Source organism: Streptomyces sp. 2A115, assembly GCF_052245575.1.
GTDB lineage: Bacteria > Actinomycetota > Actinomycetes > Streptomycetales > Streptomycetaceae > Streptomyces.
The window spans coordinates 1-56,997 of sequence record NZ_JBQQCG010000068.1; the positions used below are offsets into that span (position 1 = coordinate 1).

General features: G+C 69.3%; 50 protein-coding genes (1 of these 50 only partly in view). 17 read left to right on the forward strand and 33 right to left on the reverse strand.

Going from position 1 to position 56,997, the window contains the following annotated elements:
* On the forward strand, positions 1–500 hold a 500-nt coding region (locus ACTWQR_RS40395), incomplete at its 5' end, for a THUMP-like domain-containing protein (protein WP_443232240.1).
* Positions 501–697: 197 nt separating this feature from the next.
* On the opposite strand, the gene ACTWQR_RS40400 is transcribed toward ACTWQR_RS40395, so the two are convergent.
* The 3 genes from ACTWQR_RS40400 to ACTWQR_RS40410 are packed head-to-tail and all read right to left on the reverse strand — an operon-like array spanning position 698 to position 3,692.
* Positions 698–1,903 (reverse strand): dipeptidase, encoded by a 1,206-nt coding sequence (locus ACTWQR_RS40400; RefSeq protein WP_443232241.1) that lies wholly within the window; start codon positions 1,901–1,903, stop codon positions 698–700.
* 5 nt (positions 1,904–1,908) lie between these two features.
* Positions 1,909–2,484: a 5-(carboxyamino)imidazole ribonucleotide mutase gene (gene purE / locus ACTWQR_RS40405; protein ID WP_443232242.1), complete on the reverse strand. Its 576-nt coding sequence runs from the start codon at positions 2,482–2,484 to the stop codon at positions 1,909–1,911.
* Complete coding sequence (locus ACTWQR_RS40410; protein ID WP_443232243.1) at positions 2,481–3,692, reverse strand: 5-(carboxyamino)imidazole ribonucleotide synthase; 1,212 nt, start codon at positions 3,690–3,692, stop codon at positions 2,481–2,483. The genes purE and ACTWQR_RS40410 overlap by 4 nt, the downstream gene beginning before the upstream one ends.
* Positions 3,693–3,834: 142 nt before the next feature.
* Here ACTWQR_RS40410 and ACTWQR_RS40415 point away from each other — a divergent pair, with 142 nt between their 5' ends.
* Entirely contained in the window at positions 3,835–4,404 is a 570-nt protein-coding gene (locus tag ACTWQR_RS40415) for a GtrA family protein (protein WP_443232285.1), read from the forward strand.
* Positions 4,405–4,453: 49 nt separating this feature from the next.
* Here ACTWQR_RS40415 and ACTWQR_RS40420 read toward each other — a convergent pair whose 3' ends face one another.
* Both ACTWQR_RS40420 and ACTWQR_RS40425 read right to left on the reverse strand, forming a co-directional pair.
* On the reverse strand, positions 4,454–5,731 hold the full coding sequence (locus ACTWQR_RS40420; protein ID WP_443232244.1) for an ATP-binding protein: 1,278 nt from the start codon (positions 5,729–5,731) through the stop codon (positions 4,454–4,456).
* A gap of 47 nt (positions 5,732–5,778) precedes the next feature.
* Entirely contained in the window at positions 5,779–6,456 is a 678-nt protein-coding gene (locus ACTWQR_RS40425) for a response regulator transcription factor (RefSeq protein WP_037677291.1), read from the reverse strand.
* Between the two features lie 420 nt (positions 6,457–6,876).
* Here ACTWQR_RS40425 and ACTWQR_RS40430 point away from each other — a divergent pair, with 420 nt between their 5' ends.
* Complete coding sequence (locus ACTWQR_RS40430; RefSeq protein WP_443232245.1) at positions 6,877–8,373, forward strand: oligopeptide:H+ symporter; 1,497 nt, start codon at positions 6,877–6,879, stop codon at positions 8,371–8,373.
* Between the two features lie 82 nt (positions 8,374–8,455).
* Here ACTWQR_RS40430 and ACTWQR_RS40435 read toward each other — a convergent pair whose 3' ends face one another.
* The 6 genes from ACTWQR_RS40435 to ACTWQR_RS40460 all read right to left on the reverse strand — a co-directional run bounded on the left by ACTWQR_RS40435 (position 8,456) and on the right by ACTWQR_RS40460 (position 14,294).
* Complete coding sequence (locus ACTWQR_RS40435) at positions 8,456–9,730, reverse strand: hypothetical protein (RefSeq protein WP_443232286.1); 1,275 nt, start codon at positions 9,728–9,730, stop codon at positions 8,456–8,458.
* Between the two features lie 74 nt (positions 9,731–9,804).
* A complete protein-coding gene (locus ACTWQR_RS40440; RefSeq protein WP_443232246.1) occupies positions 9,805–11,001 on the reverse strand; it encodes a hypothetical protein in 1,197 nt (398 codons plus the stop codon).
* Entirely contained in the window at positions 10,998–11,930 is a 933-nt protein-coding gene (locus ACTWQR_RS40445; protein WP_443232247.1) for a COG1470 family protein, read from the reverse strand. The genes ACTWQR_RS40440 and ACTWQR_RS40445 overlap by 4 nt, the downstream gene beginning before the upstream one ends.
* Before the next feature lie 101 nt (positions 11,931–12,031).
* A complete protein-coding gene (locus ACTWQR_RS40450) occupies positions 12,032–12,742 on the reverse strand; it encodes an LPXTG cell wall anchor domain-containing protein (RefSeq protein ID WP_443232248.1) in 711 nt (236 codons plus the stop codon).
* Between the two features lie 221 nt (positions 12,743–12,963).
* Positions 12,964–13,467 carry an ATP-binding protein gene (locus tag ACTWQR_RS40455; RefSeq protein ID WP_443232249.1) on the reverse strand — a complete coding sequence of 168 codons (504 nt, stop codon included), beginning with the start codon at positions 13,465–13,467 and terminating at the stop codon, positions 12,964–12,966.
* 422 nt (positions 13,468–13,889) lie between these two features.
* Positions 13,890–14,294 carry an STAS domain-containing protein gene (locus ACTWQR_RS40460; RefSeq protein WP_443232287.1) on the reverse strand — a complete coding sequence of 135 codons (405 nt, stop codon included), beginning with the start codon at positions 14,292–14,294 and terminating at the stop codon, positions 13,890–13,892.
* 251 nt (positions 14,295–14,545) lie between these two features.
* On the opposite strand from ACTWQR_RS40460, the gene ACTWQR_RS40465 reads away from it, so the two are divergent.
* The 3 genes from ACTWQR_RS40465 (at position 14,546) to ACTWQR_RS40475 (ending at position 18,845) form a co-directional block, all read left to right on the forward strand.
* Positions 14,546–15,463, forward strand: coding sequence for an RNA polymerase sigma factor SigF (locus tag ACTWQR_RS40465; RefSeq protein WP_443232250.1), 918 nt, complete (start codon positions 14,546–14,548; stop codon positions 15,461–15,463).
* 344 nt (positions 15,464–15,807) lie between these two features.
* Complete coding sequence (locus ACTWQR_RS40470; RefSeq protein WP_443232251.1) at positions 15,808–17,406, forward strand: ricin-type beta-trefoil lectin domain protein; 1,599 nt, start codon at positions 15,808–15,810, stop codon at positions 17,404–17,406.
* Positions 17,407–17,585: 179 nt separating this feature from the next.
* Positions 17,586–18,845, forward strand: coding sequence for a DUF418 domain-containing protein (locus ACTWQR_RS40475; RefSeq protein WP_443232252.1), 1,260 nt, complete (start codon positions 17,586–17,588; stop codon positions 18,843–18,845).
* Between the two features lie 211 nt (positions 18,846–19,056).
* On the opposite strand, the gene ACTWQR_RS40480 is transcribed toward ACTWQR_RS40475, so the two are convergent.
* The 5 genes from ACTWQR_RS40480 to hutU all read right to left on the reverse strand — a co-directional run bounded on the left by ACTWQR_RS40480 (position 19,057) and on the right by hutU (position 25,645).
* Positions 19,057–19,644, reverse strand: coding sequence for a hypothetical protein (locus ACTWQR_RS40480; RefSeq protein WP_443232253.1), 588 nt, complete (start codon positions 19,642–19,644; stop codon positions 19,057–19,059).
* A 331-nt stretch (positions 19,645–19,975) separates the two neighbouring features.
* Positions 19,976–21,154, reverse strand: a complete 1,179-nt coding sequence (gene hutI, locus ACTWQR_RS40485; RefSeq protein WP_443232254.1) for an imidazolonepropionase — start codon at positions 21,152–21,154, stop codon at positions 19,976–19,978.
* A 74-nt stretch (positions 21,155–21,228) separates the two neighbouring features.
* The gene (locus tag ACTWQR_RS40490; RefSeq protein ID WP_443232255.1) at positions 21,229–22,569 is read right to left on the reverse strand and encodes a formimidoylglutamate deiminase; all 1,341 of its coding nucleotides are present in this window, start codon (positions 22,567–22,569) and stop codon (positions 21,229–21,231) included.
* Complete coding sequence (locus ACTWQR_RS40495; RefSeq protein ID WP_443232288.1) at positions 22,566–23,774, reverse strand: allantoate amidohydrolase; 1,209 nt, start codon at positions 23,772–23,774, stop codon at positions 22,566–22,568. Before ACTWQR_RS40495 ends, ACTWQR_RS40490 begins: the two co-directional genes overlap by 4 nt.
* 212 nt (positions 23,775–23,986) lie before the next feature.
* Entirely contained in the window at positions 23,987–25,645 is a 1,659-nt protein-coding gene (gene hutU, locus ACTWQR_RS40500) for a urocanate hydratase (protein ID WP_443232256.1), read from the reverse strand.
* Positions 25,646–25,775: 130 nt separating this feature from the next.
* Between hutU and ACTWQR_RS40505 the strand changes: the two genes are divergently transcribed.
* Together ACTWQR_RS40505 and ACTWQR_RS40510 are read left to right on the forward strand one after the other, a co-directional pair.
* The gene (locus tag ACTWQR_RS40505) at positions 25,776–27,221 is read left to right on the forward strand and encodes a diaminopimelate decarboxylase (protein ID WP_443232257.1); all 1,446 of its coding nucleotides are present in this window, start codon (positions 25,776–25,778) and stop codon (positions 27,219–27,221) included.
* Positions 27,222–27,366: 145 nt separating this feature from the next.
* A complete protein-coding gene (locus ACTWQR_RS40510) occupies positions 27,367–28,731 on the forward strand; it encodes an APC family permease (RefSeq protein ID WP_443232258.1) in 1,365 nt (454 codons plus the stop codon).
* Between the two features lie 156 nt (positions 28,732–28,887).
* Here ACTWQR_RS40510 and ACTWQR_RS40515 read toward each other — a convergent pair whose 3' ends face one another.
* From ACTWQR_RS40515 to ACTWQR_RS40565, 11 genes are all read right to left on the reverse strand, one after another.
* A complete protein-coding gene (locus ACTWQR_RS40515) occupies positions 28,888–29,472 on the reverse strand; it encodes a hypothetical protein (protein WP_443232259.1) in 585 nt (194 codons plus the stop codon).
* A 115-nt stretch (positions 29,473–29,587) separates the two neighbouring features.
* Complete coding sequence (locus ACTWQR_RS40520; protein WP_443232289.1) at positions 29,588–30,466, reverse strand: MurR/RpiR family transcriptional regulator; 879 nt, start codon at positions 30,464–30,466, stop codon at positions 29,588–29,590.
* A gap of 104 nt (positions 30,467–30,570) precedes the next feature.
* Positions 30,571–32,139: an aromatic amino acid ammonia-lyase gene (locus tag ACTWQR_RS40525; RefSeq protein ID WP_443232260.1), complete on the reverse strand. Its 1,569-nt coding sequence runs from the start codon at positions 32,137–32,139 to the stop codon at positions 30,571–30,573.
* 520 nt (positions 32,140–32,659) lie between these two features.
* Positions 32,660–33,010 (reverse strand): DoxX family protein, encoded by a 351-nt coding sequence (locus tag ACTWQR_RS40530; RefSeq protein ID WP_443232261.1) that lies wholly within the window; start codon positions 33,008–33,010, stop codon positions 32,660–32,662.
* Between the two features lie 304 nt (positions 33,011–33,314).
* On the reverse strand, positions 33,315–33,905 hold the full coding sequence (locus ACTWQR_RS40535) for a TetR/AcrR family transcriptional regulator (RefSeq protein ID WP_443232290.1): 591 nt from the start codon (positions 33,903–33,905) through the stop codon (positions 33,315–33,317).
* Positions 33,906–33,955: 50 nt separating this feature from the next.
* Positions 33,956–35,038 carry an SMP-30/gluconolactonase/LRE family protein gene (locus tag ACTWQR_RS40540; RefSeq protein ID WP_443232262.1) on the reverse strand — a complete coding sequence of 361 codons (1,083 nt, stop codon included), beginning with the start codon at positions 35,036–35,038 and terminating at the stop codon, positions 33,956–33,958.
* Between the two features lie 161 nt (positions 35,039–35,199).
* On the reverse strand, positions 35,200–36,015 hold the full coding sequence (locus ACTWQR_RS40545) for an oxidoreductase (RefSeq protein WP_443232263.1): 816 nt from the start codon (positions 36,013–36,015) through the stop codon (positions 35,200–35,202).
* A 221-nt stretch (positions 36,016–36,236) separates the two neighbouring features.
* A complete protein-coding gene (locus tag ACTWQR_RS40550; RefSeq protein WP_443232264.1) occupies positions 36,237–37,157 on the reverse strand; it encodes an alpha/beta hydrolase in 921 nt (306 codons plus the stop codon).
* Between the two features lie 410 nt (positions 37,158–37,567).
* On the reverse strand, positions 37,568–38,524 hold the full coding sequence (locus tag ACTWQR_RS40555; RefSeq protein ID WP_443232265.1) for an alpha/beta hydrolase: 957 nt from the start codon (positions 38,522–38,524) through the stop codon (positions 37,568–37,570).
* Positions 38,525–38,614: 90 nt separating this feature from the next.
* Positions 38,615–39,601: an NADPH:quinone reductase gene (locus tag ACTWQR_RS40560; RefSeq protein WP_443232266.1), complete on the reverse strand. Its 987-nt coding sequence runs from the start codon at positions 39,599–39,601 to the stop codon at positions 38,615–38,617.
* A 44-nt stretch (positions 39,602–39,645) separates the two neighbouring features.
* Positions 39,646–41,475 carry a CocE/NonD family hydrolase gene (locus tag ACTWQR_RS40565; protein WP_443232267.1) on the reverse strand — a complete coding sequence of 610 codons (1,830 nt, stop codon included), beginning with the start codon at positions 41,473–41,475 and terminating at the stop codon, positions 39,646–39,648.
* A 688-nt stretch (positions 41,476–42,163) separates the two neighbouring features.
* Here ACTWQR_RS40565 and ACTWQR_RS40570 point away from each other — a divergent pair.
* The 3 genes from ACTWQR_RS40570 (at position 42,164) to ACTWQR_RS40580 (ending at position 45,652) form a co-directional block, all read left to right on the forward strand.
* Complete coding sequence (locus ACTWQR_RS40570; RefSeq protein ID WP_443232268.1) at positions 42,164–43,345, forward strand: FAD binding domain-containing protein; 1,182 nt, start codon at positions 42,164–42,166, stop codon at positions 43,343–43,345.
* A 19-nt stretch (positions 43,346–43,364) separates the two neighbouring features.
* On the forward strand, positions 43,365–43,832 hold the full coding sequence (locus ACTWQR_RS40575; RefSeq protein WP_443232269.1) for a hypothetical protein: 468 nt from the start codon (positions 43,365–43,367) through the stop codon (positions 43,830–43,832).
* 89 nt (positions 43,833–43,921) lie between these two features.
* Complete coding sequence (locus tag ACTWQR_RS40580; RefSeq protein WP_443232270.1) at positions 43,922–45,652, forward strand: helix-turn-helix domain-containing protein; 1,731 nt, start codon at positions 43,922–43,924, stop codon at positions 45,650–45,652.
* Here the strand turns inward: ACTWQR_RS40580 and ACTWQR_RS40585 are convergent.
* Entirely contained in the window at positions 45,639–45,836 is a 198-nt protein-coding gene (locus tag ACTWQR_RS40585) for a hypothetical protein (RefSeq protein WP_443232271.1), read from the reverse strand. The genes ACTWQR_RS40580 and ACTWQR_RS40585 overlap by 14 nt on opposite strands.
* A 68-nt stretch (positions 45,837–45,904) precedes the next feature.
* Here ACTWQR_RS40585 and ACTWQR_RS40590 point away from each other — a divergent pair, with 68 nt between their 5' ends.
* Both ACTWQR_RS40590 and ACTWQR_RS40595 read left to right on the forward strand, forming a co-directional pair.
* A complete protein-coding gene (locus tag ACTWQR_RS40590; RefSeq protein ID WP_443232291.1) occupies positions 45,905–46,864 on the forward strand; it encodes an NADP-dependent oxidoreductase in 960 nt (319 codons plus the stop codon).
* 214 nt (positions 46,865–47,078) lie between these two features.
* Positions 47,079–47,510 carry a hypothetical protein gene (locus ACTWQR_RS40595; RefSeq protein ID WP_443232292.1) on the forward strand — a complete coding sequence of 144 codons (432 nt, stop codon included), beginning with the start codon at positions 47,079–47,081 and terminating at the stop codon, positions 47,508–47,510.
* 597 nt (positions 47,511–48,107) lie between these two features.
* On the opposite strand, the gene ACTWQR_RS40600 is transcribed toward ACTWQR_RS40595, so the two are convergent.
* The 3 genes from ACTWQR_RS40600 to ACTWQR_RS40610 form a co-directional block, all read right to left on the reverse strand.
* Positions 48,108–49,463, reverse strand: coding sequence for an outer membrane protein assembly factor BamB family protein (locus ACTWQR_RS40600; RefSeq protein WP_443232272.1), 1,356 nt, complete (start codon positions 49,461–49,463; stop codon positions 48,108–48,110).
* The gene (locus ACTWQR_RS40605) at positions 49,460–50,011 is read right to left on the reverse strand and encodes a SigE family RNA polymerase sigma factor (RefSeq protein WP_443232273.1); all 552 of its coding nucleotides are present in this window, start codon (positions 50,009–50,011) and stop codon (positions 49,460–49,462) included. Before ACTWQR_RS40605 ends, ACTWQR_RS40600 begins: the two co-directional genes overlap by 4 nt.
* A 358-nt stretch (positions 50,012–50,369) precedes the next feature.
* Complete coding sequence (locus ACTWQR_RS40610) at positions 50,370–51,761, reverse strand: cystathionine beta-synthase (protein WP_443232274.1); 1,392 nt, start codon at positions 51,759–51,761, stop codon at positions 50,370–50,372.
* Positions 51,762–51,908: 147 nt separating this feature from the next.
* On the opposite strand from ACTWQR_RS40610, the gene ACTWQR_RS40615 reads away from it, so the two are divergent.
* From ACTWQR_RS40615 to ACTWQR_RS40625, 3 genes are all read left to right on the forward strand, one after another.
* Positions 51,909–52,940, forward strand: coding sequence for an SGNH/GDSL hydrolase family protein (locus ACTWQR_RS40615; protein ID WP_443232275.1), 1,032 nt, complete (start codon positions 51,909–51,911; stop codon positions 52,938–52,940).
* 234 nt (positions 52,941–53,174) lie between these two features.
* Entirely contained in the window at positions 53,175–54,395 is a 1,221-nt protein-coding gene (locus ACTWQR_RS40620; RefSeq protein ID WP_443232276.1) for an acetyl-CoA C-acetyltransferase, read from the forward strand.
* Between the two features lie 306 nt (positions 54,396–54,701).
* On the forward strand, positions 54,702–55,487 hold the full coding sequence (locus ACTWQR_RS40625; protein ID WP_443232293.1) for a hypothetical protein: 786 nt from the start codon (positions 54,702–54,704) through the stop codon (positions 55,485–55,487).
* A gap of 180 nt (positions 55,488–55,667) precedes the next feature.
* On the opposite strand, the gene ACTWQR_RS40630 is transcribed toward ACTWQR_RS40625, so the two are convergent.
* A complete protein-coding gene (locus ACTWQR_RS40630; protein WP_443232277.1) occupies positions 55,668–55,979 on the reverse strand; it encodes a hypothetical protein in 312 nt (103 codons plus the stop codon).
* Positions 55,980–56,081: 102 nt separating this feature from the next.
* On the opposite strand from ACTWQR_RS40630, the gene ACTWQR_RS40635 reads away from it, so the two are divergent.
* Positions 56,082–56,312: a DUF4287 domain-containing protein gene (locus ACTWQR_RS40635; RefSeq protein ID WP_355779589.1), complete on the forward strand. Its 231-nt coding sequence runs from the start codon at positions 56,082–56,084 to the stop codon at positions 56,310–56,312.
* Between the two features lie 129 nt (positions 56,313–56,441).
* Here the strand turns inward: ACTWQR_RS40635 and ACTWQR_RS40640 are convergent, their stop codons facing one another.
* On the reverse strand, positions 56,442–56,997 hold the 3' portion of the coding sequence (locus ACTWQR_RS40640) for a Bax inhibitor-1/YccA family membrane protein (RefSeq protein ID WP_443232278.1). Its footprint extends 359 nt past the window's final position; only the last 556 of its 915 coding nucleotides appear in the window; the start codon falls outside the window, past its right edge — the gene reads right to left on this strand; it ends in the stop codon at positions 56,442–56,444.

Consider the following 56,997-nt stretch of genomic DNA (forward strand, 5'->3'; position numbering starts at 1 on the left):
TCTCGGACTCCGGGGACGTGAAGGAGGCCGTGCTGTGGTTCGGCACTCTGGGATCCGGGGTCGTCCGAGCGACCCTGTTGCCCGGCCCTCGTACGCTCCTGAGTCGTGGGCTGCCCGATCCCCAAGTCCGGCCGCCGGGGCGGTACTTGTACGAGCCCGACGGTGCCGCCATCCGTGCCCATCTCGTCGCGGAGGTCGCCGAGGAGCTCGGCGGCGGGCTGATCGACGAGACGATCGCCTACGTCACCGCGGACTCGCTGATCCCCACTCCGTACGCCACCGCGTACGAGATCACCGACCGGCTTCCCTTCAATCTCAAGAAGTTGAAGGCTCTGCTGCGGCAGCGTGAGGTCGGTGTCCTGACCGTCAAGAAGCGCGGTTCGGCCGTCGAGCCTGAGGAGTTGCGGCGCAAGGTGAAACCTCAGGGGCCGAACTCCGCGACCGTGTTTCTGACGCGGGTGCGGGGCGCCCCGACGATGCTCGTGGGGCGCCGTGCCTGAACGAAAGCCGCGGGTTGTCATTTCGGCTGCGGGGCCGTCGTGGCTGTTCGCGCCCACGCGGCGGAGCCGCATATGTCACAGCCCCGCGCCCCTAAAAGACTGCGCAGTTCCCCGCGCCCCGAATGTCACGGAGTTTCCCGCCCCCCTGAATTCGGGGCGCGGGAACCCCTCGGAGAGTCTGGACGGGGACTAGGGAACTAGCCGTCCAACTGCTCCAGGGTCGCGTTCGACGGGCCCCTGCGGGACTGCTCGTCGCGGCCCACGTCCTCGGCCGCGCCCAGGACCCGTACCGCGTTCTGCCAGGTCAGCTTGGCGAGGTCGGTGGTCGACCAGCCTCGGTGCAGGAGCTCCGCGATCAGGTTCGGGTAGCCGGAGACGTCGCTGAGGCCGTCCGGTGTGAACGCCGTGCCGTCGTAGTCGCCGCCGATGCCGATGTGGTCCACGCCCGCCACCTCGCGCATGTGGTCCAGATGGTCGGCGACCGTCGAGACGGTCGCGACGGGGCGGGGGTTGGACTCCTCGAAGAGCCGGTGGACCTTCATCGCCTCGGGAGTCGTGGCGAGGTGGTGGACGCCGTGCTCGCGCATGTTCTCGTCGGCGGCGGCCGTCCAGTCGACGGCGGCCTGGAGGACGAACTTCGGGACGAACGTCACCATCGCCACGCCGCCGTTGCCCGGCACACGCTCCAGCACGTCGTCCGGGATGTTGCGCGGGTGGTCGCAGATCGCGCGGGAGGAAGAGTGGGAGAAGATCACCGGCGCCACGGACGTGTCCAGCGCGTCCCGCATCGTCGTGGCCGCGACATGGGAGAGGTCCACCAGCATGCCCAGGCGGTTCATCTCACGCACGACCTCACGGCCGAAGGCCGACAGGCCGCCGACACCCGGCTCGTCCGTCGCCGAGTCCGCCCACGCGATGTTGTCGTTGTGGGTGAGGGTCATGTAGCGGACCCCGAGCTCGTACAGGCCCCGCAGCGTGGCGAGGGAGTTGTCGATCGAGTGGCCGCCCTCCGCGCCCATGAGCGAGGCGATACGGCCCTCGCCGCGCGCCGCCTCCATGTCGGCGGCCGTCCGGGCGCTTTTCAGGTCCTCCGGGTACCGCGCGATCAACTGCCTTACGCAGTCGATCTGTTCGAGCGTCGCCGGGACCGCGCCGGGCAGGTCCGAGCGCACGTACACCGACCAGAACTGCGCGCCGACCCCGCCCGCGCGCAGCCGCGCCAGGTCCGTGTGCAGGTGAGCGCTCTGGTCGGCGGCGAGGTCGCGGGCGTCGATGTCGTAGCGGACCTGTTCGCGCAGCGCCCAGGGGAGGTCGTTGTGGCCGTCCACGACGGGGAACTCGGCGAGCAGTGCGCGGGCTTGGTCGAGGGAGGAGCCGGGGGCGGAGTCGGGAGAGAAGGACACGTGCGTCACTTCCCCGGGCCCGAACCGAACCCGAAACCGCCGCTGCCCGCGCCCTCGACCTTGGCGCGCAGTCGCTTGCCCTTCTCGGTGGCCTGGTCGTTGAGCTCCTGCTGGAACTCCCGCATCCGGCCGAGGAGTTCCGCGTCCTGCGTGGCCAGGATGCGGGCGGCCAGCAGACCCGCGTTGCGCGCGCCGCCGACGGAGACCGTGGCGACCGGGACGCCCGCCGGCATCTGGACGATCGACAGCAGCGAGTCCATGCCGTCGAGGTACTTCAGCGGGACCGGGACGCCGATCACGGGCAGCGGGCTGACCGAGGCGAGCATGCCCGGCAGATGGGCCGCCCCGCCCGCGCCCGCGATGATCACCTTGAGGCCGCGGTCCGCCGCCCCCTCCCCGTACGCGATCATCTCGCGCGGCATCCGGTGCGCCGAGACGACATCGACCTCGTACTCGATCTCGAACTCGTCCAGGGCCTGTGCGGCGGCTTCCATGACGGGCCAGTCGGAGTCCGAGCCCATGACGATGCCGACGACGGGCGACTCGGAGAACTCGGATGACGAACCTGCGGACGTGGTCATTCGGTGATCGTGCCCTTCAGATAGGCGGCTGCGTGGCGGGCGCGGTCGAGGGCGTCGTCCAGGTCGTCGCCGTAGGTGTTGACGTGGCCGACCTTGCGGCCGGGCTTCACGTCCTTGCCGTACATGTGGATCTTGAGCTGGGGGTCGCGGGCCATGCAGTGCAGGTACGCGGAGTACATATCGGGGTAGTCGCCCCCCAGGACGTTCACCATGACCGTCCACTTCGCGCGCGGGCGCGGGTCGCCGAGCGGCAGGTCCAGGACCGCGCGGACGTGGTTGGCGAACTGGGAGGTGATCGCGCCGTCCTGGGTCCAGTGGCCGGAGTTGTGCGGGCGCATGGCCAGCTCGTTGACGAGGATGCGGCCATCGCGGGTCTCGAAGAGCTCGACGGCGAGGTGGCCGACGACGTCGAGTTCCTTCGCGATGCGCAGGGCCAGCTCCTCGGCCTGGAGCGCGAGCGCGTCCGGGATGCCGGGAGCGGGCGCGATGACCGTGTCGCAGACGCCGTTGACCTGCTGGGACTCGACGACGGGATACGCGACGGCCTGGCCGTGCGGGGAGCGGACGACGTTCGCCGCGAGCTCGCGTACGAAGTCGACCTTCTCCTCGGCGAGGACGGGGACTCCGGCGCGGAAGGGGTCCTCGGCGTCCGCCACGGACCGTACGACCCACACGCCCTTGCCGTCGTAGCCGCCGCGGACGGTCTTGAGGACGACCGGGAAGCCGTCACCCTCGGCTCCCGCGGGGAGCCCTTCCGCCGCGAACGCCGCCACGTCGTCCGGACCGCTCACGATCCGGTGCCGCGGGCACGGCACGCCGATCTCGTCGAGCTTCGCCCGCATCACGCCCTTGTCCTGGGCGTGGACGAGCGCGTCGGGGCCGGGGCGGACGGGAATGCCGTCCGCCTCCAGGGCTCTGAGGTGCTCGGTGGGTACGTGTTCGTGATCGAAGGTGATCACATCGCAGCCCCGCGCGAAGGCCCGCAGCGTGTCGAGGTCGCGATAGTCGCCGATGACGACTTCGCTGACCACCTGCGCCGCGGAATCCTGGGGGGTGTCACTGAGGAGCTTGAATCTGATGCCGAGCGGGATGCCCGCCTCGTGTGTCATACGAGCGAGCTGCCCCCCGCCGACCATGCCGACTACCGGGAACGTCACACCCCCAGGGTATCGGCCGTATCGGGCCGCCCCTGTCGCGCGCATGATCATCGAAAGTTCCGCATGTTCATCACAGGCTGGACACATAATTCGGGTGATCACAGGCACCGAAGGGAACCGCTGGTTAGCATGGCGGAGTCGACGAAGGTTGACGAAAATGGCGTATACGACGAGACGGGGACTGGGCGACACCATGGGCAAAGGTGGTAAACGCAGGGCTCATGCCAGACCGCCCAGCGCCGTGCGCATGCGGATCGACCGGCTGACCAAGGAGGTCGCCAAGTTCGGCGCGGTCGGCGGGGCCGGTCTGCTCGTCAACCTGATCACGTTCAACCTGGTGCGCAGCGCCACGGACCTGCAGGTCGTACGGGCCAGTGTGATCGCCACGGTCGTCGCGATCGTCTCGAACTACATAGGGTTCCGCTACTTCACGTACCGCGACCGCGAGAAGAGCGGCCGCGGCAGGGAACTGACGCTGTTCGTGCTGTTCAGCGCGATCGGCCTGGTCATCGAGAACGGCTTCCTGTTCGCCGCCACGTACGGTCTCGGCCTCGACAGCGCACTGGCGAGCAACGTCTTCAAGTTCGTCGGTATCGGTATCGCGACGCTGTTCCGCTTCTGGTCCTACCGCACGTGGGTCTTCCGTTCGGTGCCGGCCAGCGACCCCGTGGCCGACGCTGAATCGTTCCTGGAGCGGCCGCGGGCGGCGCAGGCCTTCCTTCAGGAGGACCGTCCGACCCGGCAGTTCCAGCGCGTGCGCTGATCTTCCCCTCGTCCGGAACCGCAGTCGCCACCGGCTATCGAACCGTCGGCTATCGAACCGTCGGCTCCGGGCTCTCCCCCGCTGCCGGGCGCTTCACGGGCGTACGCGACAGGAACAGGCCGAAGACCGGGGGCTGGGCCTGGAGCATTTCCAGACGGCCGCCGTCGGCCTCGGCGAGGTCGCGGGCGACGGCCAGGCCGATGCCCGTTGAGTTGCGACCGCTGATGGCACGCTCGAAGATGCGGGCGCCCAGGTCGGCGGGGACTCCGGGGCCCTCGTCGGTGACTTCGATCACAGCCTGGTTGCCGGTGACGCGGGTGCGCAGGGCGACCGTGCCGCCGCCGTGCATCAGGGAGTTCTCGATCAGCGCGGCCAGCACCTGGGCCACCGCGCCGGGCGTGCCGACGGCCTGAAGATGGTGCTTGCCCGAGCTCACGATGGCCCGGCCCACGCTGCGGTAGGCCGGGCGCCACTCGGCGAGCTGCTGCTTGATGACCTCGTCGAGGTCGAAGGTGACGGCGGAGCCGGTGCGCGGGTCGCGGGAGTTGGTCAGGAGCCGTTCGACCACGTCCGTGAGGCGCTCGACCTGGCCGAGCGCGATGGTCGCCTCCTCCTTCACCGTGTCCGGGTCGTCGGTGAGGGTGATCTCCTCCAGCCGCATGGACAGAGCGGTCAGGGGCGTACGGAGCTGGTGCGAGGCGTCGGCCGCCAGGCGGCGCTCGGCCGTCAGCATGCGGGCGATGCGCTCGGCGGAGCTGTCCAGGACGTCCGCGACCCGGTCCAGCTCCGGAACGCCGTACCGCTTGTGACGCGGGCGCGGATCACCGGAGCCGAGCCGCTCGGCGGTCTCCGCGAGGTCGGTCAGCGGGGAGGCGAGCCGGTTGGCCTGGCGTACCGCGAGGAGGACGGCGGCGATCACCGCGAGCAGGGCGACCGCGGCGATGATCAGGAGCGTACGGCCGACCTCACGGGTGACCGCGGAGCGGGGCTCCTGAACCGTGACCGTCTCGCGCCCCTCGCCCGTGCGGACGGACTGGATGACGTCACCGGTGGGCTCGGCGCCGATGTGGATGGGGGCGCGGCCCGGGAGGTCGATGCGCGCGTACCGATCGCCCGTGACCTGTTCCTTCAGGACGCCGGCATTGATCTGCTCGTCGCCGAGGATACGGCTGTCGACGATGCTCACCAGCCGCACCGCCTCGGAGTCCACACGTTCCTGGGCGCTGCTGCTGATCGTGCGGGTCTCGACGATGACGAGCGAGACGCCGAACACGGCGATCACGACCAGCACGACGGCCAGCGTGGAGTTGATGAGTCGACGGCGCATGCCCGTACGTCAGCTTTCTCGGTACGACGAGTGGATCCCCGAGGGGGTCAGCTCTTCTCGAAGCGGAAGCCCACGCCACGTACCGTCGCGATGTACCTGGGGTTCGCCGCGTCGTCGCCGAGCTTCTTGCGCAGCCACGAGATGTGCATGTCGAGGGTCTTGGTGGACGACCACCACGTGGTGTCCCAGACCTCGCGCATCAGCTGGTCACGCGTGACGACCCGGCCGGCGTCCCTGACGAGGACTCGCAGCAGGTCGAACTCCTTGGCGGTGAGCTGGAGTTCCTCGTCGCCCATCCAGGCGCGGTGCGACTCGACGTCGATGCGCACCCCGTGCGTGGCGGGCGGCTGCTGGGGCTCGGCGGCGCCGCGCCGCAGCAGGGCCCGGACGCGGGCGAGCAGCTCGGCGAGCCGGAACGGCTTGGTGACGTAGTCGTCGGCGCCCGCGTCCAGGCCGACGACGGTGTCCACCTCGTCGGCGCGCGCGGTCAGGATGAGGATCGGGATGGTGTGGCCTTCGGCGCGCAGCCGACGGGCCACCTCCAGTCCGTCCATGCCGGGCAGCCCGAGGTCGAGCACGACCAGATCGATGCCGCCCTGGATGCCGGCGTCGAGCGCGGTGGGTCCGTCCTCGCGTACCTCAACCTCGTAGCCCTCCCGGCGCAGGGCGCGGGCCAGCGGCTCCGAGATGGACGCGTCGTCCTCGGCGAGCAGTACACGGGTCATGAACTGATGGTAGTCCGCCGCGGTCCAGCGCAGTGGGGGTGATCGACATGCGGGGTTCGCCCCAGCGGCGCTGGGCATGCGACGGACGAGCGCCCCTGGGGCTTACGGGTGAAAACCTGTGAACGACCTTCGATTCGTGTGGATAGTTCCATCCACACCTGTGATCCATCTCTCAAGTCGTGTCATGTGCCGCATTGACATGCTGTGTGGCTTTATCGTGACCAGATACCTGTATCCCACAGGGACCTTTGCCGGCCGCTCGGCCGTCGAAGGTCTCTTTCGTGCGCGGGCTGGTGTTCATCAGCCTCGACGGGAATGACCTGTGGCCGGGCCCCGAGCGCGAGGACGCGTGCCGGCCGCCTCCCCCACCGGGCGCGCGAGCTCCCCACTGCGGCACGCCCCGACCAGCAAGGAACGACCATGGCGTCCAGCCTGACGAAGGACTCGGTCTCCCCGGGCACCCCCGGGTCCGAGAAGACCTTCTTCGGCCACCCCCGCGGACTGGCCACTCTCTTCATGACCGAGATGTGGGAGCGGTTCTCCTACTACGGCATGAGGGCCCTGCTCCCGCTGTACCTGGTCGCCCCGGGCGGCCTGCACCTGAGCGCGACCACCGCGACCGCGATCTACTCGGTGTACCTGTCGCTCGTGTACCTGCTCGCCCTGCCCGGCGGCTGGTTCGCGGACCGCGTCCTCGGCCCTCGCAGGACCGTCGCCGTCGCCGGCCTGGTCATCATGCTCGGGCACCTGACCCTGGCCCTGCCCTCGTCCGGCACCTTCTACGCGGGCCTCGGTCTCGTCGCGATCGGCTCGGGACTGCTGAAGGCCAACATCTCCACGATGGTCGGCCACCTCTACGACGGCCCGGACGACCCGCGCCGCGACGGCGGCTTCACCGTCTTCTACATCGGCATCAACCTCGGCGCCTTCGCGGCGCCGCTGATCATCGGCACCATCGGTGAGAACGTCGACTGGCACCTGGGCTTCGCGCTCGCCGCGCTCGGCATGGCGCTGGGTCTGGCCCAGTTCCTGATCGGCCGCCGCCACCTCGACGCGCGCTCCGACCTCGTCCCGACGCCGCTGTCCGCCGCCGAGAAGGTCTCGACCCTGCGCAAGGCCGCGCTGTGGGCGGGCGTCGCCGCGGTCTTCTACGGCATCGTCGGCTTCTCCGGCCACTACACGCTGAACTGGATCCTGGTCCCGCTCACCCTCATCGGCCTGATCATCCCGATCATGGTCATCGCCCGCATCAAGCGGGACAAGGAGCTCGACCAGGTCGAGCAGTCGAAGATGTCCGCGTACATCTGGTTCTTCATCGCCGCGGCCGTCTTCTGGATGATCTACGACCAGGGCGGCTCGACCCTCTCGATCTTCGCCGAGTCGTCGGCCGAGAACAGCGTCTTCGGCTGGGAGTTCCCGGTCTCCTGGTACCAGTCGGTCAACCCGGTCATGATCATGGCCCTCGCCCCGGTCTTCGCCTGGGCATGGCTGGCGATGAACCGCAGCGGCAGGGAGCCGAGCACGATCGTGAAGTTCGCGTCGGGGCTGCTCCTGGTCGGCGCGTCCTTCTTCCTCTTCCTGGCTCCCCTGTCGATCGCCGAGGGCGGTCACAAGGCCGCCGCGCTGTGGCTGGTCGCCATCTACTTCGTACAGACCGTGGGCGAGCTGACCATCTCCCCGGTCGGCCTCTCCGTCACCACGAAGATGGCTCCCGCGAAGTACGCCTCCCAGATGATGGGCGTCTGGTTCCTCGCCGTCACCGCCGGCGACGCCACGACCGGTCTGCTCTCCATCGCGGGCGTCGGCCTGAACGGCATGGGCGTCGTCGCCCTGGAGGCCACCCTCGCGGTGATCGCCGGCTTCGCGGTGTACATGTACCGCAACAAGGTCAAGTCATTGATGGGCGACGTCCGCTGACCGCCCCGTAAGGGGCGCGGGGAACTGCGCGACCAGCCACAACGGACCCGCAGTTCCCCACAACACTCCACCCCGACGGCCCCTACGGCGTCCTACGCGAAGCGTGCCGCCGCGGCATGAACGTGAACACCGCTCCACCAAGCAGAATCGCCGTACCCGCTACGAGCCCGAGCGCCCGCAACATCCCACTGCCGTCAGAACCGGTGTCCGCGAGCCCACCCCCGGAGTCGGCGGCACCGGCGCCCGACGTACCGGCTCCACCGGCGGAGCCACCCGCCGCGCCACCCTCCTGGGCGGCCGTGTCCAGCGTCAGCGACACCGCGGACTTGGTCGGCGTACAAGTCGTCGTCGTACCAAGGGCCTTCACGGTCAGCACACCCGGCGAGAGCGTCGACTCGCCGTCCGCCCCCGGCTTGTACGTACCCGTCAGGTCAGGAATCTTCATGGGATCCCCTGACTTGATCGCCTCCGGGTTCGTCGGTCCCTCGACATTCACCGTGCCCTTGTCGGCGCCGCCCAGCACGACCTCCATCGACGGCTTGACCGAGTCCGCCGGGATATCGGCGGGGCTGTCCATCACGGACCCCTTGAACTGGACGGTCAGGTCGTAACTCCCGCCGCTCTTCTTGGCGTTGATCTGCACGGGCGAGGTCGCGTTCTTGTCGCCGATAGGCGTCTTGCAGGCGTACGGGATCGCGACTTCCTTGCCGGTGAAGTCGGTCTGGCCGCCGCCACCGGTGGAGCCTCCCGTGTCGCCGCCCTCGCTCTCGCTCCCGGACGGGCTCGGCGCGCCGCTCGTCGGCGGCGGGGTGGTGCTCTCGGTCGGATCGGGCGACGCGGGGGGCGAACCCCCGCCGCCCGCTGTCACATTGATGGTCGCCGCGGACTTCACCGTCTCCTTGGGCGCGCACTTGGTGTCCGTCGACATGACGTTGATGGCGTACGCGTCCGGCGTCAGCGTCACCTCGCCGGGCGTCGTCAGCTTCAGCGTGCCCTTCATGTCGGACAGCTTCATGTCCCCGCCCTTGGGGATGGCCGGGTTCTCGCGCGGCCCCTGCATCGCGATGTCGCCGCTCTGCGCACCGGCCGCCTTGAGCGTGCCGGACGGCTGGGCCGAGTTCGCCGGCAGGTCGATCAGGTCGGGGTTCTTCGAGGCCGCCTGGACGAACTTCCACACCACCTCGACCTCGTCGCCCACCTTCGCCGTCGCCGGTGCGGTGACCTCCACCTGGGTGGTGCCCTGCACGGGGTCGAGACCGGAGGCCGCGGGCGGTACGCACTCGGTCGCGTACGACACCTCGGCGGCCTGGGCCGGTGCCGCGGCCACGCCCAGCAGGACGCCGGCACCGCCGAGCATCATCGCGACTCCGGCCGCGCTCGCTCTCCGGCCGCCCCTCGGCCGGACTCCCGGTCGGACTCTCCGTTGCGTGCTCACGTGTTTCCCTTCCTGGTCGGGGTCGTCGGACTGTTCTCTTGCGGTGCGGAGAGCTGACCGGCCTCGGCCGCGCCCGGATCGGTGTCCGGGGTGAACCAGGGCAGAGTCGGGGTCGTACTGGGACGGGTACCGCGTTCGGTGTCGGTGTCGGCGCCCGACGCCGTGAACGTCGACGGGAGGCTCAACTTCGGTAGCCGCACGGTGACTTCGGGCAGTCGCAGTCCCCCGCGCCGCACGCCGTGCGCGCCACGGCCGGGGCGCCCGGGACGCTCCGGGTGCCTGACCCGGCCGGCGCCGACGCGTCCGGAGGACCTGCGCGGCCGTATCCGGTCCACCACGGCCATCCCGATCCGGAACACCGCGGCCGGTACGACGACGAAGACCAGGATCCAGAAGAGCGTCACGCCCCACGGGCGCCCCACGCCCCACGGCTGCTCGGCGAGCACCTTGCCGCCGAACTTCAGCGAGACCGTGTAGTCACCGTGCGCTCCGGACGTCAGCTCGACCGGCAGGGAGATCCGTGCCTTCTTGCCGGGCGCGATGGTGCCGCGCCACTGCTGTTCCTCCCACTGCGGGGCGAACACGCCGTGAGAGGTGCCGACTTGGAAGACGGGGTTCTTGACCGGGTCGGGTCCGACGTTGCCGACGGTGAAGACGAACTGGCGGGACGGTGGCGCGCCGAACCAGGTCAGCAGGCCGCTCGACCCGTCGAGCCGGGTGTCGGTGAGGACCGAGAGCCGACCGCCGCTCTGCTCCTTCGGCAGCGGCTCGACCTCGTGCCCGGCGACCAGGAGCGGGGCGTTCGCCTCCGCCTTCTCGCCGGTGACCGTGGCGACATGGACCACGCACGGGCACGGCTTGGGCGGTTCGACGACCGGCAGCTTTCTGCTGAACCTGCCCTTCGCGTCGGTGGTGGCGGCCCGGCCGTCCGCGTTGGCACAGGAGTTGGTGCCGCCGATCACGCCTCGGTCGGTCGATGACTGGCCGCAGATGAGCATCATCAGGATGGCCTTGGACCGCCAGCCGCTCCCCGTCACGGTGATCGAACCGCCCGTCCCCGCCTGGGACTTGGAGAGTTCGACCACTGGTTTCTCCGCAGCGGCCGCCGGCACTCCCGCAGGCACTCCCGCCAAGGGGAACAGGGCGAGCGCGAGCACCGCCACCACCGCCGGAATCCGCACCTTGCCGCTCACGACACCGCTCCCGTCAACTCGTCTTCCGTACGCGGCTGTTCGGCGCCCGCGATCTGAGGCGGTGGGCGCCTACGACGTCGTACGAACCGTCCTACGAACCAATGGCCGCCGCCCGCACACACCACGAGCCCGCCGACCACGCCCGCCACCGCTCCCCACGGCACGAACCGCGCCGAAGCACCCGCCTCGTCACGCGCCCCGCCCGCCGCCGTGACCGTGACCTTCACCTCGACCGAGTCGAGCGCGGGCCGGTCGGGCCAGGGTTCGGTGAGTGTGACGCGGCGGCCGGGGAGCAGTTCGACGGGCAGGGTGCGCGGGGCGCGGTCGAGCACCTCGCCGAACAGGCCCTCGGCGCGCACTGCGAGCTTCGGGGTCAGCACGGTGGTGCCGCGGTTGACCAGCTCGTACGAGATACGGCCGGCACGGACGGCCACGTCCTCGACGGTGAGCGCCGAGAGCGTCGGGCCGCCGACCCGCAGGTGGACGCGTACGGCCGCGGACCGGCCGGCGCCGGTGGCGACGATCGCTCCGGGGTGGTCGCCGGGGGTGGTGCCCACCGGGACGCTCACCGTGAACGGCACGTCCGCGCGCGTACGCGCCGGGATCTTCACCGTCCGCTCGGCGAAGGTGATCCAAGCGCCGGTGTCCGTCGCCTTCGCGCGGACCGAGAGGCCGCCGCCTCTGCTGTTGTCGGCGTCCGCGCCCCGGAGCCGTACGGTGAGCGGGTCCCTGCCCGGATTGATCACCGACACCGTGTCCTCCATGACGGTGCCGGGCGCGCCCTCGGCGTAGAAGTAGGGCCGACCGTCCTGGCCACCGGTCGAGGGCACGACGGACCAGCCGTCGTCGGCCGTGGCGGTGGGGGCGACGGCCAGCAGGGTGACGGCGGCGAGACAGAGGGCGCGGGCGGCGGGCAGCACGGACGGCATCGGCGGCTCCGGGTGGTCGGCGGCTCCGGGTGGTCGGCGGCTCCGGGTGGTCGGCGGCTCTGGATGGTCGGCGGCTCTGGATAATCAAGCGAAAGCGCAGGTCAGCGGGAAGCCTGGTGCCTGCGCGTCAGCCACAGCACGCCCGCCGCGCCCGCCAGCAGCACTGTGCCGCCCAGCGTGCCGAGCGCGATCGCGTTGTCCTGCGGGCCGGTCTGCGGCAGTTCCTCGCCGCCCGCGGGGGCGCTCTCCGAGGAGCCCGAGGTCCCACCGGACGTTCCACCCGAGGTCCCGCCCGACGCCGTGACGTCGAGGGTCAGCGCGGGCTTGGGGTTGTTCGTGGGCGTGCACGTGGTGGTCGTGCCGAGCGCCTTGATGGTCAGCACGCCCGCCGTGAAGGTGACCTTGCCGCTCTTCCCGGGCGTGTACGTGCCGCTCATGTCGCTGATTTTGATGGGGGTGTTGGCGGGGATCGCCTCCGCGTTGGCCGGTCCCGTGACCCTGACCGTGCCGCTGTCCGCGCCGCCCACCTTGATGACGGCGCTCGGGTTCATCGCGCCCTTGCCCAGTTCCACCGGGCTGGACGAGACGCCCTTCTGCCAGGACATGGTGAGCTTGTAGCCGCTACCGCTCTTGACGCCCTTGATGTCGATGGGCGAGACGGCGGACTTGTCGCCGATCGGGGTCTTGCACTGGTAGTTGACGTTCACGACGTCGGCCCGTGCTACGGGGGCGGCCATCAGCACCGCCGAGCCGGCCAGGGCCGCGACGGACGCGAGCGCGGCGGTTCGTTTCTGGTACGTCCGGTATGACACGGTCCCCTCATTCCTGCAGGCATGGAAGGCATTGAGGCATCGAAGGCGTTCCTGACGGGACGTTCCTGACGACACATCAGATCGGCCGTCAAGGTACGCCCGGGGCCTTGTCGAGGGAAGACAAAGTGCGCGCCGGATCCGTGAGCATCCGGCGCGCGTGTAGTGACGTACGAAGAAAAGTTCGAAGAAAGGTACGAACCGCGGGTAACCCGAGGTGGGACTTACGCCGGTGCTCCGAGCTCCGCCCAGACCGTCTTGCCCGCGACCCCGGCCGTGCGGATCACGCCCCAGTCCAGGCACAGGCGCTGCACGATGAACATCCCGTGGCCGCCGGGACGCCCGGCTCTGTGCGGGGTGCGCGGGGCGGGCTGGCCCGCACCCCGGTCGGAGACCTCGACGCGGAGCACCTTGTTGTCGCAGGTGATCCAGAGCTCGTCGGGGCCCTCGGCGTGCAGACACGCGTTGGTGACGAGCTCGGAGACGACCAGCAGGACGTCCTCGGCCGCGGCCCGCTGGTCGGCGGTCGCGGCGGGCAGCCAGCCCCACTCGTACAGCGCCTGGCGGGCGAAGTCGCGCGCGAGCGGGACGACACCGCTCTCACCGCCGAAGTTCAGCCGACGGGCGGCACGCCCGGCGGCTGAGCCGCCCGGTGACGTCCCGGAAGCGCCGTCGGCGCCCGGTTCCGGGCCGCGGTCGCCCGGCGAGTAAGGCCGGGTGGTGCTCATCAGCGCTTCACCTCACCGATTCACCAGTTCATGATTCAAGACTCAGTACTCAACTCAAGGCACTCGAGACATTCGAAAGCTCAGGACACCCGGGACCCGTGAGTCGTCACACTCGGGATCCGTGAGCCGTCCGGGACTGCCGCACGTCTGCCGTTCGGTCTGCTGACATATTCAGGATGTCTCCTGCCCGACCGAACCGTCAGAACACCCACTTATTCGACGTGGACGCTGTGACTCTGGTAACGCGTTGATCACACGGAGACAACTGAGGCATAACTTTGCCGTAGGGCGACGCTTCAGGGCGACCGGGGTCGGGTCACTCGGGCTTGTCGGCCACTCGAGTCGGCCACCCGAGTTCGTCGGCCGGCCGGCTTGTCGGCCGAGCGGCCCCCTCGGGCTCGTCGGCCGGTCGACTTCGCCGGCTAGTCGGGTTTGCGGGGTTCGTCGGGCTTGCCCCGCTTGTCGGCCAGAGCCGCTTCCAGTGTGTCATGCACAGTAAAAACGGCCTCCGCCCCGGTGATCTCGAAGACCCGGGCCACCACCGGCAGCATCCCGGCCAGATGGACTCCGCCTCCGGCGGCCTCGGCTTTGAGACGGGCACCGAGCAGCACGTTCAGCCCGGTGGAGTCGCAGAACTCGAGCCGCGAACAGTCCACGACCAAGCGTGTGAACCCACGACCGAGGCAGCTTTCGAGTGGCCCACGCAACAAATCGGCCGTGTGGTGATCCAACTCACCCGCCGGGGTCACGACGGCACTAGTGCCCTCTTCCCGCACCTCGACCAGAAGCCGGCCCGACTGTGCGCTGCCGACCGTCCCGCGGTCCATGCCGTCTCTCTCTTCCGACCATCGTGACTGTTGATTGATGCCCTCGAACACTACGCCTTCCCTACGACCTCCGACACCTGAACAACCGCCAACAAACGGACATTTCACCATGGATCGCACTTGCGGCAGGCTCGCGGAAGCGGGTAGGGCTAGTAGAGACAGTTTTCGACCCGGCCGGCTTTGGAGGCGCCGCACACCGCAGTTCACGTATCGGCATCGGCAGCCATATGCCGAGAACGATGGAGGACACCATGTCACCCCGGCTCGACGAATCGCATACCCAGAGGGCGACGTCGACACCCCCTTTGGAACGCCTGGAAGAGCAGCCCCTCGACGAGCTCGTCGAGAGTGTCGAGAGCGCCGGGCTCGCCGGACTTCCGGAGATCCCCCCGTACGACGAGGTGGGGCCGGTGGACGCGCGGGCCCTGTCCAAAACCCTCTTCGAGCGGCTCGAGTCGCTGGAAGAAGGCACGCACGAGTACTCGTACGTCCGTAACACCCTGGTCGAACTCAACCTTGCCCTGGTGAAGTTCGCCGCCTCCCGGTTCCGCTCCCGCAGTGAGCCGATGGAGGACATCATCCAGGTCGGCACCATCGGCCTGATCAAGGCGATCGACCGGTTCGAGCTCAGCCGCGGCGTCGAGTTCCCGACCTTCGCGATGCCGACCATCGTCGGCGAGATCAAGCGGTTCTTCCGCGATACATCATGGTCCGTGCGCGTGCCGCGCAGACTCCAGGAACTCCGCCTCGACCTGGCCAAGGCGGGCGACGAACTCGCGCAGCAACTGGACCGCGCTCCGACGGTGGGAGAGCTGGCGGATCGTCTGGGCCTGTCGAACGACGAGGTCGTCGAGGGCATGGCGGCGTCCAACGCCTACACGGCCAGCTCGCTGGACGCCCAGCCCGAGGAGGACGACTCCGAGGGCGCGCTGGCGGACCGGATCGGCTACGAGGACCACGGGCTCGAAGGCATCGAATACGTCGAGTCGCTCAAGCCGCTGATCGCCGAACTCCCGTCGCGCGACCGGAAGATCCTGTCCCTGCGCTTCGTCGCCAACATGACCCAGTCGGAGATAGGCGACGAGCTGGGCATCTCCCAGATGCACGTGTCACGCCTGTTGTCCCGGACGTTGGTGCGGCTGCGGAGGGGGCTGACGGTCGAGGAGTGACTCCTCGCGCCGACGGCACCGAAAGGGCACCAGACGGCCCCGGACGGCACCAATATTGGTTTTGGCTGTGGCGCTCGTACGAGTCCGGCCGACGGGGAGTGGTCCTGTCGGCGGGGCTCGGCGGGCGCCATCGCCGTTTCCGTGGCCGGTCCGACAACCGGCTCTGCGTCCGGTCTGCCGACGGCTCCGGCCCTCGTCCTGCCAAGCGGCCTTGTGCCGCATGGGGTTAACGCCGCAAACCTCTTTCCTCTCCGCCTCCCTTCCATCACTATGGTCACCCGCCAGACTGGCCGGTACGTCAGGAGTCCGGCGGGCTCGATCGCGGAGGGCGGGGAGGCGGGAGGATGGTTCGGGCTCGGGGCGGGCGGCGCCCCGCCAACGACGGCGACAACGCTGACGACACCGAGGCCGGCGGCGCGGACGGCGTCGAGGACGGCGGCGTGCACACCGGCGCGTCCGACGCGCGCCTCACCGAACTGCTGCGCGCCGACACTCCCACCGCGTATCCGGCACTCCGCGAACTGCGAAGACGCCACCGCCCCGCGCTCCTCGCCTACGCCCGCCTGTGCACCGCGCACGACTCCGCCGCACGGCAGTTGACGGCGCAGACCTTCACCCTCGCCGCCCAGGAGACAGCGCGCGGCACCGACCCGTCCGGTCCGTGGCGGCACCAACTCCTGCTGCTGGCAGGGCGGGTGGCCGCCGCGTGGACCGAGGACGAGCGCGCCGTCCGCCTCGACCCCGGGCTGCTCATCCTGCTGCGCGCGGAGGGCCCCGACGGTCCCGTACCGCCGATGCTGGCGGCATTCCAGTCGCTGCCCTCCCGGGTCCGGGGCCTCATCTGGTACGGGATCGTGGAGCGCGAACCCGAGGACACCACGGCCGGTTTCCTCGGAGTCACCCGTGAGGACGTGACGTACGGGACGGAGCCTGCGCTCCAGGCGCTGAGTCAGGCCTGTCTGAGGACCCGCCTCGCCGCCTCCGGCGACCCGAGCTGCCAGGACTTCCGCCGCCTGATCGAGGAGTCGGTACGCCCCGACAACCCGCGCTACAGCGCCGACCTGCACACCCACATGGCGGACTGCGCGCACTGCACCACCGCGTACGAGGAGCTGTCGGCCCTGCGCGAGGCCCCGCGCACGGCGCTGGCGGAGGGCCTGCTGCCGTGGGCCGGAACGGCGTACGCCAGGGACGCCCTAGCCGCCGAGGCCGGCGCCGGTGCGGGTGCGGGCCCGGCGTCGGCACTGTGGCCCCCGTCCCGCCGCTTCGTCCTGGCCTCGGCCGCACTGGGCGTGGCCCTGGCACCGCTGCTGCTGTTCCTGCTGTCCTCGGGCGGCTCGCAGCCCCAGCGGGCGGGGGACGCCGTCACCGCCCCGGCGAACCCACCACCACAGGTGACGGCGACGGCAACGGTGTCGGTCACCCCGTCGCCGCCCCCTTCCAAGTCCCTGACTCCGACGAAGAGTTCATCCCCATCGAAGAAGCCGACGCCCTCGAAGTCGTCGTCGCCCACTCCCGCCCCGGCTCCCCCACCGAACGGCGGCTACGCCCAGGTCGTGAACCTCGCCTCGGGCCGTTGCCTGGACATCCGGGACGGCGACCTGGAGAAGGGCACGGACGCCGTCACCGCCTCCTGCACCTCGGCCCGCACCCAGCGCTGGCGCGTCGACACCGACCGGGGCGTCCTGCAGTCGTACGCGGACCCCGACTTCTGCCTGGACAGCCGCGGCGCGACCGACGACGGCATGGGCATCTGGGAATGCGACTCGGTCGACGGCCGCAACGGCCAGAACCTGAGGTTCGCGGTGACCGCGGCCGGCGTGATCCGCCCGGCCATCGCCGCTGACCAGGCGCTGACGCCGGACGGCGGCGAAGGCCTGGATCTGTCCCCGGACACGGGGCGGGCGGAACAGCGGTGGCGGGCGGGGGCGGGCCCGGCCTGAGGCCGATCGCGTATTACCTTCCCCTGCCTTCCCCGTAGAGCCCGGTTCGGGCTCGTGGCCTCCGGGGGCCCCGCAGCAACTTTGGTCGCGGCCCCCCGCCCCGGCGTCATCCCTTGGTCGGCCGCCACGCGACCACCGACCGATATCGGGACGTGTCAGGACCTTCTTAGCGTGGGTCCATGACGATCGCGAGCAAAGAGAAGCCGGTGCGGCGCGGGGGCGTACGGGCCGAGGAACGGGCGCTCGCACCCGACCTCGCGCGCGGATTCATGTTGTTGCTCATCGTCCTCTCCAACACGGCCTTCCATCTCTGGGCGGCGCGGGGCGGACCTTCGGGATGGCAGCCCGTGGACGGCTCGTGGCTCGACCACGCGGTGCAGTTCACCATGATCACCGTGCTGGACCTGCGGATCTATCCGCTCTTCGCGTTCCTCTTCGGCTACGGGATGATGCAGCTCTATCTGCGGCAGACGACCGCGGGCACCTCCGAGCGGGACACGGTCCGGATCCTGCGCAGGCGCAGTCTCTGGCTGATCGTCATCGGCCTGACGCACTCCGCTCTGCTGATGGCGGGTGACATCGTCGGCTACTACGGAGTGCTGAGCCTCGTCCTCGGCCTCGTCTTCCTGCGTCGAAGCGAACGCGCACTGAAGTGGTGGATCTGGATCGGTGCCGCCCAACTGGTCCTCGTGTCACTGCAGCCGGTCGTATCGGCTCTGCTCCAGGGAGAGTTGGGGTCCCTCGGGAACGCCGCCGACGCGGATGCGGGCTACGTGGCGTACGCCGCGGAGGAGAAGAGCTGGCTCACTGCGGCCGGCACCCGCGTGTCCACCGGCCTGTATGTCACCTCCGGCGGCCTGCTCGCGCTCGTCGGCGGCGGCTACGTCATCTTCCTGCTCGGTTTCTGGGCGGCACGCCGCCGTGTCCTGGAGGAACCAGGGCTCCATCGGACCCTGCTGCGCCGCACGGCCGTCATCGGCATCACGGTCGGCTGGCTCGGCGCACTGCCCGCCGCGCTCGCCCACGTCGGCGCCCTCGACGTACCGGACGACGCGCAGAGCGAAACGGGAGCGCTCTACATACTCCGGGAACTCACGGGCAACGCCGCCGGACTCGGCTATGTCGCCGCCGTCGCCCTGTTCGCGCACTGGTGGACGAGCAGGAGGGCCCGACGGGGTTCAGCGGTCGCGGCGGCGGTCTCGGCGGTCGGCAAGCGGTCCCTGTCCTGCTACCTCGCGCACTCGCTGCTCTTCGCACCGGTGCTGGCCGCCTGGGGCCTCGGGCTGGGCGAACACCTGACCAGCGCGACCATGGCGCTCTTCGCGGTCGGCGTCTGGCTGATCACCGTGGCGGGGGCGTACGCCCTGGAGCGGGCGGGGCGCCGGGGGCCGGTGGAGGTGGTGCTGCGGCGGCTGATGTACGGGGGCCGGGCGGGGTGACGCGGCTGGGCTGGGCCCTTCGGGGGATGGGGCCCAGCCCGGCGGGTGTGACTTGGCTTGGTCGCTGCCGAGCGTTCCGTGGGACGGTGACACGACTCTGCAGGTCGTGTGTGGCTGGTCGCGCAGTTCCGCACGCCCCTGACGGGGCGGTCGGAGCAACTGTGGCGGACCGGGGCGGGCCAACTCGCCCCTCGCCGTGGAGCCGTACGGCTCAAGCACCCTCAGCGAACAGCTCCCACGCGTCGCTGACCTGATAGGAGCGTTCGAGCCAGGCGCCGAGTTCGTCCATATCTGTGGAGGAGAGAACGCGCTCGCGGACGGCATCCGGTACGTCAATCCGGCGCCACTGAAGATTACGCAGAACGCTCTCCGCCCTCTCCTGGGCCCGCCCCTCCTCCCGGCCCTCCTCGCGTACCTGCTCGGCGAGCGGGTGTCGCCAGAAGTACTGGATCGCCGTCATCAGGTCCCTCCACATCTGCTGTGCCTGGGGGTCTGCCAGGCATGAGTCGACGAAACGTCTGGCAGGGCACACGGTTGGCCCGCTCGGTGTGGCCGCAGCGCGGGCAGCGCTGTCGGCTTTCAGGCCGGCCGCGAGCGCGCTGTAGGCGTCGACGACCTTCTTCACCACCCGCACCGCGGGCTGTGCCGACAGCCCGAATGTGGCCTTGATGTCCGCGTAGACCAGCTTCTGCAGGCCGTTGCGGTCCTTCACACCCGACTCGAACGCAACCTGGGAGACGTGGCCGGCGGCCCGGTTGCAGGCGCGCAGGGTCGCCTCCAGCGCCGCCGCCTGTCGCACGGCTGCCCGGCGGAGCCGGGAAATGCGAACAACAGCCCGATGGGTCACTGGTGGTGATGATCTGGCAACGGTCGGCGTTCATGCGTGTGGTGGTCGTACTACGGAGCGCTCCGCGCCCGGCGTGGAACAGTTGCGGCGATGCTCCGCATCACGATCACGGGAGGCGATTCCTCCCCGGCGTGAACGCCAGGGCATCCTCGCCAGAATCAGGTGAAGTCAGGCCTGTTCCGCACAACCGCCTGATCACCGCCCGTCGTCAGCCCCCTCGGAGCCATCCAGGAGGCGCCGGACGGAATCCCGCCCTCAGGCCACACCGGCCCCGTCCTCCCCGTCATACTCGGGCGCCCTTCCGCCACACCTCACGGACCAGGGGTACGCCCGGCCGGTACGCCAGATGCACATGACTCGGCGCGTCGAGGAGGACGAGGTCGGCACGGGCGCCTGGCGTGAGGCGGCCGACGTCCTCCCGGCGCAGCGCCCGCGCACCGCCCGCCGTCGCCGACCACACCGCCTCGTCCGGCGTCATCCCCATGTCCCGTACCGCGAGGGCGATGCAGAAGGGCACGGAGGAGGTGAACGACGAGCCTGGGTTGCAGTCGGTCGACAGGGCGACCGTGACGCCGGCGTCGAGGAGGCGGCGGGCGTTCGGCCACTCGGCGCGGGTGGAGAACTCGGCCCCCGGGAGGAGCGTGGCCACCGTGTTGCCGTTCGCGAGCGCGTCCACGTCCGCGTCCGTCAGGTGGGTGCAGTGGTCCGCGCTCGCCGCGTCCAGTTCGACCGCGAGCTGGACGCCGGGGCCGTACGACAGCTGGTTGGCGTGGACGCGCGGGTGCAGCCGCTTCGCCTTGCCCGCCGTGAGGATCGCGCGGGCCTGGTCGCCGTCGAAGGCGCCCTTCTCGCAGAAGACATCGATCCAACGGGCGTACGGGGCGCAGGCGTCGAGCATCTCGCCGGTGACCAGGGCGACGTACGCGGCGGGGTCCTCGGCGTAGTCGGGCGAGACGATGTGGGCGCCGAGGTAGGTGACCTCGTCGGTGTGGCGGGCGGCGATGCGCAGGGCGCGGGCCTCGTCCTCGACGGTCAGGCCGTAGCCGGACTTCGTCTCGAACGTGGTCGTGCCCTGGCGGAGGGCCTCGGCGAGGTAGTGCGTGAGGTTGCGCTCCAGGTCCTCGTCCGTCGCGGCGCGGGTCGCGGCGACCGTCGTACGGATGCCGCCGGCGCTGTAGGCCCGGCCCGACATGCGGGCGTTGAACTCCTGGGTGCGGTCGCCCGCGAAGACGAGGTGCGAGTGGGAGTCGACGAAGCCCGGAATCACCGCGCGGCCACCGGCGTCGACCCGATTGTCAGTGGCGGGTGCTTCTCTTGAATCACCGGTCCACGCGATGCGGTCGCCGTCGATGACGACGGCCGCGTTCTGGATCAGACCGAGAGGGGACGCGTCACCGAGGGAGGGGTCGTTGGTGACCAGGCTGGCGATGTTGGTGATGACGGTGGTCGTGCTGCTGCTCATGGCGTCCTCATGGGCGTTCGGGGCAGTCGGGGCGATGGGAGCGGGGGAAGCCGGAGGAGTGGGGGAAGCGCGGGTCAGGCGCGCAGGGCTTCGACCGCGTCGGCGAGGGCTTGCGGCACGTTCGGTACGAGGGTGTGGGCCCCGTCGCGTACGACGTGTCGGCCGGCCACGACCGTATGGCGGACGTCGGCGGCTGTCGCGGCGAATACGGCCGTCTCGGCGCCGAGGCGCGGCAGCGGTCCCGCTGTTCTGACCGAGTCGAGCGCGACGGTCGTGAAGTCGGCGAGGGCGCCGGGCTCCAGCGTGCCGGCCTGATCCCAGCCGAGGGCCGCGTGGCCGTCGGCGGAGGCCGCGCGCAGGAGTGCGGCCGCCGTCCAGTGGCCTCGGGTGCGGGTGCGCAGGCGCTCGTTCAGCTCCATCGCGCGCGCCTCTTCGAGCAGGTCGATGACGGCGTGGCTGTCGGAGCCGAGGGAAAGCGGCGAACCCGCTTTCTGGAGCGCGACTGCCGGTCCGATGCCGTCGGCGAGGTCGCGCTCGGTGGTGGGGCACATGCACGTGCCGGTCGTGGAGTCACCGAGCAGCGCGATGTCCTCGTCCGTGAGGTGCGTGTTGTGGACGCCCGTCGTGCGCGGGCCGAGCACTCCGTGGTCGGCGAGCAGCCGGGTGGGTGTGCACCCGTGCGCTTCCCGGCAGGCGTCGTTCTCCGCCGTCTGCTCGGACAGATGCACATGGAGCGGGGCCCGCCGCTCCTCGGCCCACCGCGCCACCGTCGCCAACTGCCGTGCGGGCACGGCCCGTACGGAGTGGACGGCCGCACCGATCCGTGCGTGATCCCGGTCCTTGAGAACTGAACAGCGTTCCGCCCAGGCCTCCGCGGTGCCGTCGGAGAAGCGGAGCTGATGCCGGTTCGGGGCCTGTCCGAAGCCTGCGGAGAGATAGGCGGTGTCGAGGAGCGTGATGCGAATGCCCGCGTCCGCCGCGGCCTCGATGAGCGCCTCGCCCATGGCGTTCGGGTCGGCGTACGGGGTGCCGCCCGGGGCGTGGTGGACGTAGTGGAACTCGCCGACCGCCGTGACACCGGCGAGGGCCATCTCGGCGTACACCGCGCGGGCGAGCGCGTGGTACGTCTCCGGGGTCAGCCTGTCCGCGAAGGAGTACATGACCTCACGCCAGGTCCAGAAGGTGCCGGAGCCGACTTGGACGGTGCCGCGCAGCGCGCGGTGGAAGGCATGGCTGTGGGTGTTGGCGAGGCCGGGGAGGGTCAGGCCGCGGAGGGGCTCGACGCCGGGGGGTGGGGTGCCGGTGTTCGTGCGGACAGCGGTGATGCGACCGTCGTGGACCTCCACGGCCACGCCCGGCTCGACGTGCGTGTCGAGCCAGGCATGCTCCAGCCAGTACGTCTGCGTCTGCGTCACCTGCGGGCCAGCCCTTCCAGTACGTCGGCGAGTGCGGTCACCCCGGCCACGCAGTCGTCCTCGGCGGCGTACTCGGCCGGGGAGTGCGAGACACCGGTGGGGTTGCGCACGAACAGCATGGCGGTCGGGATGCTCCCGGCGAGGATTCCGGCGTCGTGTCCGGCGCCGGTACCGAGCACCGGGACCCGGAGCCCGGGGTCGGCGTCCCTGCCGAGGATGCGGGCGAGTTCGTCGCGCAGGGCGTGCTCGAACTCGACGACCGGGGTGAACGACTCCCGGACGATGTCGAGCTGGATGCCGTGCGCGTCCGCGTACTCGCGGGCCGCCTTCTCGATGCTGTCGACGACCGTGTCGAGGGTCGCCTGGTCGGCGGCGCGGGAGTCGAGCCAGCCGCGTACGAGGGAGGGGATGGCGTTCACTCCGTTCGGCTCGACCGAGATCTTGCCGAAGGTGGCGACGGCGCCGGCGAGCTCGGCCTGCCGCCGGGCCGCGAGCACGGTCTCCGCGTACGACAGCATCGGGTCGCGGCGGTCCACCAGGCGAGTGGTGCCCGCGTGGTTGGCCTCGCCCCGGAAGTCGAACCGCCAGCGGCCGTGCGGCCAGATGGCACTGGCGATGCCGACCTGGTCGCCGGTCAGGTCGAGGGCGCGGCCCTGCTCCACGTGCAGCTCGACGAACGCGCCGATACGGGCGAGGCGTTCCGGGTCCGGACCGATGGCCGCCGGGTCGTACCCGGCACGCTCCATCGCCTGCGGGAGGGTGATCCCGTCGGCGTCCGTGAGCCGGTGCGCCTGCTCGACGGTGAGCTGCCCCGAGGTGAGCCGGGACCCGACACAGGCCAGCCCGAAGCGGGCGCCTTCCTCGTCACCGAAGTTGACGATGGCGAGGGGTCTGGTGAACTCGACGCCCCGGGCGCGGAGTTCATCCAGCGCGGCGAAGGACGACACGACACCGAGGGGGCCGTCGAAGGCGCCGCCGTCGGGGACCGAGTCGAGATGGGACCCGGTGACGACAGCGTCCCCGGCGGCGGGGTCCCCGAGCCAGGCCCACTGGTTCCCGTTCCGGTCCAGCTCGTGGACCAGCCCCCGGGCCCGGGCCTGCTCCTCGAACCAGGCCCGGCACTCGACATCGGCGGCCGTCCAGGCGTACCGACGGTAGCCACCGGAGTCGGGGTGCCGCCCGATGGGTTCGAGGTCCCGCCACATTTCCTGGAACGAGGGAGCCACTGAGTCCTGCTGAGCTTTCCAGCTCGGTCCCGCATCCTTCAGCCCGTCCGGCGATTGAGGACGAGGCCGTTCAGGCCGACCGGGGGACTGGGGGCGGAGCCCCCAGCGGGGCCCAGGGGCAGAGCCCCTGGTTTCGGGAAGGGGCGGGGTGGGGGAAGAGTCCCGCCCCCCGCCACGCGGCACGCGCACGCTCACTCGCCTTCCCGCATGGGAACCCGCACACCACGCTCGTCCGCCACCGACTCCGCGATGTCGTACCCGGCGTCCACATGCCGGATGACGCCCATGCCGGGGTCATTGGTCAGCACCCGGCGGATCTTCTCGCCGGCCAGCGCCGTGCCGTCGGCGACGGTCACCTGACCGGCGTGGATGGAGCGGCCCATGCCGACGCCACCGCCGTGGTGGATGGAGACCCAGGACGCCCCGGAGGCCACGTTGACCATGGCGTTCAGCAGCGGCCAGTCGGCGATCGCGTCCGAGCCGTCGAGCATGGCCTCGGTCTCACGGTACGGAGAGGCGACGGAACCGGCGTCGAGGTGATCGCGGCCGATCGCCAGCGGAGCCGCCAGCTCACCCGAGGCGACCATGTCGTTGAACCGCTCACCCGCCCGGTCCCGCTCCCCGTACCCGAGCCAGCAGATCCGCGCCGGAAGCCCCTGGAACTGAACCCGCTCGCCGGCCATCTTGATCCAGCGGTGCAGGGACTCCTTCTCGGGGAAGAGCTCCAGGATCGCCTTGTCGGTCTTGTGGATGTCGGAGGCCTCGCCGGACAGGGCGGCCCAGCGGAAGGGGCCCTTGCCCTCGCTGAACAGCGGCCGGATATAGGCGGGCACGAAGCCGGGGAAGGCGAACGCCCGCTCGTACCCGGCGAGTTGGGCCTCACCCCGGATGGAGTTGCCGTAGTCGAAGACCTCGGCTCCGGCGTCCATGAAGCCCACCATGGCCTCCACGTGCCGCGCCATCGACTCACGGGCACGGGTGGTGAACCCGGCCGGGTCCTTCGCGGCGTACGAGGCCATGTCGTCGAAGTCGACGCCCACGGGCAGGTAGGCCAGCGGATCGTGGGCCGAGGTCTGGTCGGTCACGATGTCGATCGGTGCGCCCTCGGCGAGCATGCGGGGCAGCAGTTCAGCGGCATTGCCGAGCAGCCCGATGGAGAGCGGCCGACGGGCGTCACGAGCCTCGACGGCGAGCTGGAGGGCGTGCTCCAGGGAGTCGGCCTTCACGTCCAGGTACCGGTGCTCGATGCGGCGCTCGATCGCGCGCGGGTCGACGTCGATACAGATGGCGACGCCGTCGTTCATCGTCACGGCGAGCGGCTGGGCGCCCCCCATGCCACCGAGCCCGGCGGTCAGCGTGATCGTCCCCGCGAGCGTCCCGTCGAACTTCTTCGCGGCGACGGCGGAGAACGTCTCGTAGGTGCCTTGCAGGATGCCCTGCGTGCCGATGTAGATCCACGACCCGGCCGTCATCTGCCCGTACATGGTCAGGCCGAGGGCCTCCAGGCGCCGGAACTCCTCCCAGTTCGCCCAGTCGCCCACCAGGTTGGAGTTGGCGATGAGAACACGCGGTGCCCACTCGTGGGTCTGCATGACGCCGACCGGCCGGCCGGACTGGACGAGCATCGTCTCGTCCTGCTTGAGCGTCCGGAGCGTACGGACCATGGCGTCGAAGGAGCGCCAGTCACGGGCGGCCTTGCCGGTGCCGCCGTAGACGACGAGCTTGTCGGGGTGCTCGGCGACCTCGGGGTCGAGGTTGTTCTGCAGCATCCGCAGGGCGGCTTCCTGCTGCCATCCCAGGGCGCTCAGTTCCGTACCGCGCGGTGCTCGAACGGGGCGGGGTCCTGACATGGTCTGCCTCCTGGCGGGCTGGTGGGGACTCCGGCGATGCTGTCGATATTCACATCCTGACTTCCTGAATAGAACTAGTCAATACATTCGTGCGTCAGCGCGAGCGCGGCGCGGGTGTTTGGCTGGATGTATGGCGGCATACACAGGCACCGGAGACACGGGCGCAGGGGACGCGGACACGGCGGGCGAAACGCCGGACGGAACACCGGACCGATGTCCGGGATTCGGCCCTCCGCATGCGGCGACGGACGGGGGCGCGCGGCGGGACGAGGCCGTCCGCGCCGCTGTGGAACAAGGGCTCGTCGGCTCCACCACCCCCATCGTCGGACTCCTCGACATCACCGGCATCCGGGACTCCGCGGCGGCCCTGAGGGCGGCCTTCGACGCGGTGGCGGCACCGGGTACGCACGTGCTGCACGCGTTCGCGGTGAAGGCGACTCCACTGGTGCCGGTGCTGCGGCTGCTGCACCGGGAGGGCATCGGCGCGGAGGTCGCGAGCCCCGGCGAGCTGGCCCTCGCCCGCGCGGCCGGGGTGCCGCCGGCCCGCACCGTCCTCGACTCGCCCGCCAAGACCCCGGCGGAGCTGCGGGAGGCGCTCGCGCTGGGCATCGCGGTCAACGCCGACAACCCGCAGGAGCTGTACCGCATCGACGCGCTGGTCAACTCGGCGGCAACCCGCTCTCCCCTGGGGCTGCGGGTGAACCCGCAGGTCGGCGGGGGTTCGATCGAGGCGCTGTCCACGGCGACGGCGACCTCGAAGTTCGGGGTCGCGCTGCGGGACGAAGGGGCGCGCGAGTGGGTCGTACGGGCGTATCTGGACCGGCCGTGGCTGACCCGGCTGCACGCGCACTCCGGTTCGCAGGGGATGCCGCTGGAGCTGATGGCGCGCGGGGTGGCGGAGACGTACGGGCTCGCCGAGGAGATCAACGCCCGCGCCGGGCGGCGGCAGATCGACACGATCGACATGGGTGGCGGGCTGCCGGTGAACTTCGGGTCGGACGCCCACGCTCCCACCTACGCGGAGTACGCGCGGCTGCTGGCGGCAACCGTGCCGGGGCTGTTCGACGGGCGGTACGGGCTGGTCACGGAGTTCGGGCGGTCGCTGCTGGCCAAGCACGGGGTGGTGCTGGCGCGGGTCGAGTACGCGAAGTCGGCCGGCGGGCGGGCGATCGCGGTGACGCACGCGGGGGTGCAGGTGGCGGCTCGTACGGTGTACGCGCCCGGGTCCTGGCCGCTGCGAGTGGCCGCGTACGACACGAAGGGGCGGCCGAAGGCCGGGCCCAACGTCGTGCAGGACGTGGCGGGGCCCGCGTGCTTCGCGGGTGACCTGCTAGCGGAGGGGCGCTCCATGCCGCTGCTCGAACAGGGGGACTACGCGGCCGCGCTGGACACCGGGGCGTACTACTTCGCGCACCACTACTCGTACAACTCCCTTGCGCGGCCCGGGATTTACGGGTTCGGGCCCGACGGGGAGGGCGGGGTGCGGTTCGCCACCGTGCGGGCGGCGCAGACGCTGGACGAGATCGTGGCGGAGTCGGGCGGAGCGCACGCGGAGTCGTTGACACGCACGCTCTGAAGCGACGGGCACGCCCTGAAGCGCCTGCGCCGGGGTGAACCGGCGTGAACCTCTGATGAAGCTCTGAGATTCAACCTCTCGCGCATCGCGGACACATCATCGGGCAGAACTCCCCCGGACGGATCACCGACCGGGGGAGGTTCTCTTGTCCACCACCGAAACCACCGCGGGTACGCCGGCACCCGCCGAGGAACCAGGCCTGAAGCGCGTCCTCGGCCCCAAGCTGCTGATCCTCTTCGTGATCGGCGACATCCTCGGGACCGGCATCTACGCCACCACCGGCAGCGTCGCCGGGAAGGTCGGCGGGGCGTTGTGGCTGCCGTTCGTCATCGGCTTCGTCGTGGCGATCCTGACGGCGGCGTCGTACGTCGAACTCGTCGGCAAGTACCCGAAGGCGGCCGGAGCCGCCCTCTACACGCAGAAAGCCTTCAAGGTCCCCTTCCTCACCTTCATCGTCGCGTTCATGGTGATGTGCTCGGGTCTGTCGTCCGCGAGCGCGGCGGCCCGCGCCTTCAGTGGCGACTATCTGGCGGAACTGACGGGCGACGCGCTGCCGCCCACACTCATCGCGATCTGCTTCATCGTCGCTCTCGCGGCCCTGAACCTGCGGGGCGTTTCGGAGTCGGTGAAGACGAACGTCATCCTGACCCTGGTCGAGCTCACGGGCCTGCTGATCATCCTGACGATCGGTGCGTACGCCGTGCTGACGGGTGACGGGGAGCCGTCCCGGCTGGGCGAGTTCGAGGCGAGCGGCACCGGATACGCCCTGATCACAGGGGTGTTGGGGGCCACAGCCCTTGGCTTCTTCGCGTTCGTGGGCTTCGAGGACTCGGTGAACATGGCGGAGGAGACGAAGGATCCGGGCCGCACCTTCCCGCGGGCGATCTTCACCGGAGTGGCGGTCACGGGCACGATCTACGTCCTCGTGGCGCTGGTCTCGTCCCTCCTGGTGGACTACAAGGTGCTGGAGGGCTCCAGCGGCCCGCTCCTGGAGGTCGTGAAGGCGGGCGGCGTCGACTTCCCGCACAAACTCTTCGCCCTCATCGCCCTGTTCGCCGTCACCAACTCCGCCCTGATCAACATCATGATGGCCTCACGCCTCTGCTACGGCATGGCCAACGAACGCATCCTGCCCCGCGGAATGGGCCGCGTCCTGCGCCGCCGCCGCACTCCGGTCGTCGGCATCATCTTCGTCACCCTCCTCGCGATCGGCCTCGTCTCGACGGGCGAGATCGAGGGCCTGGGCGACACCACGGCCTTCCTGCTCCTGTGCGTCTTCGCCGTGGTCAACATCGCGGTCCTCGTCCTCCGCCGCGAGCGCGTCGACCACGACCACTTCCGCACCCCGACCGCACTCCCCGTACTCGGCGCCATCACCGCCCTGATCCTCGCCAGCCCCCTCGCCGACCGCCCGTCGGACGTGTACATCCGCGCGGGCGTACTCCTGGCCATCGGCGTGGCCTTGTGGGCAGTGAACAAGCTGGTGCTACGGACCAGGGGCGAAACCTGAGAGAGCCCCGCGCCTCGCAAGCCTCGCAAGGGCCGCGCCTCGCAAGGGCCGCGGCCCGAAAGGGGCGCGGGGAACTGCGCGACCAGCCCCCACCGGCCCGCACACGACAAACCACCCACAACCACCCACCACCACCCACCACCCGCACCCACCCAACTACACCAACACACCACCCCGACGCCGCGCCCCACCAGGCGCGGCGTCGCCCGCCGCGATCCCAGTAGCCCGAAAAGCCCTCACCCGCTTACCCGCCGGAACCCCTGAGCCACGCCCAAGCCAATCCACCCGCACCCACAACAGCTCCTCGGAGCCCCGCTCGAGCCTCCCGATCCAGGCCGCCTTGAGACGAAGCCCCACACCGGCCCCGGCAAGCAGCAACCCCCCAGCCACCGGCACGGCGAAGGCACTTCCCAGCGCGCCCACGAACGCGAGGAGCAGCCACCACCGATGCCCTCGCCGCCAATTCCGTACGGTCACCGCCCGGTCCTGAAGCACGTCGTGCTTAGCGGCACGCGCGGCGCCCCGAGCCAGCGCCGCGTACCGCTTACGCCGCAGCAGAGCCACCACGGCCACCGCGACCAGGAAGAGCGCCGCACCCGCGAGCACCCCGATCCGCCGTCCGGTCATCCCCGGCATCAGCGCCCCGATCCCCGCCGCGAACACCCCGAGCCACCACAGCGGCGCCGCCCCCGCCCGTACGACGACGGCCACCCGAGCCAGTCCCTGACCTCCGCGCGACACGTTCCGCCTCCTCATCGACGCATCTGACGCATCTTTGGGCAAGGAGATTAGCGAGCGAAGGTGAGACAAGTCTGAGAACGCCCCCACCCGGCGCCCCAACCACGCATACCGCTCGTCACTCCACGAACAACCCGCGCGCCGCCGCCCGCGCGTCGAACTCCTCCAACCGCGCCTGCGCGTCCGGCAGCCCGTCGCACATCGCCTCCAGCAGCACCCGCCCGAGCAGCATCGGCGCACAGGCCGTGTCGAAGGCGAGCCCGGTACCGACGGCGGCCGGCAGCAGCAGGTCGGACACCTTGGCGACCGGGGCGAACGCCGAGTCCGCGACGGTGACGACGGTCAGCCCGGCCGCCTTCGCGTACGCCAGCGTATCCACGACCTCGCGCGGATGCCGGGGAAGGGCGAAGCACAGCAACGTACTGGCCCCGGCCCGTACCGCCGCGTCGATCCGGTCGTGGACCATCGTGCCGCCCTCGTGCAGCAGCCGTACGTCCGGATGGACCTTGGCGGCGAAGTACGCGAAGCCGTACGCCTGGGAGGCGGCCGCGCGCAGCCCGAGCACCGGCAGCGGGCGCGAGGCGGCGAGCAGCCGTCCGGCCCGTTCCACCGGCCGCGGGTCGGCCAGGACGGAGGCGAGATGGCGCAGATTCTCGATCTCGGCCTCGACGGCCTGCTGGTACTCGTTGTACGAGGCCGAGTCCGCGGTGGGCTCGGCGGGCGTGACCTCGCGCAGGTGCTTGCGCAGCGCCGGGTAGCCGTCGAAGCCGAGCGCGACGGCGAAGCGGGTGACGGACGGCTGGCTGACACCGGCCAGCTCGGCGAGCTCCACGCTCGACAGGAACGGCACGTCGGCGGCCCGCCGCACCATGCTGTGCGCGATGCGCCGCTGGGTGGGAGTCAGCCGGTGGCCCTCGAAGAGCGCCTGCAGCCGTGCGGCAGGACTGTCGCCCACGCTCGTACTCCCGTCCACGCTCGCCTTCGCGTCCACGCCCATGGTCCCGTCCATACCCACGCCCATGGTCCCGCCCATACCCACGCCCATGGTCCCGTCCGTACCCACGCCCATGGTTCCGTCCATGCCCCCGGTCCCGTCCACGCTCATGCCGTGCTTCCCTTCCAGATGTCCGTGAACCGGTCGAGCAGTGTGGCCGCCGACGTCACGTCGTCCGTGAGCGGCCGGTCGGTCGGGTCCGCGTCGAGCACCGACTCGGCGAGCTCCAGCGCCCGGGCCACCGGGAGCTCCGGGTCCGGCCGCAGGTCGCGCTGACGCAACGCCCGGACGGCGGCGACGAGTTCGCAGCCGATGACGAGACGGTACGCGGCGCACGCGCGCAGCGTCTGACGTGCGGCGAGCGAGGCGAAGCTCGCCTGCTCCTCGACGCCTCGGGAGAGTACAGCGTGGCCGAGTGAGGCGGGCGCGGAGAAGGCCCGCAGATCGCCGAGGGCGGCGCCGGCGGCGTACTCCAGGATCATCACGCCGGACGAGGCGGGCTCGTGGTCGGCGAGGAAGGGGCGCAGGCGGGTGTAGGCGGGTTCGTTCAGGGTGGAGAGGCGGGAGGTCGACAGGCGGGCCACCTGGGTGAGGGCGAGCCTGAAGTGGTCGAGGGCGAGGGCGAGTTGGGCCTGGTAGAAGCCGCCGTGGTGGTAGGCGGCCATGTCCTCGGTGCAGATCAGCGGGTTCTCGGCGGCCGCGTTGATCTCGACGGCGAGGACCTCCTCCAGGGCGTCGGCCGCGTCGTGCGCGGGCCCGTGGATCTGCGGCAGGCACCGAAAGCCGTACGGATCCTGGATCCGCCCGAGCGGCGGCGTCGGCCGGTCGGCCGCCCCGATCAACTCCCGCATCCGCCGGGCCACTTCGGTCGACCCCCGGTGCGGCCGCGCGGCGTGCACGGGCGCCGCGTACGCCTCGTACGACCCGTCCACCGCGACCAGCGACAGGGCGGCGACGACCTGCGTGGCCCCGATGAGCCCGCGCAACTCGTGCAGCGCGAGGGCGGCCTGCCCGAGGGTGAGGGCATTGCTGCTGATGAGGGCGAGCGCGTCGTTGTTGTCGAGGGGCTGAGGCTCGGGCGCCCCCACGCCCTCCGCCGCGTCCTCACCCACTGACGCACCCGCACTCGTACCCGCGGACGCGTCCGCCCCTCGCCAAGGATGCTCCCCCGCCAGTGCCAGCCCCATCTGCGCCAGCGCCGCGATGTCCCCCGTCCCCACCGAGCCGAACTCGTTGACGACGGGGTACGCCCCGGTCTCCAGCGCCTGGCACAGCGCCGTGACCACACTCGGGCGCAGGCCGGCGCCGCCGGCGAGGAGCTGGTTGGCCCGTACGGCGAGCATCGCGCGTACCTCCCGGGCGGGCAGCTCAGCGCCGATCGCGCCCGCGTGGCTGCGGAGCAGGCGCAGGCCGTGGTCGGCGGCCGCCTCTGTCGGGACGTCCTCGTTCCGGTTGGCGCCGACGCCCGTCGAGCGGCCGTAGACCCGCCCCGTCGCGGCCATCTGGCGGGCCGCGTCCCAGGATTCCTCGACGCGTTTCATCGCCTCGGTGCCGGGAACCGGCCGCGCGGCTCCGTTGGCGAGCCGCACGACGTCGGTGACGCCGATGCTGCACCCGTCGAGGACCACGAGACCCGGCGTGGCGGCAGCCGGTACGCCCACGATCCGAGACGACATAGCGCACGAACCCCTTTCAACCCAGACATCCTGTCTCGTCCATCGGTCATCCGTAACCGGTCGTTCACCCCGGAGCATTGACAACCTATTCAGACATCAAGAACTCTGCATGACGATATGCAGGACGGGCAAGGGACACCTCATGATCTACTCCAGCGGTCTTGAAGCGACCGGGAGCACAACCGGAGGAGATCGGCTGTAGATCCGCCGGAGAACGGCCGGAGAGCGGCCGGAAAGCGTCAGAGCGCGCCATGTGTTCGGCCGGGCCGCCGAACGCTTGTACCGGTCAGTTCCCCGAAGCTGATGGTCGGCCACCTGATCGGCACTGCCGGCGCCACGACCCGGACTGCGCGCCGTAGCCGTCCGCAAGTCCGAGGCTGTCCGGGGCGGCCGGCGTGGACATTGCCGGCGCCGGCCCTCCCAGAACGACTTGCCTCCAGCCCGGGAGCTGGAGGCAAGTGTCTGGCAGTGGCTGAGCCGTTTGATCGTGACCTGGTCTGATGTCGATCGTGGAGCACGATCAGACCGTCGCGAACCCCAGCACCAGTGGCGCCACGGCAACGAGCATGATGGCGGCCGGGAGGCCGATTCCCTTCGTGTCGCCTCCACGCAGGTGCGTGATCACGGCGCCCAGGAAGTACAGGACGACACCGATCGCCGCCGCGATGCCCAACGGCCGGTAGACGATGCCGGCGAGCAGCCCCAGAGCGCCCGCGATCTTGACCAGGCCGAGCGGCAGGAACCAGTTGTCGGGCACGCCGAGCGCCTTGAGCGGCTCTGTGATCTTCGGGTCGCCGGTGAAGTCGGGAACGGCAGAGAAGACCAGCAGCAGGGACAGCACGACAGCGAGGACGGCATAGGCGATGAACACGGAGAACTCCGGAGGGATAAGGGGACCGTCGATCGGTCCAGGAGCAAAGGGCGGCGAGCGATGAGCCGCGGTCATGCGACTGCCTCGTGTCCGGGGCATGTTGTGGGCTTGGGCGAGGTGATCCTGGTGATGCCGAGTGGGAGCGGCCGCGGCCGTTCCCACCGGCTCAGATTCGGGCGTTGGGGCGGTGGCGGTATCACCGGCGAGGCGAAAGGACCCGCGCCGGGACCTTGGCGGAGCGTCGGCCGTGCCACATGGAGCTTCGAAATCCCGGTCATGGAGCACAGGTCACCGGCTGAAGCGATCAGTTGTGCTGCTCGGCATCCAGCAGTGCGAGGGCGTTGCGGATGCCCTGTTCGAGGAGTTGGTCGGCGAGGTGCCGGTCGGTCAGGGCACGGGAGAGTTGCAGTGTCCCGGCCATCATGCCGAGGAGGCTGAGTGCCTTCAGACGCGCCGACGGCGGATCGTGGGGCGCCAGGCGGGCGGCGAAGCCGTCGATGAGCGCCAGCGCACCGTTGGTGTAGGCCTGCCTGGTGGGATCCGTGGAGCGTCCGATCTCGTCGAGCAGGGCGGCGTTGGGGCAGCCGTCCTCGATGCTGTCGCGCTGCTCGGGGGAGAAGTACCAGCGCACGATCTGTTCGAGTCCGGCGCGGCCGGGCGCCGCGTGCGTGACGATGTTTTCGTGCTGGGCGCGCATCTGGTCGGCGACCGCGGTGGCGATGAGTTCGTCCTTGGAGGCGAAGTAGGCGTAGAAGGTGCCGTTGGTCAGGCCCGCGTCCTTCATGAGCGTGGCGACTCCGGAGCCGTCGATGCCGTTGCGCTTGAGCCGGCGGCCGGCCGTGGCGATGATCCGCTGCCGGGTCTCCTGCTTGTGTTCTTTCGTGTACCGCACGATGTGTTCCTCCAAGGCAGCCGGGGCTTGCGCCCCGGCTGCCGCTGGTCGGGTCAGTGTGCCGCGCCTGCGAGGAGAGCGGGGAAGTTGATCCTGGCGGTCTGCAGTTTCGCGTCGTGGGGCTCGGGGACCCCGCCGTCGGTGATGTACAACCGGTCGCCGCGAACGGCGGTCGCGGAGGGCGAGGCGAGACCGTCCGTGCTGGTCAGGACGGGCTTGTAGGTGCCGTTCGGGTAGACCACCACGACCCTGTCCGGACCGTTCTGCGAGGAGGAGCCGTTCTGCGCCGCGAACACCACATCGGAGCGGGGGGTCAGGAAGCTGAAATCGTCGATGTTGGGCAGGCCGGCCGCGACCTGGCGGATGGGGCCGGGCGCGCCGGCGGGGGTGACCGGTACGCGCAGCAGGGTGCCCTTGTTGAAGTTGCTGACCCACAGGGCGCCGTTGTGGAACCTGAGCCCGTTGGCGCCGATCGGCAGGGCCTCGGTGGGCACCGGTGCGAGAGCGGCGTCGGTCAGCCACGGGGTGGCCGCTCCGCCCGCGACCGGGACGGACCAGATGGTGCCCTTGAGGCTGTCGGCGATGTAGAGGGTGCGTCCGGCCGCGTCGATGGCCAGCCCGTTGGGGCCCGAGTCGGCGGGCAGGGCGGCGACGCGCTCGGGGCTACCGTCCGCAAGCAGCTTGTACACGCCGTTCCTGGCGGCGTTGCCCGGGGCCCACAGCGCGTAATAGACGGTGCCGTCACTGCCGCGGGTGTTGCCGCTGATCGCCTCGCCGACCTGCCCGGTGACGAGGACCGTGCGCTCTCCGGAGGGGGAGAGACGCATCAGCTGCGGCCCATGGGTGCGCTCGCACACCGCGCAACTGCCGAGCAGGGACAGGGTCACTGAGCCGTCGGGGTTGGCGGTGATGTTCTCGGGAATCTCACCGGTGGCGTAGTCGAACTTCGCCGCGGTCCGTACGTCGGTGACAACGGATCCGCTGTACGAGGGTCCCGTCCCCGCGGACGCGGACGGCGCCGAGACCAGGACGCCCGCCGTCGCGGTGACCGCCAGCGCGATACCGACGTTCCTCTTCAGAAAACGCCTTGCGCTCGATGCACCGCGCCGGGCCGTGTGCTGGCGTTGCTGCTGCATGACTCTCCTTGGCAAATCAACGAGTGACTGATCAAACGCGTGACTGATCAGTGGGCTTTCGGAAACATCGGGGATGCCAGTGATGTCCGGTACATCCCAGTGATGTCGGGTACATCAGAGGCACTCGGGCGGAATCGGCGCCCTTGCGGCCCGCCGGGGTGTCAGGTGGGCAGGCGGTTGTTCTTGCGGATCTGCTTGTCGAACGTTCCGGCGGGGACGAGGCGGCGGGCCGTGGCGACGCGTGAGGCCAGCGGGCCTGCGGTGTAGCGCAGCTTCGGCTTCTTGTCGGTGGCCGCGGTGACGATCGCTTTGGCGACGACGGCGGGGTCGTCGCCGTCCTTCATCGCTTGCTCGATCATCGCGTCGAAGCCGCGGCGTCGCTCCGCGTACAGGGGCAGCGGGGTGTCGGGCTGCGCGGCGTTGGTGTCGAAGCTGGTCTTGGTGTAGGCGGGCTGGACGAGGAGGACCCTGACGCCGTGCTCGCGGACCTCGTGGTCCAGCGACTCGGAGTAGCCCTCGATGGCGTGCTTCGAGGCGACGTAGAGGGCCATGAAGGGCTGGGGGGCGAGGCCGAGGACGGAGGAGATGTTGATGACGCGACCGCCGCCCTGGGCGCGCATGTGCGGCAGGACGGCCTTCGTCATACGGATGACACCCAGGACGTTGATGTTGAAGACGCTCTGGGCCTGGGCGACGGAGTTCTCCTCGACGGCGCCCGCCGAGCCGATGCCGGCGTTGTTGACCAGGACGTCGATGCGTCCGAACCGGTCGATCGCCTCTGCGACCGCGGCGGTGGCCGAGTCGTCACTGGCCACGTCGAGATCGAGGTAGGTCACACCGGCGGGTGGAGTGAGTCCGGAGGTCTTGCGGCCGGTTCCGATCACCTCGAAACCCGCCGCGGCGAGGGCGCGGGCCGTTTCCTTGCCGATCCCCGATGTGGCCCCTGTCACGAGCGCCACCGGTCGAGTTGTCGCCATCACGGACTCCCTTGCCTTTGCATTACGCTCGTACGCCTTACGTTCGTACGACCATAGGGTGGTCGGCGGCCGATGGCAAGGGCTCACGCCCGGTCATCCGGGAAAGATCTGGGAAACGCGGGGTGCGGTACGGGACAGCCGAGCCCTGTTTGCGGGCACGGTCCCGGTGGTTGAAGGTGGCCACCACTTGCGTGTCGGTCTGCCTTCACTTTCGGTCGGTCTCACAGTGCGCCTTTAAGCGCCCGTGCCTGTCGGCGCCAGAACTCCCGCGAGATTTCGGCCTTGGGAAACACCAGGTCGAAGCCGTGGAAAGCGCCGGGGATGATGTCGAGGTGGCAGGGGACGCCGCTGTCACTGAGCCGGCGCGCGTACTCGACGTCTTCGTCGTGGAAGAGATCGAGGGTGCCGACGCCGATCCAGGCCGGAGGAAGACCGGTGAGATCCTCGCGGCGGGCCGCGGCCGCGTACGGGGAGACGCCCGGGCCCGCGACGGCGTCGCCGAGGTAGGACGACCAGCCGTACCGGTTGCTCTTGGGCGTCCAGACGCGCACCTTGAGGGTGTCCAGGTCGCTTCTCGTCGTCGTGCGGTCGTCCAGCATGGGATAGAGGAGCAGCTGGAACACCGGCCGGATCTCGGCCCGGTCATGGGCGAGCAGCGCGAGTGCCGCGGCGATTCCGCCGCCCGCGCTGGCACCGCCGATCGCGATGCGGTCGATGTCGATGTGCAGGTCGCCCGCGCGCTCGACAAGGCCACGCAGCGCGGCGTAGGCGTCCTCGACCGCGGCGGGCGCGGGATGGTCCGGCCCCAGTCGGTATCGGACCGCGGCGACGGTGATGCCGAGCTCGCGGGCGAAGGCGATGTTCGTACGGTCGTCCTGCTCGGGTGCGCCGAAGATCAGCCCGCCTCCGTGTACCCAGAGCAGCGCCTGAGCCGCCGCCTTCAGGCCGGTCGGCTGGAAGACGCGAAGCGAGACGGGCGGTGCGCCCTTGGGCCCGGGCACGAGGATCTCCTGAACCGTGACGTCCGGCCCTGGATCGGCCGAGCGCCACTTCACGCTGCGCACGAGGCGCGACGACAGACGTCCGTAGGACACATTGGGGATGAAGCGACCTCGTTTGAGATCGGGGTGGAAGACACTCATCGGGTCCTCGTTCCTTCCCCTCATCGAGGGGTTACGGAATCGTCTGGCCACCCGGCGGGTGGCCGGCGTCGAGAGTGGAGACGGTTGTGAAGCCGGTGCCACGGAGCCGGTGCGAAGGCCGGCGCGCAGCTGCTCGAGACTTTCGCGGACCAGATCGGGCAGCGAGACGTCGGGGATGACCCGCTGCCCCCATCTCGACGGACGCCCGCAGCGCGGGCGGATACCACGTCGGCCATCAGACGCGGAGCCGTGTCGCGTGCGGCGTCGGTGCCGGTGCGCTCGGCGACGAGCTCGTGAGCTGCCGCGTCACGCGCCGAACTCTGGCGTCGCCTTCCGACCCCGATGTCGCCGGCCAGGCCGACCCCGAACCTCCGGGCGACTTCGCCGGCCGGTCTACGCCCCAGCATCTCTCAATGCGTGCCCTTGCCCAGATGGGTCTCGAACCAACGGGCTGCGGCGTCGGTGACAAGATCCCGGGAAAGGTGAGGCCAGTACACCCCGTAGTGTCCCCCGGAGATCATCACGAGCTCCTTGGGCTCAAGCGCCGCGTCATAGGCTTCCAGAGCGAGTGAAGGCGGAGTGGTCTGGTCGTCGCCGGCGACGACCATCAGCAGAGGCGTCGGGCTGATCCGGCGCATGAACGGACGCACGTCGTATGCCAGCGCCCGTCCAGTCGATCGGATGGTCACGCTGTTGATCCATCCCTCGGCGGGGCCTTGGGGACCACCCACGAGGTACTCGTAGTCCGCCGCGTCCTCGAAGAGGACGGCTTGGTCAGCCGGATCGGTCGGCATCCGCACCAGCTGGATGCGGCCAGGCTCCTCACCCTTGAGCCTCCTTTGCCTGTCCTCGTTCATGTTGTCGTTGATCGCTGTGAGCGCGCCTTCGCCGTTTCCCAGTACGAACTGTTCGTGACCAGAGATGAAAGGCACCTGGCTGACGACAGCTTTCACCCGGCGGTCCATGGAGGCCACGACGAGCACCATTGCCCCGCTGTAGCTCGAGCCCCACAGGCCGATGCGGTCGCTGTCGAGCGCTGGATGTTGCTCCACGAAGGACAGGGCCATCTGCATGTCCCGCTCCTGTGCGACAGGATCGACGTCCTGGCGCGGCTCCCCGTCGCTGCTGCCGCACGTCTGCTGGTCGTACAGCAGGACTCCGAACCCCCGAGCGACGAAGGCGTCAGCGACAGTTTCGAGGCGGGTGATCGACGAAGAGAATCCAGGGGTCATCACGATGGTGGGATGCGGACCTTCGGAATCCGGAGTCATCACCCAGCCACGCAGTATGACCCCGCTGTCGGCGCGGAACTCGATGTCTTCCTTGACCGACGTGGCCGCAGCGACATCCTGGTTCTTCAGACTCATTTCCTCATACCTCCGGTCTTGCGATTGACGGCCGCTCGTGCGAGCGCCGATGTGCTGAGCGGGCAGTCCCAGCCGGTTCGGGTAGGGACGTCATGCGGACAGGTCGAGGAGAACTTTTCCGATGATTCCGGACTCCACTGCCCTGTGGGCATCCGCGATTCGTTCCAGCGGATAGTGGTGGAAGGGCAACCCTCTGTCCTCGCCCACGCCGATCACCCCGGCTGCCAGGGCCCTGTCGATGGATGCGACGGCGTTGTCGAGAACGGCCTCAGTCATCTTGTACAGCAGCACGAAGTGCCAGGTGACGCTCTGATTCATCTGGGCTCGGACCGGCATGGTGACGTCGTCGCCGCCGTTGTTGGCGTAGACGACGATCAGCCCGTGCGGCGCGAGGACCGCGAGGTCCAGGCCGACGTTGGCGGACGGAGAGACCTCAACGACGACGTCCACCCCGTCCGGCACGAGTCGCCGTATCTCGGCGGCGGCGTCCTGCGTGCGGTAGTTCACCGCCATCGGGGCGCCGGCGGCCTTCGCAAGGCGGGCCTTGGCTTCGCTGCTGACGGTCGTGATCACGGTCGCACCTGCCCACGTCGCCAGCTGGATCGCGGCATTGCCGACGGCACCGGCTCCCCCCGCGACCAGCACGGTGACCCCTGCGAGCACCCCCGGTCCGAGCTGGGTGGGTCCTCCGGCACGGAGTGTCAGCGCGTGATGAGCGGTGATGAAGGGGACCCCGAGGCTGGCGCCCAACTCCAGGGAGGCCGTGTCGGGCAGCGGGCGGACCAGTCGGGCCGGAACCGTGGCGTACTCCTGCGCGGTCCCCTCCAAGCGCTTGAAGGCGACGAGCCACAACCACACCCTGTCCCCCGGCGCGAGGCCCTCGACCCCCGGGCCGACGGCGTCCACGATCCCGGAGCCGTCGAGGTGCGGAACCTGCACCTGCCCGTCGGGGATCGGCATGTGGATGCCGCCGATGCGGGTCTTCCAGTCGGTCGGGTTGACGCCTGAGTAGTGGATCCTCACCCGGACCTCACCTGCGCCCGGATCGCGTATGGGGAGGTCCACAATGCGGAGCACATCATGACCTCCTGTGTCTGCGTAACCTGCGGCTCTGATTTTCATCACTCCTTTTCTGGTGGACCTTCAGAGGGCGAACTGGCTGACGATACGGTCCAAGTCCTTGTAGCCGGGACTATCGGGAGGCGTAGAAAGGATTTGTGCTTGCCCCCCAGATGAATCGAAGTGCGTCCGCTGAAGACAGACGATGGACGATCCGACGGATCGTTGTGCAGGAATGGCCCCGACCCCTGCATTGCATTCTTGAAGTTCGAGAGTCGAGTCTCCGGCGCCGAGTCGTAAACCCAGTCGGAGCCCCGCAGGGTCAAGCTGAGGCGCCAGCCCGGTGGAAGGACCACGCTTGTGGGCCACAGTTCGACATCGAGTTGGTAGATCTCGTACGGAATGACCTCGGATTCCCGCCGATGCGGATGGAACGGCCGGTACGGCGTACTAAGACGCTCATCGAGCTCCCGGTGCGACATTCGCAACCACCCCTTCGTCACTGCGCTGAAGGGATCAATAGCACCTTGAAACACATGCTCATTCCCAGCTTGGTCAAAGGCGCGCAGCACCGCGAAGATGTCTGCGTCCGTAGAGGTAGTGGATACGAAGAGCCGACAGGCAATCGGTCCCGTGATCTCGGTGGTCTCCTCCATCGGTTCGGTGGTCCAGGAGATGCCCTCGCCGTTTACGTCGAAGGAAACGACCGATTCAGTGGCGGCACCAGGGTGCATTCGATCGATGTCCAGTTGCAGATCGGTCCAGGTCGTCCCGGGAAGTGGCCATGCGTCTTCGTGTCGCACTTCCGTCGTTCCATCGACGTGCCGAACCTTCATTTGGACGCGGGGCTGTTCATCCCAGCCGTTGTCTTCGCCCTTGAGGAAGTGATCGAAGAACCGGCGCTGGAGGTCTACTCCATAGTCGGTGTAGAACTCCACCCAATGTTCACCGTCATGGATCTCAAGCCATTTCTGCGTCGAAGACGCCCTGCAAAACCCTTCGATGTTGCCGCGAAGGTGCAGTCCCTGCCCGCCCCAGTTGCCGGCAGACAACAGCGGTACATCAACGTGGGACAAATCAGCCTGGCGTTCACGGTAGGCGTCGATGAACTCGTTGTCGCGGTGAAACTTTGGCAGGTCAGCCCGGTTCGCAGCGAGTTCGGATTCACTTAGTGTTTGATCGCCGCAGACCAGTTCACCGGTCGCAGCGCTCCGCGGTCCCGCCTCCCCTCGTCCGTGCTGGACCGACAGCACCTGCATCTCGTACCAGTTCAGCAGCATCATGCTCAGAACGCCGCCATGGCGTGCAGCCTCTCTGTAGAAGTCGGAGGCGCCCTCCCATACGCAGATCGCCGCGAGAGGCCCTGGCTTCAGCGCGGCCACCCGCCACTGGTTCATCCCGTAATATGAGATCCCGTTCAGGCCGACCTTGCCGTTGCTCCACGCCTGTCGGCCCGCCCATTCGATGCATTCGCGAAAGTCCTCGGTCTCTCGCGCGGAAAACGGATCCAGAAAACCGGGCGACCGGCCGGCACCACGAGAATCCACGCGAACGATGACGTAGCCATGGGGAACCCACTTCTCCGGGTCCACTACCTCCCAGCACTGGTGGACGTTGGTCGACCCACTCACCGTGTCCGGATGTTCCTCAGCCATCTTGTTCCATGCCGTCGGATATCCGTCGGCGAACGCCAGACCTTTCCCGTAGGGCCCGTAGGTCATGAGCGTTGGATGTGCCCGGCCGTCATTCGGACGGAAGACGTCAGCTCGCAGAACGATGCCATCGTCCATCTCGATCGGCATGTCTCGTTCGACGAGCATCATCTTCGCCACTTCTTCCTGCCTATCCACGTCAGCCTCCAGTCTTGCGCCTGCCACCGGGAACTCGCCCACATCGACGGCTCCAGCTCGTGGGCACGGGCGATGCGGACTCGTCGAATTCAGCCGTCGACACGCTCGAGACGTCTCCGCGGGGAATTGCGCCGTAGATCGCCGTAGATCGCTGTGGTCAGCCGGCGTAAAGCACGGTCGCGATCATCGCCGCGGAGGCGGCGGAGGCGCCGGCCCGGCGGCCGAGACCATGGCGGATTCAGCCGTAGTAGGCCGCCGCGTTGACAACTTCGCGGCTGATCGCGACATAGCCGACCGTGAAGACGGAGAGAACGATCGGCGCCACCACAATCACGCCGCCGTGCCAGTTCCACCGTCGAAGGCGACGCCGAGAGCGAGGTTTGACGCTAAGGCAGTCAGCGGTGCGGTGACTGCGATCACCATGAACATCAGTCCACTGATCCCCAGCGAGTCGGTTGCCAGGTGAGTGTTCGGCGTTGAGCTCGTGAGTCTGCTCATCTTCCCTGACCTTCTGAACGGGTCCTTGAGGACATCCGCTCGATTGGCCGCGCCACATCGAGGTCGGACCAGAATGCCGCGGTGGAACGACCCGGCGACATGTGCTCACTCACACCACAAGTCGCCTGCAATGTGGCCCCGAACATAGTATCGCTCGCACCGCCCTCGGAGACTGGAGCCCGAGGCATCGAGCAGGTGCGCCGATGCCTCCCGCAACCGGGGAGGTCGACGCATGCGCGAACCCAAGTCCCGTAAGGCGGTCGTCGTCGGAGGATCGATCGGCGGTCTCACAACTGCGCTGCTGCTGCGCGACCTCGGCTGGGACGTCGACGTCTTCGAGCGATCGACCCGCGACGACTCCCGCGGCGGCGGCATCGTGCTGCAGCCGGACACGACCCGCTGGTTCACTGAACGCAGTACGCAGGCGCTGGAGAGCCTCACCACCTCGACAAATCTCGTCCAGTACCTGGGCAGCGACAATCACGTAGCCCACCGCGAGTACGCGCAGTGGTCCTACAGCTCGTGGGCGACCCTCCACTCGGCGCTACTGCGGGACTTCGGGGCCGAACGTCATAGGCGCGGACACCGCGCCGTGGCGGTCGCTCAGGACGCGTCGACTGCGACCGTCGAGTTCGACAACGGCGGCTTTGCCACCGGCGACCTCGTGGTTTTCGCCGACGGGGTGAACTCAGTGGGCCGGCAGTACGTATCACCGAACACGCCCATCCGGTACTCCGGCTACATCGGTTGGCGCGGCCTCGTGCCAGAGCGTCTGTTGAGCAGCGAAACGAGTGCGGTTCTTGAGGACTCCGTGACATACGCGCTCACGCCGGACTCACACATCGTGATGTATCCCGTGCCCAGCCCGATAAAAGACGGCACAACCGAAAGGCTCATGAACTTCGTCTGGTATCGCAACGTTCCGGCGGGACGCCAACTCAATCAGTTCGTCGGGGGCGCATCCGACGGGGTTCTGTCATTGCATCCGGACCAGGTTCCGCACATCGAGGTTGAACGGATGCAGACCGACGCAGCTCGCGACCTACCGCCCGCAGCGGCCGAGGTTGTTTTGCGCTGCGACGCTCCCTACGTCCAGGTCGTCAATGACATTCGCGCTGCACAGATGGTCCGAGGCCGGGTCGCGATACTCGGTGACGCCGCATGCGCCGCTCGCCCGCACGCGGCGGCCGGCACCGCCAAGGCCGCTGCCGACGCGTGGAATCTGGCCGCGGCAATCGAGAAGACGGGCGGCGGCCTGGAGCAAGCCCTTCAGGTCTGGGAGCCGATTCAACTCGCCCTGAGCGCTCAACTCGAGTCGCGCGTCCAGGCCATGGGCAAGCGTTCACAGTTCGACAACTCCTGGCACCCAGAGGATCCCGAACTCCGGTTCGGTCTCTATGGGCCCGGCATCTGACGGAGACGGAGGAAGCATCATGGGTGAGAGGTCCCGGACTGATCGAAACGCGCCCATCGCGAGCAGCGTTGATCTGCCTCTAGCAGGCGAACTGATCGCCAGCGACTTTGCCGGCTGGACTGATGAGCTAATCGAAGAGTTCCGCGTTCACGCGCAGGATGGACATGTGGGTTCGCGTCTGCTCAGCGAAGATCCCCGGGTCCGGGTCTGGGAGATTCGGCTGGCGCCGGGCGAACGATGGCACGCTCATCGTCACGTACTCGATTACTTCTGGACAGCTATCACGTCTGGCCGCAGCATTCAGCACACGCACGACGGAACGACTCGCGCCGTGGAGTACGAAGCAGGCGATACTCGTCATTTCGGATTCACGCACGGCGAGTTTCTGCTCCATGACATCGAAAACGTGGGTGAAGCCGATCTCGTATTCACGACTGTCGAACATCTCGACAGCGAGAACTCACCCCTGCCGATCGAGTGTGGATGAGCACACCCTCGAGGCCGACTCCTGTCATACCCTTGAGTCGGGATCACGGGCGACAATGGCATGCGAGTCGTCGGGTTGGAGGGCACCTCTTGAGCAAGCCGATGCCTCACGAAGTGACGCCAACCGCTGTGTGGATCGCGGCGCTCGAGTTGCTGGCCCGTCAGGCCGGGGCAGGGAGTTCGTCCGAAGACCTGCACCAGAGGCTGGTCGCGGTGGGGCGCCAGCTCACCGGCTTCGACTTTTGCGCAGTTCTTCTCCCCGACGAGTCGAGAACTCAACTGCTCATCCGTGCTTGGGCGGGTTTGGATACCTTCTACGTCGAACAGATCAACTCCCGGAACCCGTTGAAGCTTGGTAGCACCGGGAGTGAGTCGCCCTCCAGCAGGGCGTATACCTCCGGCGTTTCTGTTTGGGTATCCGACATCACACAGCATGCTGACTTCACTCAGTGGTCCGGTCCAGCGAGGGCGCAGGGTTATAGGACGCTGCTGGCTGTGCCGCTGCGAGCGGGCGACCAGATCGTCGGGACCTTCAACTGTTACAACAGAGAGGTCATGGACCCGGATCCCCAACTTCGCCACCTGGTCGAGGCCCTGACGGATTTTGCGAGCGCGGCTCTCGAAATCACCCGGCTCCGTCAGGCGGAGACCGGCCGAATGAATCAGCTCGAGGATCTCAACAGGGAACTACGCGACCGACAGGCGCGGGACGAGCGATCTCAGGAGTTGCATCGTCGCCTTACCGACGTGGCGCTCACCAACTCGGATCTCGCCCACCTTGCACACGAGTCCGCGCAGATGGTGGGCGCTGGGTTCCTGAAGATCGTCGACGACTCGGGTTTCGTGCTGGCGCAGGCGGGCTCCGACTCGGTCGAAGACGTGACGCCGGAGGACTCGAACTCGGCAGTGGTTCTCCTGCACGGCGAGACAGCTGCACGAATCGAGGCTTTTGGCGCGACCCTCGACCCCGACATGGCCGCTCGCGCACTGGAGCACGCGGCGACCGTCTGCGCGCTCCTGCTTCTGCGCGACCGGACCGCGGCCGAAGCCGAAGCCCGATTCAGAGACGATCTGATCGGGGATCTTTGTTCAGGCGACTCTGAGCGGCGCGCTGCGGCCCAGCAGCGTGCACTACGAGCAAACCTGCTCGTCGATGAGGTTCAGGTAGTCGTGATGAGGGATCAAAGCGAAGGCAGTGCCGCGAAGGCCGACAACTCGCCGCTCGGACGCCGGATGCGATCCATTTCAAGCCGACGACCCCGCCTTGTGTGCGGCCGGCTCAGCGACTACTGGGTCGCTCTCTGGCCGATCAATGAAGGCGCAGAGGACATAGCTGCCACCCTCACGCACGGCGCGATTGGCTCTGAGGTACACGCAGTGGTGGCCCCGGCCAGCGGTTCGGAAGACCTGGCCAGGGCGTTCCGGTTGGCACGAGGCGCGCTTGAACTCGGCGGATCCCAGGCGCCGTTGGTTCGCACCATCGAGGACCTGGGGGTGCTGGGCTTGTTGCTCCAGCTGGAGGACCAAAGGGCCGTCGCGAGTTTCAGTGATCGCGTGCTGGGTGCTCTGCGCCGGAGCGATCTCGAGCGCTCGACAGACCTGGTCCTCACCCTGAGAACCTACTTGGCCAAGGATTGCCGCGCCGATGTGTCCGCTCAAGAGCTCTTCGTTCACAAGAACACGATCTCCCAGCGGCTTCGGCGCATCGAGAAGCTGACGGGACTGTCTCTCGCGAGTCCTTCGGACGTCTTGCAGTTCAGTGCCGCCTTGGCAGCTGACGACATCCGGGCGGCATCGGCCCCTCCGTCTACCGAGTGCTAGAGACTGCTGCGCCCTGACCGACCAGCAGCTCGCCGACGAACTCCTCGAACAGGGCATCCGCGACGCCCTCGCACCGCTGGATGCCGAGCAGCACATCCGAGGCGCCGCCGCCTCGTCCGGCAGTGGCTCGTAGATCTCCTGCTCCGCCCTGGCGCCGTGGCGTGATCCCGTTGAAAGTTGGCATTTACGCCATGGCGCCCAGGAGTGGCAGGCAGCGACGCTGGACGCATGACGAACTCCAATACCGCCACCATGCGCGCCATCCGCCAGGACACCCACGGTTCCCCCGAGGTGCTCAAGGAGGTCGAGGTTCCCAGGCCGGAGCCGGGGCTGAGTGAGATCCTGGTCGCCGTCCGCGCGGCCGGCGTCAACCCGACCGACTGGTGGAACCGCGCCCAGCCCATGACCGCCAACGGCCTGCCTCTCATCCTGGGCTGGGACGTCTCCGGGGTCGTCGAGGCCGTCGGCATCGGCGTCACCCTGTTCAAGCCGGGCGACGAGGTCTTCGGCATGCTGCCCTACCCCCACGGGGTCGGCGCCCACGCCGAGTACGTGACCGCCCCCGCCCGCGCCTTCGTCCACAAGCCCGCCGGTATCGACCACGTCCAGGCCGGCGCCCTCCCCCTCGCCGCCCTCACCGCCTACCAGGCACTCGTCGACACCGCCGACGTCCAACCCGGGCAGCGCGTCTTCATCCACGCGGCCGCCGGCGGCGTCGGCCATCTCGCCGTCCAGATCGCCAAGTCCCGTGGCGCGTACGTCATCGGCACCGCCAGTGCCGCCAAGCACGACTTCCTGCGTTCCCTGGGAGTCGACGAGGCCATCGACTACCACACGGTCGACTTCACCGAGGCCGTCAAGGACATCGACGTGGTCCTCGACTCGGTCTCGTTGGACACCGCCGCCCGCGCCCGCTCCCTCGCCGTCCTGCGCCCGGGCGGCACACTCGTCTCGATCCTTCCGATAGCACCCATCGGCCCCGACGAGCTGGCCGACATCGCCGAGCGGAGGGTCCGCTACGAGTCCCTCCTCGTCGAGGCCGACCGCGCCGGCATGCAGGCCATCGCCGACCTCGCCGAAACCGGCGCCCTGCGCGCCCACATCGAGGCCACCTTCCCGCTCGCCGAGGCCGCCAAGGCCCACACCCTCGGTGAGACCGGCCGTACCACTGGCAAGATCGTGCTGACTGTGGAGGGCACTGGGAAGGCATAGAGGAGGCTCGACCATGCCCCACCCACCTCTGCCGGGCGTCGAGTCGGTCTCCGGACAGGTGCGGACCCGGTCCCCCGGCCGGGCCGGCAAACTCGTCATCGGCGCCGCGCCCGAGGTGAGGAAGCGCGGGGTCGGGCGCGGCCCAGCGCGGACAGGGGGGCTATCCCCAGTGCCAATCGGCGCTCGGCTGCCTACCGTAAGCACCATGACCGGTATGGAAGCCCGCGACGCCGAACTCAAGAAGGAACTCAACGCCACCGTGCACGCGCGCAAGGAACTGGGCGAGGAGTACGAGTCCGCGCTGGTCGACTCGTTCCTGGAGAAGGTCGATCAGCGCCTGGCCGGCGCGGTCGACCGCCGGGTGCGCCGCCAGCTCGCGGAACAGCAGATGGTGGTGGCCCGGGGCACGCGCTCCCCGCGGGGATCCTCAGATTCCTTCGGCGAGCGCTTCGGCTTCGGGATCGTCTCGCTGGTCCTCGCGATCCCCCTGTCCGCGATCGGCGGCGGGGTCGCCGATCTGCCCGGGCTTCTGGTCGCCTGGGCCGGCATCGTGGGGGTCAACGTGGTCCAGGCCGCGCGCAACACCCTGGACCTCTTCGACAGGCGCAAGCACAAGTCGGACTCGGACTCGGACTGGGAAGACTGACCCCGTCCCTCAAACGACGACGGCCGCAACCATCAAGTGAGCAACCCTGACGGGGAGCAGCCCTCTACGCGAGAGCGGCGCCGGTTCAGGCGCGAAGAAGGGCCCGGCACCTCTGAGGTGCCGGGCCTTCGTAAGCATTGCGCGGGAACCGCCGCACCCCCGTTGCCGGGGGGCGGGACGACGGCGGTCCCCGCGAGGGACGCGGGCCGGGTCAGGGCCTGGCTGGCGCGTCCTAGGCGTCCATGGAGGTCCGGGAGCCGCTCCGGAGGTCCTTGGCGCCGTTTTCGGTGCCGGCGGGGGCGGGGAGCCGCTCCCGCCCTGCCGACATCCACTAATGTGCCGGACCCGTGTTAAGCGTGTGCTGCGTGGACGTGACGCGCTCGTACCACTTCCACGAAGATCCCGGTTGATCACTCGCGCCGGAAGTTCCGCGCCGGGGCCCGCAGTTCACCGGAATATCGCGAGGCCGTTCCGGCTCGTTCACGCCGAGGAGGAATCGCACCCCGAACCGGCGCCGCGGCTCAGCCATCCCGAGATCGTTTCACTGCCTGGGCCATCGGCCGGGGCGGGGTGCCGCCCCGGCCTGGGCCCTTCGGGTCAGTCGCCGGTCCGCGGCAGAAGGGAGACGATCTTGCTGCCGTACCCGGCGACCAGCACGTCCTGGTAGAGCAGGAGCTGGGGCGTGTCCCAGTAGTTGGGCCCCGGCTCCGGCCTGGCGGTGCCGGCATGACCGCGCCAGACCTGCTCACCCGTGCGCAGATCGAGGCCGGACAGGTCGCCGGTCGGGCTGAGGAAGTACACGACCCCCTGCTTCTCCGACACCACGGGAGACGGCATGCCCACCGGCGTGTCCTTGTCGGGCATCTCGACGCCCACTGGGCCGGTCCACTGGGTCTTTCCCGTGGTCAGTGAATAGAGCGAGACCTTGCCCTTCCAGGACACGGTGATCAACCGATCACCGACGACGTCCGAGCCGGCCAGCCCTCCCTCGACCCGGTAGGGGTGTGAGGTCCGCTCCCCGGAGCCACTGATGGTGGTCAGCTGCAAGTTCTTGCCGGCCGCGTCCTTCACTCCCACCAGGACCATCCGGTCCCCCGAGGTCCCGATGAGCTGCTGCGCGCCGGGGACGGTCGTGACCTTGCTGGCGCTTCCGGTGGCGGGATCGAGACGGAAGACGTCGGTGTCGTCAGGCTTCTCGACGTCCCGCATGCACAGGAGATAGGGCACACCGCTCAGCACCGCCCGCTGACAGACGATGCCCTTGTCCCAGGTGTGGCGCCACTTCTCCTCACCGGTCAGCGGATCGAGGGCCGACATCGTTCGCAGCGACGGGGTGTTCGCCAGCACAGCACCGTCGATGAGCATGGCGGCCTGGTCGGTGCGGTCGCCCTGCGGCATCTCGACTTTCCGCAGCACATCGCCGGTGTCGGCGTCCACCGCCATCAGATCGGTACCGCCCATGTAGTCCCCGTTCGGCTGCTTCTCCGCGGTGTGATTGCGGTAGGCGTAGACCACGCCGTCGCGCACGGCGAACGGGTGGTCAGGCCCGTCGCCTTCGCGATTGACCTTTATGGTCCACAGTCGCTCGCCGGTGTTGGCGTCGAGCTTCGCGACGTCGTACTTGGACCCGCTGCAGTACAGCGCGGAACCGTCCACCAGGCAGCCCCGCTCGCTGACGCCCGAGGCGTCGCTCTGCCACGGCTTCCAGCCCTCCGGCGAAGCCGCCGGCCGCACGGGCCGGTCCTGCTCGGCCGCACCACCGCCCCCGAAGCCGAACACCGCCCCCACGGTGATCGCGGCAACGGCCACCGCCGCCCCCGCGACCTGCGAGAAACGGCGCCGACCGCGCCGCCGCACCACCTTCTCGACCAGGTCCCCGGGCGCCCGCACCTGGTCCAGGGCGACCGCGTGCAGCGTCTCCCGGACCTTCTCCTCCACCTGCTCCGTTGTCATCCCTGGACCTCCTTCGACGCATAGCTGAGCGGCTGCACCTGTTCCGCGGGCACTTCGGGCCCGAGCTCCGGTACGAGCAGCCGGAGCTTGGCGAGCGACCGGTACGCCGTACTGCGCACCGTGCCGACCGGACACTTCAGCAGCGCCGCCACCTCGGCCTCCGGCAGGTCCTCGAAGTAGCGCAGCACGACCACGGCCCGCTGCCGCTTCGACAGACGGCCGAGCGCCGCCCACAGCGCGATCCGCAGCTCGGATCCCGACTCGGCGTCGGCGTCCGTGCCGGACTCGGGCAGTACGGGCACCGTCGTCTCGGCGCGATGCCTGCGCAGCCGCCAGCGGCTGACCTGCTGCCGGTACATGACCTGGCGGACATACGCCTCGGGCTGCTCTATGTGCGCCCAGCGCCCGTAGGCCTTCATCAGCGCGATCTGCAGCAGATCCTCCGCGGCATGCCGGTCCCCGCCGGTGAGCAGCACCGCGAGCCGCAGCAGAGCGGTGGAGCGCATCGCTACGAACTCCCGGAACTCGTCGTGACTCGAGGCCTCCATCGACCCTCCCCTTCTTGGCAACCATCACGACGCGATGAGCCACCCGCGGCTATCCCTCGGCGGGCGAGATTGTGTGTTCACACCGAATTGGTGACCACCTTCGTGCCGCGCCGCGAGGTCGACGCGCGCAAACGCACCGGTCCCGGATCCCGTCGAACTGCTCGGCGGGATCCGGGACCGGGTACGGCTTCGCCGCGATCAGCGAGGCGGTCGTCTTGCTGGACCCGGCCCACACCTCACAGCGCTGCCCACGTCGGGAGCGCGACAAGGTGTGACCGGCCGAGTGCACGACTTCGGCCGGGCACGGCCGAGAAGGGAGCCGAAGTTTCTACTGGTGAAGTTTCTACTGCTGAAGTTTCTACTGGTGCCCGCTCTTGGCCAGGAAGGACAACAGGTCCTGCCGGCTGACGACCCCGGTGGGCTTGCCCTCGACGAGGACGATCGCCGCGTCGTTGGCGCCGAGTACGGACATCAGGTCGCCCACCGGCTCTCCGGAGCCGACCTGCGGCAACGGCGCCGACATGTGCTTCTCCAGCGGATCGGAGAGCGAGGCCCGCTGGGTGAACAGCGCCTGGAGCAGCTCCCGTTCGACCACGGAGCCCACGACCTCGGCGGCCATCACATCCGGGTGTCCGGCGCCGGGCTTCACGATCGGCATCTGCGAGACGCCGTACTCGCGCAGCACCTCGATCGCCTCGCCGACCGTCTCGTCCGGGTGCATGTGGACGAGCTGCGGGATGGAGCCGCCCGCCTTGTCACTGAGGACGTCACCGACGCGGGCGCTGGGCCCGGAGTCCTCGAGGAAGCCGTAGTCGGCCATCCACTCGTCGTTGAAGATCTTGCTGAGGTACCCGCGCCCGCTGTCGGGGAGGAGTACGACCACGACGTCGTCCGGCCCGAGCCGCTCGGCAACCCGAAGTGCGGCCACGACGGCCATCCCGCAGGAGCCGCCGACCAGCAGCCCCTCTTCCTTCGCGAGCCGCCGCGTCATCTGGAAGGAGTCCTTGTCGGACACGGCGACGATCTCGTCGGCGACGGTCCGGTCGTAGGCGGTGGGCCAGAAGTCCTCCCCGACCCCCTCGACGAGATACGGCCGCCCGGACCCGCCGGAGTACACGGACCCCTCGGGGTCGGCACCGACGACCTGGACCTTCCCGTCGCTGGCGTCCTTCAGGTACCGGCCCGTCCCGGAGATGGTGCCGCCGGTCCCCACACCGGTCACGAAGTGGGTGATCCGCCCGTCCGTCTGCTCCCACAGCTCGGGGCCGGTGGAGTGATAGTGCGAGAGCGGGTTGTGGGGGTTGGAGTACTGGTCGGGCTTCCAGGCACCGGGCGTCTCGCGTACGAGCCGGTCGGAGACGTTGTAGTACGAGTCCGGGTGCTCGGGGTCAACGGCGGTAGGGCAGACGACGACCTCGGCCCCGTAGGCCCGCAACACGTTGATCTTGTCGGTGCTCACCTTGTCGGGGCACACGAAGATGCACTTGTACCCCTTCTGCTGCGCCACGATGGCGAGGCCCACACCCGTGTTCCCACTGGTCGGCTCGACGATCGTGCCCCCGGGCTGGAGGGCCCCGCTCTGCTCCGCGGCCTCGATCATGCGCAGGGCGATGCGGTCCTTCACGGAGCCGCCCGGGTTGAAGTACTCGACCTTCGCGAGGACGGTCGCCTGGATGCCGGCGGTCACGCTGTTGAGCCTCACCAGCGGGGTGTTGCCGACGAGACTGATCATCGAGTCGTGGAATTGCACCGTTGTCTCCGGAGCTGAAAAAGAAGTGGTCGGGGTGGTTCCGCCAGCCTAAGCCCCGTCCAGGTCGTTCACGTCCTGTTGAGATTGGGCCACGGTCTGTACGGGGCAAGCACTGGTTGTACGGCTACGAGGAGGTGGCGGCTTCGCATGTCGAGTTTGTCGAGGGCGAGGGTGGCACGGCGGATCGCCGCGGGCGCGGCGTACGGCGGCGGCGGGATCGGGCTGCTGGGCGCGGCGACCGTGGGTGTCGTGCTGGCCGAGGTGCAGCTGGCCAAGCGGACGGTGGGCAACGGGCACAGTCCGCATCCGCCGAGCGCGGACGGGTTGTACGGGTATGGGTACGCCGGCGCCGGACAGCCGTTGCGCCTGACCATGCTCGGTGACTCCACCGCCGCCGGTCAGGGCGTGCACCGGGCCCGGCAGACGCCGGGGGCCCTCCTTGCCTCCGGGCTCGCGGCGGTGGCCGAGCGTCCGGTGCAGTTGCGGAACGTGGCCCTGCCCGGCGCCCAGTCGGACGACCTGGACCGCCAGGTCGCACTGGCCCTCGGGGACCCTGGCAGGGTCCCCGACGTATGCGTGATCATGGTCGGGGCGAATGACGTGACGCACCGGATGCCCGCGACGCGGTCGGTCCGTCACCTCTCCGCCGCGGTACGCCGGCTGCGTACCGCGGGCGCCGAGGTGGTCGTCGGCACCTGTCCCGACCTGGGCACCATCGAGCCCGTCCAGCAGCCCCTGCGCTGGCTGGCCCGGCGGGCCTCGCGGCAGCTGGCGGCGGCGCAGACCATCGGTACGGTCGAGCAGGGCGGGCGGACGGTGTCCCTCGGCGACCTCCTCGGCCCCGAGTTCCTGGCGAACCCGCGCGAGCTCTTCGGCCCCGACAACTACCACCCCTCTGCGGAGGGGTACGCGACGGCGGCGATGGCGGTTCTCCCGACGGTCTGCGCGGCGCTCGGCCTCTGGCCCGCCGAGGAGGAGCGGCCGGACGTCTCCCGCCGCGAGGGCTTCCTGCCGGTCGCGCGGGCGGCCGCGGAGGCCGCGTCGGAGGCGGGCACGGAGGTCACCGCGGCGATGCCCACGGGCCCGCGGGGGCCGTGGGCCCTCCTCAAGCGCCGCCGGCGCCGGCGGGTCCCGGCGACGGACCCGACGCCGACGCCCGCAACGGAGCCGTCTGCCTGAGGCCGGGTGCGGTTTTCCTCGCCCCGCCGCCCCTGTTCACGTCCCGTGCGGGGGCGAAAAAGCAAGCGCTTAGAAAAGTGCGGCCCTAGTCACACGCCGACACCCGTGACCTTCACCATACGTACGGGTAACTTCCCACACAGGTCCGCTTACACCGCCGTAAATCCCGCCCGCCACCCGACCACCGCCCCTCAACGAGGCGCTACGCGCCGCCCCTTCCCACTTGGAGCCGTGATGCCCGAAGCCGTGATCGTCTCGACCGCCCGCTCCCCCATCGGCCGTGCCTTCAAGGGCTCACTCAAGGATCTGCGCCCGGACGATCTCACCGCCACGATCATCCAGACGGCCCTCGCCAAGGTCCCGGAGCTGGACCCGACCGACATCGACGACCTGATGCTCGGCTGCGGCCTCCCCGGCGGCGAGCAGGGCAACAACCTCGGCCGGATCGTGGCCGTGCAGATGGGCATGGACCACCTCCCGGGCTGCACCATCACCCGTTATTGCTCCTCGTCCCTCCAGACCAGCCGCATGGCCCTGCACGCCATCAAGGCCGGCGAGGGCGACGTCTTCATCTCGGCCGGCGTCGAGTTGGTCTCCCGCTTCACCAAGGGCAACTCCGACAGCCTCCCGGACACGCACAACCCGCTCTTCGCCGAGGCGGAGGCCCGCACCGCGGAGGTCGCACAGAGCGAGGGTTCGAGCTGGCACGACCCGCGCGAGGACGGTCTCGTCCCCGACCCGTACATCGCGATGGGCCAGACCGCGGAGAACCTGGCCCGCATCAAGGGCGTCACCCGCCAGGACATGGACGAGTTCGGCGTGCGCTCGCAGAACCTCGCCGAGGAAGCCATCAAGAACGGCTTCTGGGAGCGCGAGATCACCCCGGTGACGACCCCGGACGGCACGGTGGTCAGCAAGGACGACGGCCCGCGTCCCGGCGTCACCATGGAGGGCGTCGCGGGTCTCAAGCCCGTCTTCCGCCCCGACGGCCTGGTCACCGCGGGCAACTGCTGCCCACTGAACGACGGTGCCGCCGCCCTCGTGATCATGTCCGACACGAAGGCCCGCGAGCTCGGCCTGACCCCACTGGCCCGGATCGTCTCGACCGGTGTCACCGGCCTCTCCCCCGAGATCATGGGCCTCGGCCCGGTGGAGGCGTCGAAGCAGGCCCTGGGCCGCGCCGGCCTCACCGTCGACGACATCGACCTGTTCGAGATCAACGAGGCCTTCGCCGCGCAGGTGATCCCCTCCTACCGCGAGCTGAACATCCCGCTCGACAAGCTGAACGTCAACGGCGGCGCGATCGCGGTCGGCCACCCCTTCGGCATGACCGGCGCCCGCATCACCGGCACGCTCATCAACAGCCTCCAGTTCCACGACAAGCAGTTCGGCCTGGAGACGATGTGCGTCGGCGGCGGCCAGGGCATGGCGATGGTCATCGAGCGCCTCAGCTAGGCCGTTGACCCGAGCCCCCTACACCCTTGTCCGTAACCGCAGTTGAACCCAGCGTGACCGAACCGGCCCGGAGCCCCGCCAGCACCTGGGCTCTGGGCCGATTTGTGATCCAATCTCCCCCAGGATGTGACCTATCTCCCCCTGAAGAGCGATTTACGCAGGTCAGAGCCGTTACGCAACCAAAACCCGGACTCAAAGTCCTGTCCCTTTCGTGACGTTACGCACTGACAGCTGGTTAGTCCGCCCTTCAAGCTGATGTAGGAAGTCGGGGGTCGACTTTGAACCGGGAGTACGTCAGTGAGCACCATGCCTCTTGCTCTGCTGCTCGCCACAGCCACCACGACAACGGCTGTGGGCGTTGCGGTTCTGCGCACCCTGCAGGCACTGCGCCGACAGGTCGCGGAACTGCACATAGAACTCGCCGCGAGCCACGCCATGGCCGTGCGGGGCCGCGTACCGGCCGCCCGCTCCTCCGCGAACGCCGACGAGATACGCGCTGCCGTGGCCGAGGCGCTCGCGGAAGAGCGGGAGCGGGAGCTTGCCGAGGCTCGTGCCTTCTGGGCCGCCCAGGAGGCACGTGACGCCTCTGACGCCCCCACGCTGCTCGGCCTGCCGGACAGCGAACTCTTCCTGCCCCGGCAGTCGGACTTCGCGGGCCTGGAGCACCTGGAGCCGGTGACCGAGCCGCACTCGGACAGCGACGAGTTCGCCGGGGACTCCGCCGAGCTGGCCGCGGCCCGCCGCCGCCACCCCTCGCACCCCGACTTCGTGCCGGTCCAGTCACCGGTCGTGAACGACCATGAGCGTACGGTGGCCTGCCTGGAGGAACTGGCGGGCTCCGGTACGGAACTGACGGACGTGCGCCCCGGCCCGCTCGGCACCCTCGACGTCTACGTCTTCGCCGACGGCACCACGCTCTGCATGACCCCGGGCCACCGCGAAACCGCCGAGCAGCTGGCCGCCGCCCTCCGCGACGGCGAGACCCCGGTTCTTCTGGGCGGCTCCGGCGTCTCGGGCGCGTACGCGCTGACCTTCGCGTGCGGCGAGGAGAACATCTACATCCTGGCGGACCGAGTCATAGCGTCCCTGTAGCGAAAAAGCCCCGCATGAGCGCCCCGTCAGGGGCGCGGGGCTGTGACATATGCGGCTCCGCCGCGATGGGGGTCCCCCCGCTCATGGGGGTCCCCCCGCTCGAGCGAAGCCGAGAGTGGGGGAGAAGCCGAGAGTGGGGAGCGACAAGCCCCCACCGGCCCGCAGCCCGCCTGCGAACGGTCAAACCCCCGCCCGCTTCTGCGCCTCCTCCACAAGCCGCACAGCCTCCACGACCTCATCCTCGCTCCTCAGTACGAGCGCCAGATCGTGCACGGCGACAGTGATCTGATCGGCGGCCGCGAACATCCCCGCATCCGGCATCTCCCGAGGCTCCCCCGAGGGGTCCTCAAGGCGCTGGGCACGCAGTGCCAATTCCCTGGCCAGCCCCAGCGCCTCCGCGGCAGCGCTCCGCTGCAGCCGGCTCTGCGGAGCGGCCCGCAACCGGTCGGCGAAGTGATCCACGGCCCGCGTCAAAGGCGTCGTATCAAGCACCCGCTGACCCTACGCGTCCGACCTGGAGTGTTGCCAACGGGCCAACGCTCAGGCACGGTGACTTGAAGGACCGGCTTACATCCCATGCGTCCGGAGGCGCCGATGTCCCAAGTCTTCTCCGAGGAGACCCATCGCAACCTGCTCGCTCGAATCCCCCACTGCACCGGTCGTGAGGTCTCCGACTGGCTGCGCACCGTCGACGAAGGCCCCGCCCTCTTCCGCTTCGAGGAGAAGGTCAGCTGGCTCCGCGCCGAGCACGACCTGGCGTACGGCCACGCCAAAGCGATCATTCACGAGTACGACCTTAGGAGGGCCGCGCGCAAACTGCTCTGAGCGCGCACCAGGGACAGCACATCGCATCAGACGAATCGCATCAGACGACGAAGGGCCCACGAACCGGAGTTCGCGGGCCCTTCAGTCACTCCCGGTCGATGCCTACCGGCCCCGACCAGTCGTCGCCGGCTAGTCGTTGCCGCTGAAGATGGCGACCAGGCGGAGCATCTCCAGGTAGATCCACACGAGGCTCATGGTCAGGCCGAACGCGGCCAGCCACGCCTCCTCGCGGGGCGCTCCGTAGGCGATGCCGTCCTCGATCTGCTTGAAGTCGAGGGTCAGGAAAAACGCACCCAGGACGATCGCGAGGATGCCGACGATCGCACCGAGCGGGCCCATGCTGCGCAGCCCGCCGTCATCGGCGACACCGAAGACGACCAGCAGCAGGTTGACCGCCATGACCAGGACGAAAGCGATCGCGATGGCCATGCCGATGCGCGCGTACCGTGCGGTGACACGGATCCAGCCCGCCTTGTAGATGAGCAGGGTGGCGCCGGAGACCGCCATGGTGCCGAGCACGGCCTGGAAGGGCGCGCCGGACCACCTGCTGTTGAACATCTCGCTGACCACGCCGAGGAAGACGCCCTCGAAAGCCGCGTAGGCCAGGATCAGCGCGGGCGAGGCCTTGCGCTTGAAGGCCTGGACCAGTGCGAAGACCATCGCGATGAGCGCGGAGCCGATCGCC

What these genes read in the sequence shown, in the direction of transcription:
- ACTWQR_RS40520 (WP_443232289.1), bottom strand. Translation starts at nt 30,466, where the DNA reads ATGGGCGTGGACGCGAAGGCGAGCGTGGACGGGAGTACGAGCGTGGGC.
- ACTWQR_RS40475 (WP_443232252.1), top strand. Translation starts at nt 17,586, where the DNA reads ATGACGATCGCGAGCAAAGAGAAGCCGGTGCGGCGCGGGGGCGTACGG.
- ACTWQR_RS40455 (WP_443232249.1), bottom strand. Translation starts at nt 13,467, where the DNA reads ATGAGCACCACCCGGCCTTACTCGCCGGGCGACCGCGGCCCGGAACCG.
- ACTWQR_RS40555 (WP_443232265.1), bottom strand. Translation starts at nt 38,524, where the DNA reads ATGAGTCTGAAGAACCAGGATGTCGCTGCGGCCACGTCGGTCAAGGAA.
- ACTWQR_RS40425 (WP_037677291.1), bottom strand. Translation starts at nt 6,456, where the DNA reads ATGACCCGTGTACTGCTCGCCGAGGACGACGCGTCCATCTCGGAGCCG.
- ACTWQR_RS40465 (WP_443232250.1), top strand. Translation starts at nt 14,546, where the DNA reads ATGTCACCCCGGCTCGACGAATCGCATACCCAGAGGGCGACGTCGACA.
- ACTWQR_RS40590 (WP_443232291.1), top strand. Translation starts at nt 45,905, where the DNA reads ATGCGCGCCATCCGCCAGGACACCCACGGTTCCCCCGAGGTGCTCAAG.
- ACTWQR_RS40585 (WP_443232271.1), bottom strand. Translation starts at nt 45,836, where the DNA reads ATGCCAACTTTCAACGGGATCACGCCACGGCGCCAGGGCGGAGCAGGA.
- ACTWQR_RS40435 (WP_443232286.1), bottom strand. Translation starts at nt 9,730, where the DNA reads ATGCTCGGCGGTGCCGGCGTCCTGCTGGGCGTGGCCGCGGCACCGGCC.
- ACTWQR_RS40495 (WP_443232288.1), bottom strand. Translation starts at nt 23,774, where the DNA reads ATGTGGCGGGACCTCGAACCCATCGGGCGGCACCCCGACTCCGGTGGC.
- ACTWQR_RS40525 (WP_443232260.1), bottom strand. Translation starts at nt 32,139, where the DNA reads ATGTCGTCTCGGATCGTGGGCGTACCGGCTGCCGCCACGCCGGGTCTC.
- purE (WP_443232242.1), bottom strand. Translation starts at nt 2,484, where the DNA reads ATGACCACGTCCGCAGGTTCGTCATCCGAGTTCTCCGAGTCGCCCGTC.
- ACTWQR_RS40420 (WP_443232244.1), bottom strand. Translation starts at nt 5,731, where the DNA reads ATGCGCCGTCGACTCATCAACTCCACGCTGGCCGTCGTGCTGGTCGTG.
- ACTWQR_RS40410 (WP_443232243.1), bottom strand. Translation starts at nt 3,692, where the DNA reads ATGATCATGCGCGCGACAGGGGCGGCCCGATACGGCCGATACCCTGGG.
- ACTWQR_RS40540 (WP_443232262.1), bottom strand. Translation starts at nt 35,038, where the DNA reads ATGCAGCAGCAACGCCAGCACACGGCCCGGCGCGGTGCATCGAGCGCA.
- ACTWQR_RS40445 (WP_443232247.1), bottom strand. Translation starts at nt 11,930, where the DNA reads ATGCCGTCCGTGCTGCCCGCCGCCCGCGCCCTCTGTCTCGCCGCCGTC.
- ACTWQR_RS40635 (WP_355779589.1), top strand. Translation starts at nt 56,082, where the DNA reads ATGTCCCAAGTCTTCTCCGAGGAGACCCATCGCAACCTGCTCGCTCGA.
- ACTWQR_RS40625 (WP_443232293.1), top strand. Translation starts at nt 54,702, where the DNA reads ATGCCTCTTGCTCTGCTGCTCGCCACAGCCACCACGACAACGGCTGTG.
- ACTWQR_RS40470 (WP_443232251.1), top strand. Translation starts at nt 15,808, where the DNA reads ATGGTTCGGGCTCGGGGCGGGCGGCGCCCCGCCAACGACGGCGACAAC.
- ACTWQR_RS40600 (WP_443232272.1), bottom strand. Translation starts at nt 49,463, where the DNA reads ATGACAACGGAGCAGGTGGAGGAGAAGGTCCGGGAGACGCTGCACGCG.
- ACTWQR_RS40615 (WP_443232275.1), top strand. Translation starts at nt 51,909, where the DNA reads ATGTCGAGTTTGTCGAGGGCGAGGGTGGCACGGCGGATCGCCGCGGGC.
- ACTWQR_RS40415 (WP_443232285.1), top strand. Translation starts at nt 3,835, where the DNA reads ATGGGCAAAGGTGGTAAACGCAGGGCTCATGCCAGACCGCCCAGCGCC.
- ACTWQR_RS40605 (WP_443232273.1), bottom strand. Translation starts at nt 50,011, where the DNA reads ATGGAGGCCTCGAGTCACGACGAGTTCCGGGAGTTCGTAGCGATGCGC.
- ACTWQR_RS40570 (WP_443232268.1), top strand. Translation starts at nt 42,164, where the DNA reads ATGCGCGAACCCAAGTCCCGTAAGGCGGTCGTCGTCGGAGGATCGATC.
- ACTWQR_RS40430 (WP_443232245.1), top strand. Translation starts at nt 6,877, where the DNA reads ATGGCGTCCAGCCTGACGAAGGACTCGGTCTCCCCGGGCACCCCCGGG.
- ACTWQR_RS40550 (WP_443232264.1), bottom strand. Translation starts at nt 37,157, where the DNA reads ATGAGTGTCTTCCACCCCGATCTCAAACGAGGTCGCTTCATCCCCAAT.
- hutI (WP_443232254.1), bottom strand. Translation starts at nt 21,154, where the DNA reads ATGAGCAGCAGCACGACCACCGTCATCACCAACATCGCCAGCCTGGTC.
- ACTWQR_RS40505 (WP_443232257.1), top strand. Translation starts at nt 25,776, where the DNA reads ATGGCGGCATACACAGGCACCGGAGACACGGGCGCAGGGGACGCGGAC.
- ACTWQR_RS40595 (WP_443232292.1), top strand. Translation starts at nt 47,079, where the DNA reads ATGGAAGCCCGCGACGCCGAACTCAAGAAGGAACTCAACGCCACCGTG.
- ACTWQR_RS40545 (WP_443232263.1), bottom strand. Translation starts at nt 36,015, where the DNA reads ATGGCGACAACTCGACCGGTGGCGCTCGTGACAGGGGCCACATCGGGG.
- ACTWQR_RS40620 (WP_443232276.1), top strand. Translation starts at nt 53,175, where the DNA reads ATGCCCGAAGCCGTGATCGTCTCGACCGCCCGCTCCCCCATCGGCCGT.
- ACTWQR_RS40460 (WP_443232287.1), bottom strand. Translation starts at nt 14,294, where the DNA reads ATGGACCGCGGGACGGTCGGCAGCGCACAGTCGGGCCGGCTTCTGGTC.
- hutU (WP_443232256.1), bottom strand. Translation starts at nt 25,645, where the DNA reads ATGTCAGGACCCCGCCCCGTTCGAGCACCGCGCGGTACGGAACTGAGC.
- ACTWQR_RS40575 (WP_443232269.1), top strand. Translation starts at nt 43,365, where the DNA reads ATGGGTGAGAGGTCCCGGACTGATCGAAACGCGCCCATCGCGAGCAGC.